This window comes from Cupriavidus sp. NPDC089707 (assembly GCF_044748965.1).
GTDB lineage: Bacteria > Pseudomonadota > Gammaproteobacteria > Burkholderiales > Burkholderiaceae > Cupriavidus.
Genome location: NZ_JBIVHB010000029.1, coordinates 1 through 56,208 on the forward strand (window position 1 = coordinate 1; position 56,208 = coordinate 56,208).

General features: G+C 68.2%; 46 protein-coding genes and 2 pseudogenes (1 of these 48 only partly in view). 25 read left to right on the forward strand and 23 right to left on the reverse strand.

Annotated elements, in window-relative coordinates; translation table 11 throughout:
* Window positions 1-329 precede the first annotated feature (329 nt).
* Window positions 330-1,481 (reverse strand): LLM class flavin-dependent oxidoreductase, encoded by a 1,152-nt coding sequence (locus ACIP1U_RS28920; RefSeq protein WP_400322445.1) that lies wholly within the window; start codon window positions 1,479-1,481, stop codon window positions 330-332.
* A 216-nt stretch (window positions 1,482-1,697) separates the two neighbouring features.
* Between ACIP1U_RS28920 and ACIP1U_RS28925 the strand changes: the two genes are divergently transcribed.
* Window positions 1,698-2,042 carry a VOC family protein gene (locus tag ACIP1U_RS28925; protein ID WP_400322446.1) on the forward strand — a complete coding sequence of 115 codons (345 nt, stop codon included), beginning with the start codon at window positions 1,698-1,700 and terminating at the stop codon, window positions 2,040-2,042.
* A gap of 8 nt (window positions 2,043-2,050) precedes the next feature.
* On the opposite strand, the gene ACIP1U_RS28930 is transcribed toward ACIP1U_RS28925, so the two are convergent.
* Window positions 2,051-3,238, reverse strand: a complete 1,188-nt coding sequence (locus tag ACIP1U_RS28930; protein ID WP_400322448.1) for a helix-turn-helix transcriptional regulator — start codon at window positions 3,236-3,238, stop codon at window positions 2,051-2,053.
* Window positions 3,239-3,687: 449 nt separating this feature from the next.
* Between ACIP1U_RS28930 and ACIP1U_RS28935 the strand changes: the two genes are divergently transcribed.
* Genes ACIP1U_RS28935 through ACIP1U_RS28945 form a run of 3 tightly spaced genes read left to right on the forward strand, consistent with a single transcriptional unit; the run spans window position 3,688 to window position 6,618 of the window.
* Complete coding sequence (locus tag ACIP1U_RS28935) at window positions 3,688-4,497, forward strand: SDR family NAD(P)-dependent oxidoreductase (protein WP_400322450.1); 810 nt, start codon at window positions 3,688-3,690, stop codon at window positions 4,495-4,497.
* Between the two features lie 58 nt (window positions 4,498-4,555).
* The gene (locus ACIP1U_RS28940; RefSeq protein WP_400322452.1) at window positions 4,556-5,521 is read left to right on the forward strand and encodes an alpha/beta hydrolase; all 966 of its coding nucleotides are present in this window, start codon (window positions 4,556-4,558) and stop codon (window positions 5,519-5,521) included.
* Window positions 5,518-6,618, forward strand: a complete 1,101-nt coding sequence (locus ACIP1U_RS28945) for a 3,4-dihydroxy-2-butanone-4-phosphate synthase (protein ID WP_400322454.1) — start codon at window positions 5,518-5,520, stop codon at window positions 6,616-6,618. Before ACIP1U_RS28940 ends, ACIP1U_RS28945 begins: the two co-directional genes overlap by 4 nt.
* A 39-nt stretch (window positions 6,619-6,657) precedes the next feature.
* Here the strand turns inward: ACIP1U_RS28945 and ACIP1U_RS28950 are convergent, their stop codons facing one another.
* From ACIP1U_RS28950 to ACIP1U_RS28965, 4 genes are all read right to left on the reverse strand, one after another.
* Window positions 6,658-7,632: an acetyltransferase gene (locus ACIP1U_RS28950; RefSeq protein ID WP_400322456.1), complete on the reverse strand. Its 975-nt coding sequence runs from the start codon at window positions 7,630-7,632 to the stop codon at window positions 6,658-6,660.
* A gap of 72 nt (window positions 7,633-7,704) precedes the next feature.
* Window positions 7,705-8,496 carry an SDR family oxidoreductase gene (locus ACIP1U_RS28955; RefSeq protein WP_400322458.1) on the reverse strand — a complete coding sequence of 264 codons (792 nt, stop codon included), beginning with the start codon at window positions 8,494-8,496 and terminating at the stop codon, window positions 7,705-7,707.
* A 27-nt stretch (window positions 8,497-8,523) separates the two neighbouring features.
* On the reverse strand, window positions 8,524-9,702 hold the full coding sequence (locus tag ACIP1U_RS28960) for a sulfotransferase family protein (RefSeq protein WP_400322459.1): 1,179 nt from the start codon (window positions 9,700-9,702) through the stop codon (window positions 8,524-8,526).
* Window positions 9,699-10,820 carry a DUF1214 domain-containing protein gene (locus ACIP1U_RS28965; protein ID WP_400322460.1) on the reverse strand — a complete coding sequence of 374 codons (1,122 nt, stop codon included), beginning with the start codon at window positions 10,818-10,820 and terminating at the stop codon, window positions 9,699-9,701. Before ACIP1U_RS28965 ends, ACIP1U_RS28960 begins: the two co-directional genes overlap by 4 nt.
* A gap of 80 nt (window positions 10,821-10,900) precedes the next feature.
* Here ACIP1U_RS28965 and cysD point away from each other — a divergent pair, with 80 nt between their 5' ends.
* The 3 genes from cysD to ACIP1U_RS28980 all read left to right on the forward strand — a co-directional run bounded on the left by cysD (window position 10,901) and on the right by ACIP1U_RS28980 (window position 15,238).
* A complete protein-coding gene (gene cysD / locus ACIP1U_RS28970) occupies window positions 10,901-11,920 on the forward strand; it encodes a sulfate adenylyltransferase subunit CysD (protein WP_400322461.1) in 1,020 nt (339 codons plus the stop codon).
* Window positions 11,920-13,827, forward strand: coding sequence for a sulfate adenylyltransferase subunit CysN (gene cysN, locus ACIP1U_RS28975; RefSeq protein WP_400322463.1), 1,908 nt, complete (start codon window positions 11,920-11,922; stop codon window positions 13,825-13,827). Before cysD ends, cysN begins: the two co-directional genes overlap by 1 nt.
* 271 nt (window positions 13,828-14,098) lie before the next feature.
* Window positions 14,099-15,238, forward strand: coding sequence for a helix-turn-helix transcriptional regulator (locus tag ACIP1U_RS28980; RefSeq protein WP_400322465.1), 1,140 nt, complete (start codon window positions 14,099-14,101; stop codon window positions 15,236-15,238).
* 227 nt (window positions 15,239-15,465) lie between these two features.
* Here ACIP1U_RS28980 and ACIP1U_RS28985 read toward each other — a convergent pair whose 3' ends face one another.
* Window positions 15,466-16,776, reverse strand: a complete 1,311-nt coding sequence (locus tag ACIP1U_RS28985) for an MFS transporter (RefSeq protein ID WP_400322467.1) — start codon at window positions 16,774-16,776, stop codon at window positions 15,466-15,468.
* Between the two features lie 216 nt (window positions 16,777-16,992).
* Window positions 16,993-17,217: pseudogene (locus tag ACIP1U_RS28990) on the reverse strand (methyl-accepting chemotaxis protein); the annotation flags it as partial.
* Window positions 17,218-17,222: 5 nt separating this feature from the next.
* Here ACIP1U_RS28990 and ACIP1U_RS28995 point away from each other — a divergent pair.
* Window positions 17,223-17,399: pseudogene (locus ACIP1U_RS28995) on the forward strand (carboxymuconolactone decarboxylase family protein); the annotation flags it as partial.
* 131 nt (window positions 17,400-17,530) lie between these two features.
* Here the strand turns inward: ACIP1U_RS28995 and ACIP1U_RS29000 are convergent.
* Entirely contained in the window at window positions 17,531-17,983 is a 453-nt protein-coding gene (locus tag ACIP1U_RS29000) for a PA2169 family four-helix-bundle protein (RefSeq protein ID WP_400322469.1), read from the reverse strand.
* 491 nt (window positions 17,984-18,474) lie between these two features.
* Here ACIP1U_RS29000 and ACIP1U_RS29005 point away from each other — a divergent pair, with 491 nt between their 5' ends.
* Window positions 18,475-18,960: an SRPBCC domain-containing protein gene (locus ACIP1U_RS29005; protein ID WP_400322471.1), complete on the forward strand. Its 486-nt coding sequence runs from the start codon at window positions 18,475-18,477 to the stop codon at window positions 18,958-18,960.
* A 30-nt stretch (window positions 18,961-18,990) separates the two neighbouring features.
* On the opposite strand, the gene ACIP1U_RS29010 is transcribed toward ACIP1U_RS29005, so the two are convergent.
* From ACIP1U_RS29010 to ACIP1U_RS29030, 5 genes are all read right to left on the reverse strand, one after another.
* Window positions 18,991-19,212: a hypothetical protein gene (locus ACIP1U_RS29010; protein WP_400322473.1), complete on the reverse strand. Its 222-nt coding sequence runs from the start codon at window positions 19,210-19,212 to the stop codon at window positions 18,991-18,993.
* 80 nt (window positions 19,213-19,292) lie between these two features.
* Entirely contained in the window at window positions 19,293-19,922 is a 630-nt protein-coding gene (locus ACIP1U_RS29015) for a TetR family transcriptional regulator (protein WP_400322475.1), read from the reverse strand.
* Window positions 19,923-19,939: 17 nt separating this feature from the next.
* Entirely contained in the window at window positions 19,940-20,317 is a 378-nt protein-coding gene (locus tag ACIP1U_RS29020) for a nuclear transport factor 2 family protein (RefSeq protein WP_400322476.1), read from the reverse strand.
* A 30-nt stretch (window positions 20,318-20,347) separates the two neighbouring features.
* On the reverse strand, window positions 20,348-21,133 hold the full coding sequence (locus tag ACIP1U_RS29025) for an SDR family NAD(P)-dependent oxidoreductase (RefSeq protein ID WP_400322478.1): 786 nt from the start codon (window positions 21,131-21,133) through the stop codon (window positions 20,348-20,350).
* Window positions 21,134-21,173: 40 nt separating this feature from the next.
* On the reverse strand, window positions 21,174-22,058 hold the full coding sequence (locus ACIP1U_RS29030; RefSeq protein ID WP_400322480.1) for an alpha/beta fold hydrolase: 885 nt from the start codon (window positions 22,056-22,058) through the stop codon (window positions 21,174-21,176).
* 139 nt (window positions 22,059-22,197) lie between these two features.
* Here ACIP1U_RS29030 and ACIP1U_RS29035 point away from each other — a divergent pair, with 139 nt between their 5' ends.
* From ACIP1U_RS29035 to bcsR, 14 genes are all read left to right on the forward strand, one after another.
* Window positions 22,198-22,989 (forward strand): SDR family oxidoreductase, encoded by a 792-nt coding sequence (locus ACIP1U_RS29035; protein ID WP_400322481.1) that lies wholly within the window; start codon window positions 22,198-22,200, stop codon window positions 22,987-22,989.
* A gap of 122 nt (window positions 22,990-23,111) precedes the next feature.
* Window positions 23,112-24,683, forward strand: coding sequence for a DUF1302 domain-containing protein (locus tag ACIP1U_RS29040; RefSeq protein WP_400322483.1), 1,572 nt, complete (start codon window positions 23,112-23,114; stop codon window positions 24,681-24,683).
* Between the two features lie 61 nt (window positions 24,684-24,744).
* A complete protein-coding gene (gene dmpE, locus ACIP1U_RS29045) occupies window positions 24,745-25,527 on the forward strand; it encodes a 2-oxopent-4-enoate hydratase (RefSeq protein ID WP_400322485.1) in 783 nt (260 codons plus the stop codon).
* 66 nt (window positions 25,528-25,593) lie between these two features.
* Window positions 25,594-26,580, forward strand: a complete 987-nt coding sequence (surE, locus tag ACIP1U_RS29050; protein WP_400322487.1) for a 5'/3'-nucleotidase SurE — start codon at window positions 25,594-25,596, stop codon at window positions 26,578-26,580.
* A gap of 10 nt (window positions 26,581-26,590) precedes the next feature.
* On the forward strand, window positions 26,591-27,253 hold the full coding sequence (locus ACIP1U_RS29055) for a hypothetical protein (protein ID WP_400322489.1): 663 nt from the start codon (window positions 26,591-26,593) through the stop codon (window positions 27,251-27,253).
* Window positions 27,254-27,576: 323 nt separating this feature from the next.
* The gene (gene bcsB, locus ACIP1U_RS29060; RefSeq protein ID WP_400322491.1) at window positions 27,577-29,922 is read left to right on the forward strand and encodes a cellulose biosynthesis cyclic di-GMP-binding regulatory protein BcsB; all 2,346 of its coding nucleotides are present in this window, start codon (window positions 27,577-27,579) and stop codon (window positions 29,920-29,922) included.
* Window position 29,923: 1 nt separating this feature from the next.
* Window positions 29,924-31,153 carry a cellulose synthase complex periplasmic endoglucanase BcsZ gene (bcsZ, locus tag ACIP1U_RS29065; RefSeq protein ID WP_400322494.1) on the forward strand — a complete coding sequence of 410 codons (1,230 nt, stop codon included), beginning with the start codon at window positions 29,924-29,926 and terminating at the stop codon, window positions 31,151-31,153.
* Complete coding sequence (locus ACIP1U_RS29070) at window positions 31,138-34,989, forward strand: cellulose synthase subunit BcsC-related outer membrane protein (RefSeq protein WP_400322496.1); 3,852 nt, start codon at window positions 31,138-31,140, stop codon at window positions 34,987-34,989. The genes bcsZ and ACIP1U_RS29070 overlap by 16 nt, the downstream gene beginning before the upstream one ends.
* 51 nt (window positions 34,990-35,040) lie before the next feature.
* Window positions 35,041-36,780 (forward strand): cellulose biosynthesis protein BcsE, encoded by a 1,740-nt coding sequence (gene bcsE / locus ACIP1U_RS29075; protein ID WP_400322498.1) that lies wholly within the window; start codon window positions 35,041-35,043, stop codon window positions 36,778-36,780.
* Between the two features lie 22 nt (window positions 36,781-36,802).
* Window positions 36,803-37,006, forward strand: a complete 204-nt coding sequence (locus ACIP1U_RS29080; RefSeq protein WP_400322500.1) for a hypothetical protein — start codon at window positions 36,803-36,805, stop codon at window positions 37,004-37,006.
* Entirely contained in the window at window positions 37,003-37,815 is an 813-nt protein-coding gene (gene bcsQ / locus ACIP1U_RS29085) for a cellulose biosynthesis protein BcsQ (RefSeq protein WP_400322502.1), read from the forward strand. The genes ACIP1U_RS29080 and bcsQ overlap by 4 nt, the downstream gene beginning before the upstream one ends.
* Window positions 37,812-40,406 (forward strand): UDP-forming cellulose synthase catalytic subunit, encoded by a 2,595-nt coding sequence (gene bcsA, locus ACIP1U_RS29090; protein ID WP_400322504.1) that lies wholly within the window; start codon window positions 37,812-37,814, stop codon window positions 40,404-40,406. Before bcsQ ends, bcsA begins: the two co-directional genes overlap by 4 nt.
* Before the next feature lie 42 nt (window positions 40,407-40,448).
* Window positions 40,449-42,056 (forward strand): cellulose biosynthesis protein BcsG, encoded by a 1,608-nt coding sequence (gene bcsG / locus ACIP1U_RS29095; RefSeq protein ID WP_400322506.1) that lies wholly within the window; start codon window positions 40,449-40,451, stop codon window positions 42,054-42,056.
* Window positions 42,053-42,250, forward strand: coding sequence for a BcsR/BcsP family cellulose biosynthesis protein (gene bcsR / locus ACIP1U_RS29100; RefSeq protein WP_400322508.1), 198 nt, complete (start codon window positions 42,053-42,055; stop codon window positions 42,248-42,250). Before bcsG ends, bcsR begins: the two co-directional genes overlap by 4 nt.
* Window positions 42,251-42,350: 100 nt before the next feature.
* Here bcsR and ACIP1U_RS29105 read toward each other — a convergent pair whose 3' ends face one another.
* On the reverse strand, window positions 42,351-43,895 hold the full coding sequence (locus tag ACIP1U_RS29105; protein WP_400322545.1) for an acetolactate synthase large subunit: 1,545 nt from the start codon (window positions 43,893-43,895) through the stop codon (window positions 42,351-42,353).
* A gap of 230 nt (window positions 43,896-44,125) precedes the next feature.
* Between ACIP1U_RS29105 and ACIP1U_RS29110 the strand changes: the two genes are divergently transcribed.
* Window positions 44,126-44,623, forward strand: coding sequence for an acyl-CoA thioesterase (locus ACIP1U_RS29110; protein WP_400322510.1), 498 nt, complete (start codon window positions 44,126-44,128; stop codon window positions 44,621-44,623).
* Window positions 44,624-44,728: 105 nt separating this feature from the next.
* Here the strand turns inward: ACIP1U_RS29110 and ACIP1U_RS29115 are convergent, their stop codons facing one another.
* From ACIP1U_RS29115 to ACIP1U_RS29145, 7 genes are all read right to left on the reverse strand, one after another.
* Window positions 44,729-46,147, reverse strand: a complete 1,419-nt coding sequence (locus tag ACIP1U_RS29115) for an ATP-binding protein (protein ID WP_400322512.1) — start codon at window positions 46,145-46,147, stop codon at window positions 44,729-44,731.
* Between the two features lie 269 nt (window positions 46,148-46,416).
* Window positions 46,417-46,620, reverse strand: coding sequence for a CsbD family protein (locus tag ACIP1U_RS29120; RefSeq protein WP_133094794.1), 204 nt, complete (start codon window positions 46,618-46,620; stop codon window positions 46,417-46,419).
* Between the two features lie 135 nt (window positions 46,621-46,755).
* On the reverse strand, window positions 46,756-47,367 hold the full coding sequence (locus ACIP1U_RS29125) for a hypothetical protein (protein ID WP_400322514.1): 612 nt from the start codon (window positions 47,365-47,367) through the stop codon (window positions 46,756-46,758).
* 267 nt (window positions 47,368-47,634) lie between these two features.
* A complete protein-coding gene (locus tag ACIP1U_RS29130) occupies window positions 47,635-50,757 on the reverse strand; it encodes an efflux RND transporter permease subunit (RefSeq protein WP_400322515.1) in 3,123 nt (1,040 codons plus the stop codon).
* Between the two features lie 13 nt (window positions 50,758-50,770).
* Entirely contained in the window at window positions 50,771-52,012 is a 1,242-nt protein-coding gene (locus ACIP1U_RS29135; protein WP_400322517.1) for an efflux RND transporter periplasmic adaptor subunit, read from the reverse strand.
* 24 nt (window positions 52,013-52,036) lie between these two features.
* Entirely contained in the window at window positions 52,037-53,416 is a 1,380-nt protein-coding gene (locus tag ACIP1U_RS29140; protein WP_400322519.1) for a TolC family protein, read from the reverse strand.
* 376 nt (window positions 53,417-53,792) lie between these two features.
* Window positions 53,793-54,950, reverse strand: coding sequence for an acyl-CoA dehydrogenase family protein (locus ACIP1U_RS29145; RefSeq protein ID WP_400322521.1), 1,158 nt, complete (start codon window positions 54,948-54,950; stop codon window positions 53,793-53,795).
* 246 nt (window positions 54,951-55,196) lie between these two features.
* On the opposite strand from ACIP1U_RS29145, the gene ACIP1U_RS29150 reads away from it, so the two are divergent.
* Window positions 55,197-55,451: a hypothetical protein gene (locus tag ACIP1U_RS29150; protein WP_400322523.1), complete on the forward strand. Its 255-nt coding sequence runs from the start codon at window positions 55,197-55,199 to the stop codon at window positions 55,449-55,451.
* Between the two features lie 15 nt (window positions 55,452-55,466).
* On the opposite strand, the gene ACIP1U_RS29155 is transcribed toward ACIP1U_RS29150, so the two are convergent.
* Window positions 55,467-56,208: the 3' portion of a LysR family transcriptional regulator gene (locus ACIP1U_RS29155; RefSeq protein WP_400322525.1), read on the reverse strand. 119 nt of this gene lie beyond the right edge of the window; the window shows 742 of its 861 coding nt (coding positions 120-861); its start codon lies beyond the right edge, outside the window; the stop codon is at window positions 55,467-55,469.

Here is a 56,208-nt window from a genome sequence, read left to right on the forward strand (position 1 = left end):
ACCGAACAACGCGTGCTACGCAAGCTCGCGCTCAAACATGGCTTGAATCTCGTGCCAGCAAAAACAATGAGTTAGCTCAGGTTCCTGGGTAGGGGAGAAAACCGGCAGCAGCTTGATGTGCTGCTGGCTTTTCAACTTCCGCTGAGGTGCTCCCTCTCCCGCTTGCGGGAGAGGGAGAAAACCGGCAGCGGCTTGATGTGCTGCTGGCTTTTCAACTTCCGCTGAGGTGCTCCCTCTCCCGCTTGCGGGAGAGGGTTGGGGAGAGGGCCGGTATGTCTGACGAAGTCGGGCCTGAGGTATGCCCCCGCCTGCCCTCCCCCACATTGCGCTCAAGCCAGCGCGCGCAGCTTCCTGCCCTGCTGGCGGAAATGCGGGATCACGTGCTCGCCGATATTGCGGATGGTCTCGAGCTGCGCCCATTGCGGCACCGTGCCCATCTGGCAGATAAACAGGATTTCGTCGGCGCCGGCATCGATCAGGCGCTGCACGTAGCCGATGCAATCCTCAACCGTGCCGTAGGCGTGGTTCGGGTTCAGCATCATCATCGACGGATCGCTGAAGTCCACCGAGACCTTCTCGGAAGCGAACTTGGTATTGATGACGGCCTTGCCCTGCGCGTCAGTGGCGGTGACATGCTCGTCGTCCCATGCCGCGGGGTCCGGGCGCTCGCCGCCGGCATACCAGTACGACAGCGACTCCATGAAATACCGCTGCCCCTTGATGCCGATCTTGCGCGCGGCCAGGCCATCTTCCAGCACGATGGTCGGGCACAGCGCCGCCAGGTGCTGGTGCGGGCGGAAGCCCACCTGGTCCTCGGCCTTGCGGCTTTCCCACGCAGCGCGATAGACCTCGTTCTTCTTGGCCACATCCTCGGGGCCGCCGAAGCCGAGCACCAGCGCGCCCATGCCGCGCGCGCCGGCGCGCTGCAGCGTATCGGCGTTGGTGCAGGCCAGGTACATCAGCGGGTGCGGGTCCTGGCGCGGCTTGGGGTGGATCGGGCGGCGCGGGATCTTGATGAACTCGCCGTCGTGCTCGATCTCGTCCTGCGTCATGATCTTGGGGATCAGGTACATCGACTCGTCGATCATCGGGTGCAGGCTGTTCAGGTCGTAGCCGAACGTGCCGGCTTCCTGCTGCGTGCCGCCCTTGCCGACGCCGAAGTGCACGCGGCCGCCGGACAGGATGTCGAGCGTGGCGATGCGCTCGGCCACCTTGACCGGATGGTTCATCGCCGGCGGCAGGCACACCACGCCGTGGCCGATGCCGATGCGCTGCGTGCGCCCCGCAACGAAGGCGAGGAACGTTTCCGGCGCGCTCATGTGCGCGTAGTTGGTCAGCGCGGTGTGCTCGACCGCCCAGACCACGTCGAAGCCCATGTCCTCGGCCAGCACCACCTGTTCCATGATTTCATCGAACACCTTGTGGTCCCCGGCGCGCGAGGCATCGACGGTCTGTGCTTCATAGATCAGCGAAAAACGCATTGCAGTCCCCTTCCCTGGCAGTGATGGTTCAGGACCGCTGCCGGGACGCCGCCGGTTGCCGCGCCTCGGGCCGGAAGCGGCCTGTGTGAAACGCAGTGTGGTCGGCGCAAGGCGTTGCAACATCGTCTGATTGGATTATGAGCAATGCATGGCCCATCCCTATCATGGGTCCGGGCAACGATGCCCGCTGTTGACCTTCAAAAGGACCAGGACACCATGCAAGCCAGACTGCTGCTTTACCCCGTCGCGGACATCGATACCGCGCTGCCGTTCTTCACCGAAGGACTCGGACTCGCCGTGAAATTTCGCGATGGCGACCGCTATTGCGCGCTGGACGCGGGCGCGCTGACACTGGCGCTGGTGGCCGGCGAAGAACGGCTGGTGGATCAGCCCGCGCTCGCGTTCAAGGTGGATGAGGGTGAAGATATCGCCGCGGCGATTGCGCGGCTGGTGGATGCAGGCGCCAGCGTGACGCTGCCCGAGGCGCAGGGTCCGCATGAGACCCGAGCGGTACTGCAAACCCCGCAAGGCTTTGCGCTGGTGCTCAGCGCAAAGCCGTGACACTTGCCTTAGCCGAGGGAAATCACGCTGCTCAGCAGCATGCGCACCAGCGTGGCCTGCCGGGTCACGCCGGTCTTGGAGAAGATCGCGCGCAGGTGCGCGCGTGCCGTGTTCTTGCTGATGCCGAGTTCGTCCGCGGCTTCATCGAGCGTGAGCCCGTTGGCCAGCTGCAGCGCCAGCTGCGTTTCCGCCGGCGTGAGGTCGAACAGCTGGCGCACCACATCGTGCGAGGCCTGCGAGCGCCGTTCGGGGTCGCGGATAAAGACCACGCAGGCCGGGCGCTTGCGGTTGTCCTCCGACCACTCGCTGAGCGGAATGGTGCGGATCAGCACGCCCAGCCTTGCGCTGCCCGACGGACGCGTGATCGACATCGCCTCCATCAGTGCCGGCGCGGTGCCCAGGTGCCCCATCATCGCCTGGCGCAGCAGCCGCTGGAACTTGCGGTTCTCCTGGCCGTACTCGACGTCCAGCCCGCCCTTGGCGATCCGGATGCCGTCCTTTGCGCCCAGGATTTCGTCGGCCGCGGCGTTGGTCTTGATGATGGCGCCGGTCTCGTCCAGGATCACCATGCCGACCAGCATGCGGTCGATGGCGCTGGCATAGACGGTGCGCTCTGACTCCACCACGTCGAGGCGCGAGTGCAGGTCCACCGCGCGCTTCAGGTGCGGCAGCAACGCGGTGCACAGGGCCTTGTCCGCGGCCGAGAAGTCGCGGCCCTCATGCTTGCGGCAAACACGGAAACGACATTCCACGCCGTCGTCGGTACGCAGGTCCGCGCCCAGGATGTAGCGGATGCCGACGTCCTTGAGGAACTGCAGGTAGATCTCGCTCTGGCACCAGACGCCTGGCCCGAGATGCTCGTCGATGGTCACGACCCGGTCCGACGGCAGGCCGATGAAGGGATCGAGCGCGTAGTAGTAGTTGTTGTAGGAGGTCTCGCCCGGCAGGGTCGAACCACCATGCTCCGAGGCATTGATCATGAGCCCGCGCCGGTCCGTGGCCGGCGAGCGCAGGATCAGCGTGACGTAGTTGGCGTCGAGCTGCCTGCGGATTTGCTCCAGCGCCTTGCCCCACGGCACCTGTTCCATCGGTCCCTGGTAGATATTGCCCAGCAACGCGCTGAAGTCAGACAGCGACACCGTCGTCTGCGCGAACAGGTGCGCGGCTGCCTGGTTGTGGCTCACCTCCATCAGCATTTCCTCTGTCTCCATTGTGGCGTGCGCAGCGCTCCGGACGTGCCGGGCGGCTGGCCTTTCTGCGGGCTCTGTGGCCCTTTTTTTGTGCCCCGATTATAGGGACGGCGAAGGGGTCGCGGCTTGCCCCTGCCTTCATGGTTTGCCCTAGTCCACGCCGGCATATTCAGACACGCCGGACTAGTCCCGAGGGACAGGCCAATCCTCACGCGCCGGCGGCGCAAACACATACTCCAAACAGACTAAGGAGAGACCCATGGCCGGCCGGGCGCGGGCAAACCCCTAGGCGCCGTGCAATGCCATGTGGCGCCATGGAGCGCCGCCCCACCCAAACAGACGATGCCGCGCCGCCGCGCCGCGGCTACAAGTCGTCCATGGGCGGTCCATGGGCGGCAATACCCGCCTCTTTCCACCTCTCTTTCCACGCTTCTTTCCTACGGAGAACCACGACCATGGCGGCAAACCCGCGGCAGCAGGCCGCAGTGATCACCGGTGCGGCCAGCGGCATCGGCCGCGCGCTGGCACATGCTTTGGCGGCGCAAGGCTATGCGCTGGCACTGGCGGACATCGACGCCGACGCGCTGGAAGCGACGCGCGCTGCGCTTGCCGGCCAGGGCGCCATCGCCATTGCCATCCCGACCGACGTCTCCGACGCGCGGCAGATGGAGCACCTGTGCGCGGAAACCTTCCTGCGCCTGGGCCGTGTCGACCTGCTGGTCAACAACGCCGGCGTGCTGGCCACCGGCCGCTGCTGGGAACTGGCGCCGGAGGTATTCGAGCGTGTACTGCGCATCAACCTGTGGAGCGTGCTGCATGCGCTGCGCTGCTTCGTGCCGCGCATGGCCGCGCAGGGCTCGGGCCACATCGTCAACGTGGCGTCGATGGCCGGCCTCGCGGTCGGCCCCTGGCTGGCGCCTTACACGCTGTCCAAGCAGGGCGTGGTAGCGCTCAGCGAAGGCCTGGCGCTGGAACTGCAGGCGGCCGGCCTGCCGATCCAGGTCTCGGTGGTCTGCCCCGGCCCGGTCGCCACCGGCATCGCCGCGGACCTGGATGGCGCCGGCTCGCAGGAGGTGAACCAGATGAACGGCGCGCTCCGCAGCGGCATTGCCGCCGGCATGACGCCGGACGAGGTCGCGCGCGTGATCCTCGATGGCATCTCGGCCGGCCGCTTCTGGATCCTGCCGCACGAGCAGGCGGCGCAAGCCGCGCTGGCGCGCGCGCAAGGCATTGCCGCCGGCGGCCAGCCGGCTTTCGCGCTGTGAATTCGCGCCCCGCATTCGTCCTCTGAACTTGAATCCTCAACGGCAACCGGGAGACACCATGCCGCTCGACCCCCAGGCCCGCGCCATGCTTGATGCCATGGCCGCCATGCCCAGCCCTGACTTCTCCACGCTGCGCGCCGCCGACTACCGTGCCGCGCTGGCGGCCATGCCGGGATTCGCGCCCGGCGACGCCATCGCCGCGCAGCGCGACCTGACCCTGGACGGTGCGGCCGGCCCGCTGCGGGCGCGCCTGTACCGGCCCGACGACAGCGCGGCGCTGCCGCTCGTGATCTATTTCCACGGCGGCGGCTTTGTGCTGTGCGGCCTCGATTCGCACGACAACATCTGCCGCAGCCTCGCCCGGCGCAGCGGCGCGCTGGTGCTGTCGGTCGACTACCGGCTGGCGCCGGAAGCGCGCTTCCCGGCCGCGGCGGACGACGCGGTCGCGGCCGTGCGATGGGCGGCAGCGCATGCGGCACAACTGGGTGCGGATCCGGCACGGATCGCCGTGGCTGGCGACAGCGCCGGTGGCAACCTCGCCGCCGTGGCCTGCCAGCAGTTGCGCGGCAGCGGCATCGCCCTGTGCCACCAGTTGCTGCTCTACCCCTACCTGGACTGCACCGATGGCGCGGCGGCCAGCGCGAGCTATCGCGATTGCGCGGCCGGCTACTTCCTCAGCGCGGCGGAACTGGACTGGTATCGCGCCCAGTACCTTGCCAATCCCGCCGATGCCGCCGACGTGCGCGCCAGCCCGCTGCAGCAGCGCGACCTGCATGGCCTGCCACCGGCCACCCTCATCACGGCAGAGTTCGACCCGCTGCGCGACCAGGGCGAAGCCTACGGCGAGGCGCTGCAACGCGCGGGCAACAGCGCCACCGTGCGCCGCTGGCCGGGGCAGTTCCACGGCTTCATCAGCATGCAGGGCGTGATCGATGCGGCCAGCGATGCACTGGATGCGGCGGCGGCGGCGCTGCGCCAGGCCTGGGGTGGCAACAGCGGCCGCAGCCGGCAGGAGGCAGCATGAACGCGACCCACGTCCTGCCGCCGATGGCCGACGCGCTCGCGGCGCTGGCCGCCGGCCAGCGCGTGATGGTGATCGAAGATGAAACCGCCGAGGCCACCGGCTGCGTGCTGGTGGCCGCCGAACGCACCACCGAGGCCGACGTCAACTTCATGGCCGCCGAGGCGCGCGGCCTGGTCTGCATGGCCATTACCGAGGCGCGCCGTGACCGGCTGCAACTGCCGCCGATGGCCGCCAACCAGCGCCAGCGTGAGCGCTACACGGTATCGATCGAAGCGGCCACCGGCGTCAGCACCGGCATTTCCGCCGCGGACCGGGCGCTGACGCTGCGCGTGGCGGCGGCCGCGCGCGCGCAGCCTGCAGACCTGGTCCAGCCGGGGCACATCTTTCCGGTAGTCGCGCAAGCCGACGGCGTGCTGCGCCGCGCCGGCTTTGCCGAGGCCTGCTCCGACCTGCCCCGGCTGGCCGGGCGCGTCGCCGCCGGCGCTTACGCGATGCTGCTCGATGACGACGGCGACCTGCTGCGTGGCGCCGCCTTGCTCGCCTTTGCGCAGCGCCATGGGTTGCCGGCGGTTTCGATCAGCGGGCTGATCCACCACCGGCTGCTGACCGAAGGCGCGCTGCGCCGTACCCACTCGACTGGGCTGGACACGCCATTCGGGCGCTTCACCGTGCATGCCTACCACGACGCCCCCGCCGACGCGCTGCACCTGGCACTGGTGCTGGGCGAGCCCGATCCGTCCAGGCCTGTGCTGACGCGCGTGCAGGCCGTGGAGATGCAGCGCGACGTGCTGGCCTTCGGCACGCCGGCGCCACCCGCCTGGAACCTGGAACGCTCGCTCGCCCGCATCGGCGCCGAGGGCTGCGGCGTGCTGGTGCTGCTGGACGAGCGCGAATCGCCGCAGCAGCGCCTGGAGCGGCTGGCCGCGCCGCCTGCCGCCGCGCCGGCGCCGGCCTTCGCGCAGCGCGCGCTGGGCGTCGGGGCGCAGATCCTGCGCGATGTGGGCGCGCACAAGCTGCGCCTGCTCAGCCATCCGGTGCCGTACCGCGCGGTCACCGGATTCGACCTGGAGGTGACGGAGTTTGTCGCGCCGGGCTGACCGGCAGCCACGGCCCCGTCGTCGCGTCTTATGGGCAGCTCAACATGGCTGGCCAAAGCAGTCGGCAAAGCTGCGCGTGAAGCGCTCCACTTCGGCGTCGGGCAGGTGGTTGATGCCACCGGCCAGGCGCCGGCCGCCGCCGGTCTCGAAGGCGCGGCAGAAGTCGGCCGCGCCGGTCATGCTGTGCGGCGGCACCCGGACGCTGACCGCAAAGCCGCCGCCAGACTTGGGCGACAGCAGGCCGATTGCATCGCCGGGACGCCCGCGCACCAGCTCATTGGCCAGCACGCCGATCGCGCGCCGTGCCCACGGGGCGTCGGGCAGCACCAGCAGCGCGGCGCCGGGGACTTCATGCACGGGCGACAGACGGCGTGCCTGCGCCATGTCGTCCTCGTAGCCATCGCACAGCAGCGTGTAGGTGGCGCACTGCGCGGCGAATTCCAGTGGGTCAGCGAATGGCAGCATCTGCTGGGCCAGTTCGCCGGGATCGCAATGCAGGTCCGCCACGCACTCGCCATACGCGTTGTAGTTCAGGCAGGTGCCGAGCCGTTCCAGCACCGCCGTGCAGCATGCGTCCAGACCCGCCTGCGCCGCCATCGTGCGCGCCACGTCGCCGAGGTTGTCGCCAAAGGCGGCGGTGATCGCCCAGCGCCGGTGGCGCCCGCCGAGGTGGCGGTCGACCAGGATGCTGGTGCAGACCTGCGCCGCTTCGTCGATATGCGCGCGCAGCCCGGCATGCGACGGCAGTTCGCCGGCGTGGTGGTGGTCGAAGTAATCCACCTGCACGCCGGCGGCAAGCAGCCGCAGCAACCCATCCCGATTCTGTTCGAGCGAGATGTCCAGCGCCGTCACGGTATCGCCGGCGCAGGCGTCGATCCGCTCGAGCAGCCGGATATCGCGCTTGACGCCGGTGACCAGCGTCGCATCGCCGGCGTGCAAACGACGGGCCAGGCGCAGCTGCTGCAAGGCGCACAGGCCGTCGGCGTCACCGTTGAAGGCAAAGTAGCGGGTCATGGCTATCGGCAGAATTGGGTCGGAACTGGGTCGGGACTGGGTCGGAATCGGCAGTTGAGTCGGCACCGCGCATCAGGGCATGAAGTCGCCACCGTTGGCATCCAGCGAGGCCCCGGTGATCGCACGGGCGTAGTCCGACACCAGGAACAGCGCCGCGCGCGCGCAGTCGTCGTCCGTCGGCATCCGGCCCAACGCGATCTGCGCGGCCACCGGTGCGATGATAGCGTCCTCGCCAACCCCCTGCTCGGCCGCGGCGTGGCGGACGTAGCCCTGCACCGGCGCGCCCCACATCCAGCCCATGAAGATGCTGTTGGCGCGGATGCCATGCGGCCCCAGCTCGCGCGCCAGGTACTTGACGGCCACCGCCAGCGCGCCCTTGGATGCCGCGTAGCCGGATTCGCCGGGCATCGGCTTGCGCGTGGCCTGGGTGTTGATCATCACGATGGCGCCGCCGCCCTGCGGCTTCATCAGCGCGGCCACCTCCTGCGTCAGCGTCATGGTGCCGAAGACATTGGTGTCGAACACCTGGCGCCAGACGTCCAGGTCGGCGGCTTCCACCGGCTCGGGAAAATTGCCGTGCTGGAAGGCGCTGTTGACCAGCGCGTCAATGCGGCCGAAGCGGCGCGCGGTTTCATTGGCCAGATGGCGCGACTGGGCGCGGTCGGTGATGTCGGTCACCACCTTGAGCACTTCGCAGTCGGCACCCAGTGCGTCGATCCGGGCTTGCGCCTCGTCCAGTTTGGCAGTGGTGCGCGCGGCAATGGCGACCGCACGCGCGCCTTCACGCGCCGCCTCCACCGCGAGCTTGATGCCCAGGCCGGGCCCAATGCCGGAAACGATGACGATCTTGTCTTTCAGCAGCATGTTGTTGTCTCCTCGATGTATCCGGTATCAGTCGCGGCTCAGCACGTGGCGCGCGCGATAGCCGGCAAAGTCGCGTTCCAGCTGGGCCTGGCTCAGCCCGAACTGCTCGGGCGTATAGGCGTGCGCCGCGCGCTGGTTGCGCGGGTTGCTTTCCATCCATGCCCACATGCCGGCGCGGGCAGCTTCAGTCAGCGGCACGCCGGCGAAGCGATAGACCGCCTGCGCCACGCCAAAGGGATCGCGCACCGTGTCCTCGAAGCGCACGTCGAGGAAACGGCCGGCAGGCATGGCGTCGCGCACGGCCATGGCGTGATCGGTGCCGCGCCGCATCTGTTCGCTCCATTGGCGGCCCACCGCGATCGGGTCCGGCGCCTCGGCGTACATCCGCCACAGCGTATGGGCCATGCTGGCCATTGACGGGATGGTCTGGACCGGATCGCGGTGGGTCAGCACTACCTGCGCGCCCGGGAACACCCGGAACAGGACTTCCAGCGTATGGAGGTGCTGCGGGGTCTTCAGCACCCAGCGCTGCGCCGGTGCCGTCGGTGTCTCTGCGCGCTGGCGCTTCTGCCACTGCAGGAACTGCAGCATGGTCTTCAGGTAGGTGTAGACCTCCGTGCGGTCCTGGCGCGCCAGCCAGTCGGTATAGCCGGGCACGTTGGCGTAGGAATCCATTGCGCACAGGAACGAATGCTCCATCAGCATGAATTCCTCGTCGGCGGCCATCGCGTCGAGCGGATGGATGGCGAGGATGTCCGGGATGAAGCGGATCATCTGCGCGACTTCGTCGCGTGCCAGTGCAATGCGCCGGCTGGCGTCGCGCGCGTCCTCGCCGGGCAGCGGCGCGGGATAGCGGGTTTCCCACCACGCCGCCGAGAAGAAGCGCGCGTCGGTGGCCAGCATGCGCTGCAGCAGCGTGGTGCCGGTGCGCGGCAGGCCGACGATGACCAGCGGGTCTTCCACGCGTTCCTGCAGGATCTCCGGATGGCGCCGGCAGTAGTCCTGGATCACAAGACGGTTCACCAGCTGGGCCTGCAGCTTGCCTTGCAGCAACTGCGCACCTTGCGGCGACAGGTTTGCCTCGCGCGCCAGCGAATCGGACAGCACGTCCAGAGCCTCGCGGTAGTTGCCCGGACCGAAGTCGGCCAGGCCACCGGCCTGTTCGCTCGCCTGCGCAATCAGGCGCTCCACGTTGATGGCATTCATGCGTTGTTCTCCCTGAACTCTTCACTGAGCGATGCAAGCTTGACCACGCGTGTGCGCGGATGCGACGGCTGCGCCGCGCCCACCCAGCGCCAGCACATGGTGCCGTTGCGGTGTCCGGCGGTTTCCAGCCAGTTGGGCAGGCCCGGATCGCGCGCACTGAGGATGACGGTGACGCCGCCACGGGCATCGAGCCGGGCGCCGTGCTTGTTGATGCAGATGTCGTGGTAGCGGTAGTCAAGCGACTCCATCCAGTAGTTGTTGATCTGGAAGTTCCAGAACTCGCAGTCCGGCACCCGGTCGACCTCGACCACCAGCGCCTCGTCATCCGCGAGCTGCCAGCAGGAGTGGTAGTAGAAGATGTTGGGATCGCCGCCCGCCGCCTGGCAAACGGCCTGGTCCGCGGGCGGCAGGGCGTTGACATGGCCGCCGTAACCCTCTGCCCAGTCGGCAAAGATGCGCGCGGTGCTTTCAACAAAGCCGGCGGCGCGCAGCAGGCCGCCGTGCAGGCGCTGCGCGCTCAGCGCGGGCGGCTTGCCGTTGCCGTCAACGCGCTCGATATGCAGTTCGGCCGGGGTCTCCGCCTTGCGGTCGAGGAAGGTCTGGCGCACCACCAGCGCATTGGTGGCCGGCTCCATGCGCACCCAGTTGCCCTCCTGCGGCCGCGCGCTGAGGACGATCTCGAAACTGCCGTCCGCTGCCACCGCCAGCTTGTTGCTGTCGATAAAGCCGGTCTGGACCATGCGTCCGTCGGTTTCGTAGCCGCCCTTCTGCGTGCCGAAGCTGAGGTACGCCACCGTGCCGCGCCGGCCGCGGATGCGGTACGCCGCATTGCCGTCCAGGCGCGCGTAGCGGTACAGGTTGTCCGGATTGTCCGCGCCGATCTTGGCGGTCTCGTGCGACGGCGAGAAAAAGCCGGGAAACGTCGGATCGGCGAATTCCACGTGCATTTCCAGCGCAATGCGCAGCAAGCGGCTCAGGTAGCGGAAGCCCTCGGCGCGCGTGAGCGCGTCGGTCGGCGCTTCCGGACGCAGGATCTGCTGCCCGCTGCGCTTGAGCACGTCGCAAAACTCGGCCCAGGTCTGGCCGCTCAGCAATTGGTCTTCGGCGGTGGTCGCCATCTGCCTGCTCCCGTGGTTCGTCGGCGAAGCAACGATACCCAGTGCGGGGCAAGCGCTTCCTCGTCCGGGCGGACTAGGAAATGCGTGCCGCGGCCCGCGATTTCTTAGTCCGCCCGGACGAAGTGGCGCGGGGCCCCGGCTCGCTACCTTGTGGCCATGCCAGATCCCTGCCCGGGGGCCGGCACAACCCAAAGGAGAACCCGATGTTGACCCACCTGGAGCAACTGGAGGCGGAGAGCATCCACATCATGCGGGAGGTGGTGGCGGAATGCGAAAACCCCGTCATGCTCTATTCCATCGGCAAGGACAGCGCCGTGATGCTGCACCTTGCGATGAAGGCCTTCCACCCCGCGCGGCCGCCGTTCCCGCTGCTGCATGTCGATACCACGTGGAAGTTCCGCGAGATGATCGCGTTCCGCGACCAGACCGCGGACCGGCTCGGCCTGGACCTGCGCGTGCATATCAACCCCGAAGGGCTGGAACGCAATATCAGCCCGCATGAGCACGGCTCGGCCGTCCACACCGATGTATGGAAGACGCAAGGGCTGAAGCAGGCGCTGGACCACTACGGCTTTGATGCCGCCTTCGGCGGTGCGCGCCGCGACGAGGAAAAGTCGCGCGCCAAGGAGCGGGTGTTCTCGGTGCGCACCGCCCAGCACCGCTGGGACCCAAAGATGCAGCGCCCCGAACTCTGGCGCCAGTACAACACCCGCAAGCGCAAGGGCGAAAGCCTGCGCGTGTTCCCGCTGTCGAACTGGACCGAGCTGGACATCTGGCAATACATCTATCTCAACGACATCCCGATCGTGCCGCTCTATTACGCCAGGGAGCGCCCCGTGGTCGAGCGCGACGGCACGCTGATCATGGTCGACGACGAACGCCTGCCGCTGCGCCCCGGCGAGACGCCGCAGATGCGCAAGGTCCGCTTCCGCACGCTGGGTTGCTACCCGCTCACCGGCGCGATCGAGAGCGAGGCCGACACGCTTGGCGGCATCATCCAGGAAATGCTGCTGGCAACCACCTCGGAGCGCCAGGGACGGCTGATCGACAGCGATTCGGCCGGTTCGATGGAAAAGAAAAAGCAGGAGGGATACTTCTGATGGAAACCCTGATCGACACCGCGCCAGTCATGGCACAGCACGATATCGCCAACTACCTGCATGCCCAGCAAAGCAAGAGCCTGCTGCGCTTCATCACCTGCGGCAGCGTCGACGACGGCAAGAGCACGCTGATCGGCCGGCTGCTGTATGAATCGAAGATGCTGTTCGAGGACCAGCTGGCGCAGCTCGAAGCCGACTCGAAGAAGATGGGCACGCAGGGCGACAACCTCGACTTCGCGTTGCTGGTGGACGGCCTGGCCGCCGAGCGCGAGCAGGGCATCACCATCGATGTCGCCTACCGCTTCTTCGCCACCGACAAGCGCAAGTTCATCGTCGCCGATACGCCGGGGCATGAGCAATACACCCGCAACATGGTCACCGGCGCATCCACCGCCGACCTCGCCATCCTGCTGGTAGACGCGCGCCGCGGCGTGCAGACGCAGACGCGCCGGCACAGCTACCTGGTGTCCACGCTGGGCATCCGCCGTGTGGTGCTGGCAGTCAACAAGCTCGACATGGTGGACTATTCGCGCGAGATTTATACCCGCATCGAAACCGAGTATCGAGAATTCGCGCGCCAGATCGGCCTGACCGATATCACCTGCATCCCCATGTCCGCGCTGCGTGGGGACAATATCACCGAGCCCAGCGCCAATACGCCGTGGTACCGGGGTCCGACGCTGATGCAGCACCTGGAGACCGTGCCGATCGACCGCGCACCCGTGCAGGACGAGCCGTTCCGGCTGCCGGTGCAGTGGGTCAACCGGCCCAACCTGGATTTCCGCGGCTTCGCCGGCACCGTCAGCGCCGGCGAAGTCCGCCGCGGCGACCGGGTGCGCGCGCTGCCTTCGGGCCGGGAAAGCCGCGTGGCCGCCATCGTCGGCGCCGATGGCGAATGCGAGCACGCGGTACGCGGCCAGGCGGTGACACTGACGCTGGCCGACGAGATCGACGTGAGCCGCGGCGACGTGTTGGCGTGCGCGGAAGACCCGCCCGCGGTGGCCGATCAGTTCGAAGCCACGCTGGTGTGGATGAGCGAGGATGCGATGCTGCCCGGCCGCCCCTACCTGCTCAAACTCGGAACGCGCACCGTGAGCGTGACGGTTGCGCAGCCGAAATACAAGGTCAATGTCAACACGCTCGAACACCTGGCCGCACGCACGCTGGAACTCAACGAGATCGGCGTATGCAACTTGCACCTGGACCGGCCGGTGGCATTCGACCCCTATGCGCGCAGCCGCGAGCTGGGCGGCTTCATCGTCATCGACCGCCTGACCAACAACACGGTCGGCGCCGGCATGCTGCACTTTGCGCTGCGCCGGGCACAGAATGTCCACTGGCAGGCCATCGACGTAGACCGCCGCGCCCACGCCGCGCTCAAGCACCAGTCGCCGCGCATCGTCTGGTTCACCGGACTGTCCGGCGCGGGCAAGTCCACCATCGCCAATCTGGTGGAAAAGCGTCTGCACGCATTGGGCAACCACACCTTCCTGCTCGACGGCGACAACGTGCGCCATGGGCTGAACAAGGACCTTGGCTTCTCCGAAGCCGACCGCGTCGAGAACATCCGGCGCGTCGCGGAAGTGGCAAGGCTGATGTTCGATGCGGGGCTGATCGTGCTGGTGTCGTTCATCTCGCCCTTCCGCTCCGAGCGCGAGATGGCGCGCACGCTGGCGGGCGACGGGGAGTTCATCGAGGTCTTCATCGATACGCCACTGGCAGTGGCCGAGCAGCGCGATCCCAAGGGCCTGTACCGCAAGGCGCGGCGCGGCGAGCTGAAGAACTTCACCGGCATCGATTCGCCGTACGAGGCGCCAGAGCAACCCGAACTTCGCATCGACACCACGGCCGACACGGCGGAGCAGGCGGCGGAGCGGATTGTGGCGTGGCTGCGGGATAGGCCTTAGGCTGAATGGACGATGAGGCGGTGGTGGGGGTGGGTACGATGGGCGAAGCCGAATTCTTGCTGAGAATGCTGACCGCGCCTGCCCGGGGCCAAAGAGCTTGCATGGCCAGTTGCGTGCCCCCTCTCCCGCTTGCGGGAGAGGGTTGGGGAGAGGGCCGGAGCCTCGATGAAGTGCAGGTCGCCAGGATTGCCTACGCTGGCCCTCTCCCCCAGCCCCTCTCCCGCGCGCGGGAGAGGGGAGCACACCGGCCATCAACCGAAACGCCTCGACCATGCTGCCATATCCGTTGCCGGCCGCCGAACTCAGCGCCCTGCTCGCCCAGCTCTACCAGGGTCCCACCGAAGCCGTGCCCTGGGCCGGCTTCCTGGAAGCCGTGCGCCAGCGCCTTGACGCCGTCTTCGTCACGCTGGTGCTGCGCCACCCCGCCACCGAGCGCCCGGGCCTGATCGTCAACGCCTCCGCCTACGGCCCGCACCTGCCGGGCGAGCCCTCGTACAGCGAGCAGTACTACGCGCTGTGCCCCTTCCTCGACCTGCATCCCGACCGCCTCTTCAGCGCCGATGAACTGTTCGGCGAAGCCGGATGGCTGGCCCACCCGTTCTATACCCAGTACCTGGCACCGCTGCACCTGCGCTATATCCTCGCCGCCAACCTGGTCACCGCCGACGGCGTGGAATGCGCCCTGTTCATCAGCCGCGGCCAGCCAGGCCATGATTTCGGCGCCACGGAGAAGGCGTTGCTGCAATGCCTGCTTCCGCACCTGAAGCGCGCGGTCGACCTGCACGCGGCGCTAGACTTGCTGCAATCCGAACGGGCGCTGTACGCGGAAGCCGTAGACCGGCTGCTGGTCGGGACCATCATCCTCGACGAGCACGGCAAGGCCATCCGCAGCAACGACATTGCTGCGCGCCTGCTGCGCGCGCGAGATGGACTCTACCTGTCCGACAGCACGCTGCACGCGCACTGCCCGGTGGAAAACCGCCGGTTCCGCAAGATCCTCGAAGACGCCGCGCAGGCCCACGCACTGGCCGCATCGCGCAGCGACGTCACGCTGCTCAGCCGCCCCGCGGCGGCCACGCCGCTGAGCGTGCTGGTGCGGCCGATTCCCCTCAGCTACCGCACCGAAGACAAGGCACGCCGCCCCGCGGTCGCGGTGTTCATTCGCGACCCGGCCGGGTCGCCGCGCAACACGCATGCCAGCCTGCGCAAGCTGTTCCACCTGACGCCGACAGAGATCGAGCTGGCTTTGCTGATGGTCGATGGCCTGACGCTGGACGAAGCGGCCGTGAGGCTGGGCGTGAAGAAGAACACGGTACGCGCGCACCTGCGGGGAATCTTTGCCAAGACCGGGGCAACGCGGCAGGCGGTGTTGGTGAAGATGTTGCTGTCGAGCGTTGCGGGCATGGGGTGAATCGGGCCCTCGCAAAGGCGATGATTCGAAGGCTGGGTTCGGGCCAGGACCGGACCCGCCTCTCGTCGGGGCTCTTGTATGCCTGAGCTTTTCCCAACACTTGCGCGACCAACGGCACTGTGGTGATGCCCCCTGCGGCGAGCAGCGTCCAGCCGACGGCGCGGCGTTGTTCCGGCTTCATTCGGTCGCTGAGCAACGGTGCGAGGCCCGCAGCGCCTGCCGGGACACTACGTACGCTCAGTTCTCCGGACCTCGTTCAGCACCTCGGCCTCGACCTCCGGATTTGGTTCGCCGTCCCTCGTAGCAATCAATGATCTCGGCGTCAGCGGGATCAAAGCCAGGATCAACGCGTACACCACGGTTGTCGCGATCACGCAATACGTGAAGCCGTACGCCGGGCTGCTGTTGTAGATCCACGAGCCCAGGAGATCGCCAGCCCGTGCCGAGAGCGCGAGAACGCCATCAACCAGCATCATCAAGGTTCCCTGCAAGCCTGGCGGACAGGATCGCATCGCGAGATCGAGGTAGGCTGCCGTGGCTAGACCGCCCATCAGCCCTATCGGTATTGCCAATACCAGCGCGACATTGGCCGAGTGAATGAATGCCAGCGGAATCATCTGCGGCACGGCGATGATCGTTCCCCACCACAGCAACTTGTTCAGTGCCACCTTCTTGCACAGAAGGCCATAGAGCAGGAATGTCGGGATGAATGCGGCGGCAAAGATCCCGTTGTAGTACGAGTAGATGGAATCCGATGCATGCAGCACATCGGTCAGATAGAACTGCAGCGGCGTGGCGGACCCCGGCGCAAAATTCCACAGAAAGCAAATGAGAATCGCTGGATAAACGGCCTTATGCTTCACCAGCCGCCTGACATTCCCAACGAAATCTGCGCCCCTGGCTCGCGGCTTCTCATAGAGATGGCCGAATACCGATACGGGCTTCCAGAGCCCCAGAACAGCAATCGATAAAGCGGCCAGCGCCACAAGGAGAAAGGCCTCTCTCGCGGCAAGATGATCGGAGATGTACCCGGAAGCGAACGCTCCCGCAACGACCGGGACGGAGCCGACCACGTTCAACAGGGCGCTCAGGCGCCCGGACATGAGCTTCTCCTGTCCCACCAGCGCGATCAACCCCTGATAGGCTGCGGCGATAAACCGGGACGACACCATTGCCAGCAGTATCCCGACGACCAGTCCCGCGTATGAGAAACCTGAAAACGCCACCCAGATGAATGCCACCGCGGTTGCCGGAGCAAAAATCAGGAAGAAGCCGCGATCCCGCAATCCGAGCGGGTTCCATTGGTCGCGCGCGAGGCCAAAAACGAACGCAAGGTACACGGGTATGCCCGTCACCAGCCGGAATGTCGAGATCTCCGTCGCCGTCGCATGCAACTGGTTCTTGAGCAGGTACGAGGTCTGTATATCGACCAGGTAACCGGCCGGTGTTGCCAGAGAGATGAACAGGGTCAGCCAACCGAAATACAGCAGGGTTCGGTCGATGCCCTCTGAACCATTTCGACCAGAAGCGGCCAGCATGTTGTTGGCTTGACAGCAAGACTGGAATTTCGATCCGCAGGGCTCACCATACTCCCCCCGGACCACAACCACCGGACCTGGCGTGAAATGCTTGCCGGCCGGCGGTTCCGTGGATTGCGCGGCAGCCGGCTATCGAGAACCCTCCAAGAGGGCGCCTGCAAGCTGCCAGCTCTGTCAGAGTAGGCGAGAAATCAGGTTTGATGTTCCGACACAGCGTCATCGAAGCTCAGCTTTCGGACGCAGGCTCTCCGCCGCCGCCGCGCTCTGTTCGACCAATGCGGCATTCTGCTGCGTGATGTGGTCCAGCCCATTGACGGCGCCGCCCACCTGCGTGATGCCGCTGCTTTGCTCCGCGGTGGCGGCGCTGATCTCTGCAATCAGATCGGAGACGCGCTTGACCTGCGCCACGATGTCGTCCATGGTCTTGCCCGCATCGTCGACCAGACATGACCACACGTTGCGATGGCTGCATCGCCTCGCACGCTGCCGCAGCCGCCAGGGCGGGCGCGACCAAGGAGGAATTGGCGGATGCGCTGGGGGTCGCGATCGCGATGAATGCCGGCGCCGCTTATGTCTATTCCCTGCGCGCTCTCGAGGCTTTCGACGAGCTCAAGGCGGCATAGGCGGCGGGGCGGGGCGGGCCGAGCTTCGTGTCACACAGAAGCGCTGTGCCGGGCTCACTTGGCGGATGCTGCTGCCGATGCACATGGTTGTACCAGTGGACGAAGTGCGCCGCCCGGATACGCCCCGGTCGTCAATGGATCTGCATGCCCCGCATGGCATGAAGCCGCCCGTGATGCCGCATCAGGTCGTCATACTGGCGCTGCAGCACGGCGTTGGCCTCCGGTGGCAGCGACTTCGTCAGGGCGGACTGATACTCGCGCCTGGCGGCTTCTTCCTCGTGCTCGCAGATGCCCAGTATGGCGTCGTCGTTGCCCGGCTGCAGCATGTGGCGCAATGCCATCCAGCCACGTAGCAGCGTCCCTTGCATGCTGCCGCGGGCAGCAGGCTGGCCGCCCATGGCGCTGACCATGGACTGCAGCTCCGTCACCGACGTGCGACACGACGCCGCCGTGCTGGTCAGAATTTCGCGCAGTTGCACATCATTCACATCGCTGGCACCACTCATGCAGGCCAGTTCGCTGTCCTTGCCAGCCGCGATCAGCTGGTTCAGCGCGTGGAAAGTTTGTTGCTGGGTTTCGCCCATGGCTTTCTCCTAACATGCATGCCGGCGACGCGGGTGTAGCGCGGCTCGCCGGATCGCCAAAGGAAGGACCATCGCAGGCTGGAGACGCCAACGGCAATGGCTCACGCGGTTAGCGGTGGCTCCTGTCGGCCCTGCCCATTTCGAGGCAAGGCACAACCATGATAGGAGATGACCACGGCGGGAGCGCAGAGGATCACATGGTGCGAGATTTCGCTGCTCCGCGCCATTTCACGTTAGCGCAGAAGCGGCCGCATCAAACATCTGGCAAATGCCAGGCCGCAGCGCTGACCAACAAAAAAAATGCCGACCATCACCCCCAGGCCGGCACCAAGCTCACAGCAGTTGGAGACTCGCGGAGCAGAACCCCAATATCCCGCAGCAACACCACCTCGTCTTCGTCCACCCAGACTCGTCCGTTCAGGGTATGCGCACCCCCATCATCGAGACCTAGTGTTGTCCTTCCAACCGAAGAACTGAAAGGAGACACCACCATGGCGAAGCCCGAAAACCTGGTCACCTCGATCACCGTTGAAATCGAAGCGCCCGCCTCCCTGGTATGGGAAGTCCTGACCGACTTCCCGCGCTATGCCGAATGGAACACCTTCTGCCCCGGCCTGGAAACAACAGCCAGGCTGGGCGACATGGTCCACATGCAAGTCCGCATCCCAGGCACCGACCAGATCATCCCCGTCAATGAGTACCTCGTGGCGTGGGAGCCAGAACGCCTGCTGTCGTGGGAGCAACGCCCCACGGACGAAAACAAGGACGCCGCCCGCCGCGACCAGTACATCGAAGCGATCGCCCCCGGCCGCACCCGCTACTTCACCACCGACCTGTTCCTGGGCCTGAACGCCGAAACCATCATGCGCGAGCACGGCGCCTGGGTAAAACAGGGCTTCGACCAGGTGGCAAGAGATGTCAAGGCGCGCGCTGAAGCGCTGCACGCGTCAGCGCTGACCAACGCTGACCGGCACTGACCTATAGCGAGGACGACATCCCCGCTGCCATCACTGCGGCGGGCGCTGGCTAAGTACCACCATGGCTGCAACGCCGCGGTTACGCACGCAGGCAGCATCACACCCGTCCGCAGCCGTGCCGGCAGCACGGACTTCATCGTGACCGCCGTACGCCACGGCGACCCCATTCCCGCCCGCCAGCACCCAGGCCACCCCCAGGCCGGCCCCTACCGCGGCCAGGCCGGCCGCCCAACGAAATCCGAGCCGCTTCATCGCTGTCTCCTCCGCACCCTTTCCGGGTCCTTTGACAGCATCGTAGGCGGCGCCCGCCGCCGCCTCTTCGTCCGAGCAGACTAAGGGGTATCCCGAGGAAACGCCGGACCACCGGCGCCATCCTGGTATGCATCGCGTTGCATACCAGGCGCGGCATACAGCCGTGCCAGCGATGCCGCGCACCCGGACAAGCCGGCGGGCGCCAGCTGCAGCGCGTGGGCGCTCAACAGGCCCCACAGGTGCGCGACCAGCAGGCCAGCCTGTCCTGGCTCCGTCATCCGTACCGCCAGCGTGTTGCGCAAGGTATCGATACCCCGCAACACGCGCACGCGCAGCGGACACAGCTCGCAGGCCGTGCCGCACTTGTGCTGCAGCAGGAACGCCAGCAGGCTGACATGGCGTGCCATGCCGTCGCCATCGAGCAATGCGGCAAGCGCCGGCTCCAGCACGTCCGTGGCCGCGCCGGCGTGGTGCCGGTCCAGCGGTGCGAGCCGGTCTGCAAGGTCTGCTTCGGCACAAGACAGCAGCGCACCCATCAAGGCGGCGCGGGAGCGGAAGTGGGCATACACCGCGCCGCGCGTCATGCCGATCGCGCGGGCCACATCGTCCAGCGTGACGCAATGCACGCCCCGCTGGCGCATCAGCTGCTGCGCACTGGCAAGGATGCGCGCGCGCGTGGCATCAGCATCGTCGCGGCTACGCCGGACCATCGCTGCAGTTGGCGGTCTTAGATGAAGTGCACGTCGTCCGGCCCCCAGTGGGCGCGCATGCTCTGGAAGCGCCCGTCCGCGGCGAACGTCATGATGTCGGTCACGTCGATCCGTGCCGCCCGTCCTTCCAGCCGCGCATGCACCGCAAAGGTCAGCGCGGCGGCGTTGCCGTGCGAACCGCGCGGCGGCGCCACCACCTCCAGGCGCGCGCCAAGCGCGGTGGCGTGCTGGTAGAAGGCAAGGATGGCCGGCTTGCCGGCAAGCGGCTGCGCGCCGACCGGATCTTCCACCGTGGCATCGTCCGCGTAGAGCGCGGCGACACCTTCGGCGTCGCCGGCATTGAAGCGTTCGACATAGGCAAGCAGCGTGGCTTTCATCGCGGCGCTATCGGGCATCGTCTTCTCCCTGTCCATCTCTCTGTCCCGTCAGCGTGCGGTGTAGCCGCCGTCGATCACCAGCTCGGCGCCGGTCACATAGCGTCCGGCATCGGAGACCAGGTACAGGATGCCCGCCGCGATGTCGCGCGGCTGCCCGACCTTGCCGATCGGCGTCAGGCCGCCGAGATAGTCGAACAGCGCCTCGCCCTGCCCCGAGGCCTGGGCCACGTGTTCAAGCATCGGCGTGCGGATATAGCCGGGATGGATAGAGTTGGCGCGAATCCCCTTGGCGGCATAGAGCATGGCATCGGTCTTGGCCATCATCCGCACCGCGGCCTTCGAGGCGTGGTAAGGCGGCACGTCCGGTCCCGCCGCAATACCGTACATCGACGACACGTTGACGATCGCCCCACTGCCGGCGCGCTCCATGTGCGCGATGGCATGCTTGGTGCACAGGAAGGTGCCGGTCACGTTCACCGCCATCACCTTCTGCCATTGCTCCAGCGTCACCTGGTGGGTCGGCTCGTTCGGGCCTTCGATGCCGGCGTTGTTGATGAGGATGTCCAACCCGCCAAAGCGCGCCGCGACCGCATCCAGCACGCGCGCCACGTCGCTTTCGCTGGTGACGTCGAGCTGCCAGAACGCGGCCTCGCCGCCTGCGTCGCGGATGGCCTCGGCGGTGGCCTTGCCGTCCGCTTCAAGCACATCGAGCACGGCCACTTTCGCGCCTGCCGCCGCCAGCACGCGGGCGGTTTCCGCGCCGATGCCGCGCGCGGCGCCGGTGATGGCGGCTACCTTGCCGCGCAGGTCGAACAGGCTATACGGGTATTCCATGATGTCTCCTCGGATGTCGTGGTAGGGGTATGGGCGCCAATTATGCCGCGACGGCCTGCGCGGTATCCGCCAGCGTATCGGCAAGGAAAGCGAGACATTCACGATTGAAATACGCGGCGTGTTCGACCATCACCCAGTGCCCGCAGCGGTTGATCATGACAAAGCGGGCATCGGCGCAGCCGCCGAGAAACTTCATCGCGCCTGAAGCAGGATTGAACTGGTCTTCCGTGCCCCAGAAGCCGAGCACCGGGCAGCCGATCTCGCCAAGACGCGCGGTCAGGTTGGGCACCTTCATGGTGGCCAGCACCTCGCGCGGCTGCTCGCGGCACACCGCCATGCGCTCGTCCACCAGCGCGTCGGTGACCAGGCTGGCGTCATGCACCAGCAACTGCAGCAGCTGGCGCATGGTTTCCGGGTTCATGTGCCCGCCGGTAAACAGCGACACCATGCGCTGGATGCCTTCCATCTGGAAGTAGGTCTCGCGCTCTTCCACGCCGCCCGGCGCCATCATCACCAGCCGGCTCACATGGTCGGGATAGTCCAGCGCGTACTGCAGCGCGATTGCGCCCCCAAGCGAATTGCCGACCAGCACGCAGCGCGGCAGCGCCAGTGCCACCAGCTGCTCGCGCAGCGCGGCGACGAAGAACTCCAGCGTGTATTCGACGTCGTCCGGCTTGGACGACAAGCCATACCCCGGCAGGTCGACCACCACGGTACGGAAGCCCGCCGCCGCGAAGGCCGGCACGTTGAAGCGGAAGTTGCTGTGCCCGCTCGCGCCCGGCCCGCTGCCATGGATAAAGACCACGGGTTCGCCACTGCCGGCGTCCAGGCAGTGCAGCCGCAGGCCCCCGGAAGTGGTGACGAAGCGCCCGACCGGCAGGTTCGGATGCAGGGATGAAGGCGTTTGCTGCGGCGTAGCGGACATGAGGGCGTCTCCCGTGGAATTTCCAGCGATATTTGCCAGCGATATTGCGCAGCGCCGGCATGCCGGGCATCGTTCATTCGGACTACGAGCGATCCGGCCACTTCTCCTACGATGGGCCCTCCATGCACAGGGGAACCCCATGACAGGATTCGACTACACCGGCCAGGCCGTGCTGGTGACCGGCGGCATGCGCGGCATCGGCCGCGCCATCAGCGAGGCCTTCCTGCGCGCCGGCGCGCAGGTCTTCGTCTGCGGACGCACCGCGCCCGCGCATGACGGCGAGCTGCCGTGCGCAAACGGGCGCAGCGCCCGGTTCATCGCCGCGGACATCCGCGACGCCGAGCAGGCCGATGCCATGCTTGCCGAGATTGCACAGGCCAGCCCCACGCTCGACGTCGTGATCCACAACGCCGGCGGCTCGCCGTACGCGCTGGTCGCCGATGCCTCGCCACGCCTGCTGGAGTCGGTGATCCGGCTGAACCTGGTGGCACCGCTGCAGCTGGCGCAGCGCGTCAACGCCCGCATGCAGCAGCAGCCCGGCGGCGGCACGCAACTGTTTGTGGGCAGTGTCAGCGCGCTGCGGCCCTCGCCCGGCACCGCGGCCTATGGCGCCGCCAAGGCCGGCATCCTCAACGCGGTGCGCACGCTCGCGGTGGAATGGGCGCCGCGCGTGCGCGTTGCCGCGGTCAGTCCGGGCATGGTGCTGACCGACACCTCGCGCGACCAGCACTACGGCGATCCCGAGGCACTGCGCGCGATGGCGGCGACGGTCCCGCTGGGCCGCCTGGCACAGCCCGATGACATCGCCAGCGCCTGCCTGTTCCTGGCTTCGCCGCAGGCGTCGTACGTGTCCGGCGCCAACCTCGTTATCGATGGCGGCGGCGAACGCCCGGCCTTTCTCGACGCGGCCTCGCTCAACCGCACCGCGTAGGGAAACCGCCTAGTCCGTTCTGCCGATTTGTGCAGGTCTCCCGCTCTCTACGCTTGCGGCCAGATGCGCGCCATTCGAAGTGCCAGGCCATGAACCACCACGGAAACCAAGGGGAGACCACCATGCACCAACCACCACGCGGCCCAGTGAAGCGCCGCAGCCGGCTGCGGCCGATCGCCGTAGCGGCCGCGCTGGCAGCGCTGGCCACGCTGCTGGCGCCTGCCGCACGGGCCGGCGACACGATCGAGTTTGGCCGCGACACTACGCTCGATTACAGCGTCACCGCGTCGTACGGCGCTGCGGTGCGAACCGGCCATCGCAGCGACACGCTGCTGAGCCCGGCGAATATCAACGGCGACGACGGCGACCGCAACTTCAAGCCCGGCGACATAATTGCCAACCGCGTGTCGCTGCTGGGCGAAGCCCACCTGCGCCACGGCGCTTTCGGCGCGCTGGTGCGCGGCAGCGTCTTCTACGACTGGGCCTACCGTGGCACCAACTCGAACAACGCGCCGTTCACGGTCAACCACAGCGGCCCGTTCAACCAGTTCACGGAATCGGCGCAGGACTACCACGAGCATCGCGCCCAGCTGCTCGATGCCTATGTCTACGGCACCACGCCGGTCGGCGGCACCCAGCTGAGCTTCAAGCTGGGCAGCCAGGTGGTGGCATGGGGCGAGAGCCTGTTCTTTGCAAACATCGCCGGCGCGCAGGGGCCCGCGGATGCCACCAAGGCGTTCGTGCCGGGCGCCGAGGTCAAGGACATCCTGCTGCCGGTGCCGCAGGCATCGCTGCAGCTGCAGGTCACGCCGTCGTTCAGCCTGATGGGCTATTACCAGTTCACCTTCAAGCCGAACCAGCTGTCGGCGCCGGGCAGCTACTTCAGCACCAGCGACCTGGTCGGCCCGGGTGCGGAGTTCATCATCGGGCCCGGCTTCCGCATCCCGCGCGGGCCGGACATCCGCCCGTCCGACTGGGGACAGTGGGGCGTGGGCGCGCGTTGGCGCATATTCGAAGGCACCGAGATCGGGCTCTATCAGTTGCGGTACCACGACAAGAACCCGAGCGTCGTGACCTCGCTCTTCCCCTCGATGCAGTACCAGCAGAAGTTCTTCGGCGGCATCAACCTGACCGGCGCCAGCTTTTCCACGCAGGTGCTCGGCGCCAATGTCGCCGGCGAAGTCAGCTACAAGGACGGCATTCCGATGCTGGTGGACGTGGCCGGCTCGCCCACCGCCTCTCGCGGCAAGGCACTGCAGGGACAACTGTCCGCGATCTACTCGGTGGGGCCGACCTTCCTCGCCAACTCGCAGTCGCTGCTCGGTGAAATCGCCTACCTGCATGTGCTGAGCGTCGATCCGGTGATGGGCTTCAGCCAGCTGACCAACACGCGCAACTCGGCGGCGTTCCAGCTGGGCTGGTCGCTGACCTACAACAACGTGTTCGACGGCTGGGACCTGACCGTGCCCCTCACCTATGCGCACCAGTTCAGCGGCCGCTCGGCCGTGGCCGGCGCCTTCGGCACGCTGATGGGCTATGGCGACCGGCGCGCCAGCGTGGGGCTGACCTTCAAGTACCTGAACAACCTGGAGCTCAACCTGACCTACGCCGCGTTTATCGGCGGGCCGAGCATTACCAACCGTCCGCTGGCCGACCGCGACTACGTGGCCTTCAACGCCAAGTATTCGTTCTGACGCCCGCTTCGTCCCGAGCTGCCGCCGCACTAGCCGCGGCAGCGCAACCCTGTTCCCTGCCATGCACGCCGACCAGATCGCCACGCTCAGCCACGAACTCCACCGCGCGCTCGTCACGCGCTCACCGGTGCCGCCACTGAGCGGCCGTGGGCTCAATCTCGACGTCAACGACGCCTATCGCATCCAGCAAGGCTTCATCGCCCACCGGCTCGCCGCGGGCGACCGCGTCGCCGGCAAGAAGATCGGCGTGACCAGCAAGCCCGTGCAGGAGATGCTGGACGTGCACCAGCCGGACTTCGGCATCCTGCTGCAGAGCATGCACTACGCCGCTGGCCAGCCCATTCCGACCAACACGCTGATCCAGCCGCGCGCCGAGGGCGAGATCGCCTACTTCCTGCGGCGCGACCTGCGCGGACCGGGCGTGACGCGCGAGGACGTGCTCGACGCGACCGAGTCAGTGGCGGCGTGCTTCGAGATCGTCGACTCGCGCATCCGTGACTGGCGCATCCGCATCGAGGACACCGTCGCCGACAACGCTTCATGCGGCGTCTACGTAATCGGCGACGAGCGTGTCAGTCCACGCGATCTCGACCTGGCCGCCTGTGCCATGACGCTTGAGAAAAACGGCGAGTGCGTGGCCACGGGACTGGGCAGCGCCGCGCTCGGCCATCCCGCCGATGCGGTGGCCTGGCTGGCGAACACGCTGGGCAGCTTCGGCATCCCGCTGCTGGCCGGCGAGACCATCCTGTCGGGCTCGCTCGCGGCGCTCATCCCGGTCGAGGCCGGCGACCGGCTGTCCATGCACATCGCCGGCATCGGCGGCTGCAGCGCCGTTTTCTGCTGACTTTTTTACCTGGCGCCGCGGCCATGCAGCGCTTTCCATACCAATCAGAAAGAGGAGACTGGTTCCATGCTTAGACTTACTGCCCCTTTGCGGCTGAGTCTCGTTGCCGCGGCCCTGGCGGCGGCAGCCACCCCCGCCCATGCGCTCAATGTGCTGCTGACCAATGACGATGGCTGCGCCGCGCCCGGCATCACCGCCGTGCGCAAGGCCCTGCAGGATGCGGGACACCGCGTCATCACGGTTGGCCCGGCCAGCAACCAGAGCGGCTCCGGTGCCGCCTACGCGGTGCCCGACGGGCGTACGCGGCTGGTCGTGGAACCGCTGGCCGGCGGCGCCGACACGTACTGCGTGCATCGGGTCAAGCCCACCTACGTGGCCGGCGGCGCGCTCAATGCCACCAACGCCGACTACATCGGCAGCGGCTCGCCGGTCGATGCCACCGCCATGGGCCTGAAGATCGTCGGCCCGGAAAACGGCTTCACGCCCGACCTCGTCGTCTCCGGCGCCAACTTCGGCGAGAACCTGTCGGACTCGATCCCGCACTCGGGGACGGTGATGAACGTCCTGTTCGCCGCCCGGCGCGGCGTTCCGGCCATCGCCTTGAGCGTCGGCGTCGACTTTGCCGAAGCGCGCAGCGGCTTTCCCGCGACGCTTGCCACCTTCCCCAAGGCCGGAGCCTTCCTGGCCCGCGTGATCGGCAGCCTGGAAGCCACGCGTCGCGCGGGCCAGCCACTGCTGCCCGTGGCGCATCCGCTCAGCATCAATTACCCGATCGTCGCCGGCGGACAGGCCCCCGCCGGCGTACGCCTGACCGTGCCGGGCACCGTGGATTCGTTCACCACCGCATACAAACGCAATGCCGACAACACGGTGTCGATCGAAGCAGGCGCAGCGGAAACCGAGTTGAAGTCGCTCGCTCGCACCGCCGAGACGCCGGCCTTCGTGGCCAAGTACATCACCATCTCGCCGCTCGACGTGGATTTCCGCCCGACGCCGCTGGTGCGCGGCCTGTTCAACCGCTCGCACCGCGACCTGGCCGCGCTGGCGCCCTGAGGACGACATCATGGGCAAGCAACCCGGAAACTGGCGCCACCTCGTGCTCGCATGCGCGGTGGCGGCCCTGGCGGCATGCGGGGGTGACGAATCGCGCGACATCAGCGGCACCGCCGCGGTCGGTGCCGCGCTGGCGGGCGCATCCGTGCAGCTGCGCGATACGCAAGGCCAGGTGCGCCAGGCGACAACCGACGCCAGCGGTGCCTTCCGCGTGGGCGGCGTGACGGACGGCGCGGTGATGGTGCGGTGCGACGGTGGCCTTGCGCAGGGCGAGCCTAACCGGCAGCAGCTGCACGGCCTGCTGCTGGCGGGGCGCACCGTCAACTGCACGCCGCTGACCGAACTGGCCTTGTGGAAGCTGCTGGACGGGCCGCCGGCGCGAGCCTTCGACAGCTTCGGCCCGGAACATGCGGCGCGCCTGAACGCCGATGCCGTCGCCGCGGCCGAGCAGGCGGTGCTGGACGCGCTGGCCGCCGGCGCCGGGGTCGATATCGATCCCGCCGCCGTGCCCGGCCGCTGGCATGACACGCCGCTCGCGGCCGGCAATCCCGGCGACCCGCACGATGCAGCACTGGACGCCATGCGCGAGGCCATAGCCGACCAGGCAGCGCTGGACCTGATGGGAGAGATGGTGGTGCACGGCGTTTGCCGGGCAGACAACACCTGCGAGTAAGCGGGCGAAGCGAGATAAGCGGCACGCCGAAGTGAAGCGCGGACGACTTGCCGTGCGGCCGCGCCAGTGCCTCTCCTACAACGCGAAGCGGAAACGTTCCCTTTTGGCAAGAGGGTGACGTTTCCGCTTTTTTTATTCGCTGCTGAATCTTCTTTAGAACACTGGCGTAATGTGGAGCCCGCAGTGCTTTTGCAGCTACACTGGCCCGACCGGCGTAAGCCGCACAGCCTGACATTGCGCCGAGCCATCGCAGCAGTGTAGACTCCCGCGCCGCGTGTGCCATCCGCCCCGGAAGAGCATGCAGAGGAACCGCCATCGTGCTCATGACCTGCTCCGTCTCGCCCCGCTTCCACCGCACTCAGATTCTGGCCGCCAGCTTGCTCGCCCTGTCCTGCTTGTCGTGGCCAGCGGGCGCCCAGCCACCGGTGGCGGGTGCCGCGTCCGTGCCAGCCGCGCGGCAGCCGGCCTCCGCGGCGGCCACCGGCGCGGCAGCCCAGCTCCCGGACGGCAGCGCGCCGCAGCCCGCCGCGGCCAATACCGCCACCCACGTCCTCACCCTGCGCCAGATGGGCGCCTACGGCCCGATCGCGCTGCGCGGCGTGGACCACGCGCGCCAGCTCGATATCGGCGTGCGGCTCGATGAAGTGGTCACGGCGGCCAGGCTCAGGCTGGCCTTTACCTATTCGCCGGCGCTGGTGTTCCCGCTGTCGCATATCAAGCTGACGCTGAACGACGAAGTCATCGCCACGCTGCCGCTGGAAGAAAAGGAGTCCGGGCGCCTGGTCACGCGCGAGGTCGATATCGACCCGCGCTTCTTCACCGACTTCAACCACCTGCGCGTGCAGCTGATCGCGCACTACACGCTGGATCATTGCGAAGATCCGCTGCACTCGAGCCTGTGGGCCGACATCAGCCCGGCGACCACGCTCACGCTCAATACCTCGCGCGTGACGCTGCCGGATAACCTGGCGCTGCTGCCGGCGCCGTTCTTCGACCGCCGCGACAACCGCCGCGTGACCGTGCCGTTCGTGTTGCCGGCGGGCGCCGACGGCGCGACGCTGCGCGCCGCCGGCGTCGCGGCGTCATGGCTGGGCGCGCTGGCCGCCTGGCGCGAGGCGCGCTTCCCGGTGGCGCGGACCGCGCCGGCCGGCAGCGACGCCATCGCCTTCGTCACGCCGCAGACCATCCCGGCGGGCCTGAACCTGCCGGCAATCGCCGGCCCGGCCGTCAGCCTCATGCCCAACCCGGCCAGCCCGGACCGCAAGCTGCTGGTGGTAGCCGGGCGCAATGCGCAGGAGTTGCAGACCGCGGTCAATGCCCTGGTGCTGGGCAAGGTGGCCATGGCCGGCAACAGCGCACGCGTGGAGTCGGTCGACATCGGCAAGCCGCGCCGGCCCTACGACGCGCCGGCGTGGGCGCCGACCGACCGCCCGGTGCTGTTCCGCGAACTGGTGCCGGACCCGCAGGACCTGCAGGTGACCGGCGGCAACCCAAACCCGATCCGCGTCAACCTGCGCGTGCCGGCGGACCTGTACGACTGGACCCGCAGCAACGTGCCGCTGGACCTGCGCTACCGCTATACCGCGCCGCCCACCTACAACGACTCGGTACTGAGCATCGACGTCAATGACCAGCTGGTGCGCTCGTACCGCCTGCGCCCGCTGGCCAGCACCGACGACCACAACGTGGTCAGCGTGCCGCTGCTGTCGGGCACCACCGCGTCGGCATCGCAGCGGGTCGGCATCCCGGCGTTCCGCGTCGGCAGCAACAACCAGATGCAGTTCCAGTTCCATATCGATTCGCAGAAGGCGGGACTGTGCTCCTCCACGGCGACCAACGTGGCGCGCGCGGCGATCGACCCGGACTCGACCATCGACTTCAGTCGCTTCTCGCACTACACCGGACTGCCCAACCTGGCGTACTTCGCCAACAGCGGCTATCCCTTCACCCGGCTGGCCGACCTTGCCGACACCGCCGTGGTAGTGCCTGACGCGCCAACCGCGATGGACCAGGAAGCGCTGCTGTCGCTGCTGGGCCATATGGGCAAGTGGACCGGCCTGCCGTCACTGCGCGTGACGGTGGTGCCGACGTCAAAGATCGACAGCGTGCGCGACCATAACCTGCTGCTGATCGGCACCGGCAGCGGCGCCGCCACGCTGGAAAAATGGGGCAAGTCGCTGCCGCTGCTGATCGCGCGCGGCAAGACCGAGATCTCGCTGCGCGACCAGCGCACCGGCATCTGGTCGAACTGGCTGGCCGGCGTGCGCGAGGATCCGGTCACGCCTGTGGGGCGTGCCATCCTGTCCGCCGATGGCCCGATGGCGGCGCTGGTCGGCTTCGAATCGCCGCTGGCCGACGGCAATACCGTGGTCGCGCTGACCGCCACGGAAGACCGCCGCGTGGCCGACGTGCTGGACGCCCTCGAGAACCCCGGCAAGGTGGCGCAGATGCGCGGCGACCTGACCGTGATCCGGCAGGACCAGGTCGATGGCCTGCGCCTTGGCGAGCGCTACTACGTCGGCGACCTGCCGTGGTACGCGCGCATCTGGGTGCGAGTGTCCGCCTTCCCGAGCCTGATGGCGATCGGCGGCCTGCTGGCCGGACTGGTGGTGGCGCTGTCGCTGTTCTGGACCCTGGGCAGGCTGGCGGCGCGGCGCAGCGGGAGCTGACATGCGGCGCACGCTGACAGGCCTGGGCCGATGGCTGGCAGCCGGCGCGCTGGCCTGCGCCGCGCTGGCCGCGGCTGCCACCCCTGCGCCCGCGCCGGCCTGCAAGTGGGCCGACTGGGATGCCTTCCGCCAGCACCTGATGAGCGCCGACGGGCGCGTCATCGACCGCAGCTCGGACCAGCAGGCCACCGTGTCCGAAGGCCAGGCCTACGGCCTGTTCTTCGCGCTGGTGGCCAACGACCGTGCCAGCTTTGACAAGCTGCTGACGTGGACCGAGAACAACCTGGCGCAGGGCGACCTGGTCTCGCACCTGCCCGCGTGGATCTGGGGCAGGCTCACACCCGAGCAGGCCGCCAGCGCCGGCCACGCGGGCAATGCAGGCAATGCGGGCAGCGGCTGGGGCGTGATCGACAGCAACCCGGCATCCGACGCGGACCTGTGGATCGCCTATGCGCTGCTGGAAGCAGGCCGGCTGTGGCAGGAGCGCCGCTTCACCGCGCTCGGCACCTTGCTGGCACGGCGCATCCTGCGCGAGGAAACCGCGGTGCTGCCCGGCCTGGGCCGCACCGTGCTGCCTGGCCCGCAAGGGTTCAGGCTGGGCGACAAGCGCTGGCGCCTGAATCCCAGCTACGTGCCGCTGCAGGTGATGCGCCGGCTGGCCGCCGCGCTGCCGGAAGAGCCAGCCTGGCAGCAGCTGGTCGGCACTTCGGCGCGGCTGATGCTGGACACCGCGCCGCGCGGCTTCTCGCCCGACTGGGTCGAATATGAAGCCGGCCGCGGCTTCCTGCCCGACGCGGCAACCCGCGCCGAAAGCGCATACAACGCGATCCGCGTCTACCTGTGGGCCGGCATGCTGCCGGCCGACGAGCCGCAGCGGGCCGCGCTGCTGCGCACCTTCACGCCGCTGGCCGACTATGTCGCGGCCAAGGGCTATCCGCCCGAGCGCATCGACACGCAGACGGGCCAGCCCGGCCCGGCCGGCACGAATGCTGGCAACGGCGGCTTCAGCGCCGCGGTGGCGCCGTACCTGGCCGCGCTCGGCCGCGCCGACCAGGCCGCCGCGCAGGCGCGCCGCACGCGCGAGCTGGCACAGCGCGAGCCCGGCGGCCAGGCCGGCTACTACACCCAGGTGCTGACACTGTTCGGCCTCGGCTATCTTGACGGCCAGTTCCGTTTCGCCAGGGACGGCGCGCTGCTGCCCGCTTGGAAGACCGGATGCCCCGCGCGCTGAGCCCGATCCTGCTGCCTGCACTGTTCGGCGCCGCCGCGGTGGCGCCGATGGCGGCCGCGCCGGCGCTGGCCCAGCAGGCCGCAAAACCCTCGCCCGAGCTGGCGCAGTTGCTGTCCGCGGCGCGCATGTGGGAAGCCAAGAACCGCACCGACGTGGCGCGCGGCATCCTCGACAAGGCGCTGCTGATCGAACCCAACCAGCCAGACGCGCTGATGATGATGGGACTGATCGAGCTGCGCTCCAACCGCCCGCTCGAAGCCGAGAAGATCCTGCGCCGGCTGCGCCAGGCCAATCCGGGCCACCCTGCCACGATCGAACTGGAAGATGCCTACCGCATCGCCACGCGCGACAAGGCCGAGATGGCGCGCATCCGGCTGCTGGCGCGCGCCGGCAAGTCCGAGGAAGCCATTGCCCGGCTGCGCCAGCTGTTCCCGCGCGGCGCCCCCCGCGGCGAGCTGGCGACCGATTACTACCGCATCCTGGCCGGCACGCCCGCGGGGCGCACCGCCACCATTGCCGAGCTGCGCACGCGCGTGCGCCAGAACCCGGACGACCTGCGCCTGCAGATGGCACTGGCCAGCCTGCTGACCGACCGCGAGGCGACACGCCAGGAAGGTCTCGGCATCCTGCAGCGCATTGCCCGGCGGCCCGACGGCGACCGCAAGGGCGCGCTGGAGATGTGGCGGCGCACGCTCTACAACGTCAGCGACGATCCCGCGTACTACAAGTGGTACGAGGCCTACCTGCAGGAAGTGCCGGATGACGACGCCGCGCGCCAGACCCTGGCCGAGCTGGGCAAGCGCACCACCGCGCGCCAGCGCGAGCAGGCCAGCCCGGCATACCAGGCGCGGCGCGAGGGAGAGAAGCAGCTGGCGCGCGGCAATGTGCGCGAGGCCGAGACCGCGCTGGAGATCGCCAACCGCAAGCGCCGCAATGAAGGCGAGACGCTCGGCAACCTCGGGCTGGTACGCCTGCGCCAGGGACGCCACGACGAAGCGCGCGAGCTGTTCACGCGCGCCGCCCAGCTCGATACCGGCAACCGCAGCAAATGGCGCAGCCTGCAGGGCACCGCCACGTTCTGGGGCACGCTGGCCCGTGCGCGCGAGGCCAATGCCCAGGGCAAGCCGGTGCAGGCCGAAGCGCTGGCGCGCCAGGCGCTGCAGCAGCAGCCGGACAACGCCAATGCGCGCGCCATCCTTGCCGACGCGCTGATCGCGCAGGACCAGCCGGCCGAGGCCGAACGCCTGCTGCGCGCCAACCTCGCCGGCCCCGAGCCCGATATCGGCAGCCTGCGCACGCTGGTCAAGCTGCTCAATGAAAGCGGGCGCGGCGACGAGACCGGGCCGTTGATCGCCAGCACCGCAAGCCGCCTCAAGGGCTCGGCCGAAGAACTGCGCAGCCTGCGCGCCGAACTGCTCGCGCTGCAGGGCGAACAGTTGCTGGCGCAGCGCAAGCAAAGTCCGGCGCTGGCGCGGCTGGAAGAATCGATCCGGCTGGCGCCGCAGGATCCCTGGACGCGCTTCACGCTGGCGCGCGCCTACCGCGACCTGGGCCTGCCGGCGCTGGGCCGGCGCGTGATGGAGGAAGGCGTGGCCGCCGCCGAGAGCAACAAGAGCACCATGAGCGCCGAGATGCGCTATGCCGCGGCGCTGTACCTGAATTCGGTCGACGACATCGACGCCGCCAGTGCGTTGTTGGCTGACGTGCCGGACGCCGAGCGCTCCGACGGCATGCGCCGCCTGTCCGGCAACCTGGCCGCGCAGCGCCTGCTGCGCGAAGCACGACAGTTGTCCGCGCAGGGCCGCGAAGACGAAGCGATGGCCAGGTTGCGCGCGGCCGCGGGCCAGGTGCCGGACGATCCGCAGACGCTGGCCTCGGTCGGGCGCGAATGGATCGCGCTGGGCCAGCCCGACACCGGCCTGAAGCTGGTCACGGACTGGCTCGACGCGCATCCGGACGACCCCGCCATCGACGTGCGCATCCGTTATGGCGAACTGCTGGCCGCGGCCGAGCGCGACGATGCGCTGCGCGCGTGGATCGCCGACGTGCGCGCGCGTCCCGGCCTGAACGCCGCGCAGCGCGCCGACCTCGACGACCAGTCGCTGCGGCTGGCGGTGCGCGGGAGCGACCGCCTGATCGCCGAAGGCGATTTCGCCGGGGCGCAGCGCACGCTGATGGCCGTGCCCGAAGCGCAGCAGCGCGAGCGCCGCTGGCTGCTGGCCTTGGCCGACCTGCGCGAGGCCCAGGGCGACTATGCCGGCGCCGCCGACGCCGCGCGCCAGGTGCTCGCGGCCAACCCCAGGGACGCCGGCGCGCGGCTGATGGTGGCCAACATGCTGGAGCGTCAGGGCGACGAGAAGCAGGCGCTTGAGATCGTGCGCGCGGTGCTCGCCGATACCGCCGAGGACGACATCGACACGCGCCTGTCGATCGCGCGCCGCCTCACCGCGATGCGCCGCGAGGACGAAGCACTGGCGGTGGTCGGCCTGCTGCGCCAGCGCTATCCCGAGCGCGCCGACATCGCGGTGCAGGCCGGGCGCATCGCGCAGTCGCGCGGCGATTTCGACGAGGCCGCGGCGCTGTACCGCGAGGCGCGCGTGATGGAGCAGCGCGAGGGCGTCAGCCCCGGTCCGGAAGGCACCGCGGCCGGCCGCGCGCTGGCCTCGCTCGAAGCCCGGCGCGAAGGCCAGGTGGCCTCGGCGGTGCTGTTCTCGCACAAGACCGGCGATCCCGGCATCTCGCGCCTGCTGGCGACCGAGATCCCGCTGTACGTGCGCATTCCGCACGGCTACACCGGCCATGCCTTCTTCCATGCCGACACGGTGCTGCTCGATGCCGGCACGCTGCCCGCCGACAACCTGTCCGCCTCGCGCGACTTCGGGCGCATCCGCGCGCTCGGCAATGCCGGCCTTGGCCCGATCGGCCAGAACGACCGCGGCGTGGCGCTGGCCGCCGGCTACGAGTTCAACGGCGCCTACAACAGCTGGCGTGCCGACATCGGCACCACGCCGCTGGGATTCCTGCGGCAGAACATCGTCGGCGGACTGCGCTGGCGCGGCGAAATGGGGCCGGCATCGACCACCATCGACGTCTCGCGGCGCGCCGTCACCAGCAGCCTGGTGTCGTACGCGGGCGCCACCGACCCCGCCCATATCGACCCGGCCACCGGCGCGGTCACGCCCGCGGCCACCTGGGGCGGCGTGGTGCGCAACGGCGTGCATGTGCGCTATGCGCGCGACGTGGGGCGCTTCGGCCTGTTCGCCGATCTCGGCTACGGCATCTACACTGGTCACAATGTCCTGACCAACCGCGAGTTCACCGTGCGCACCGGCTTCGACGTGCCTGTCTTCGTGCGGCGCGACCAGCGCCTCACCAGCGGCCTGGTGCTGAACTACTGGCGCTACAGCGAGAACGAGCGCTTCTACAGCTTCGGCCACGGCGGCTACTACAGCCCGCAGCGCTACCTGTCGTTCGGCATCCCGCTGGACTGGACCGGGCGGCGCGACAAGCTGTCGTGGCGCGTGCGCGGCTCGGTGGGGCTGTCGAGCACGTACGAGAAGTCGATGCCGTACTATCCCACCGATTCCCGGCTGCAGGAACTCTCCGGCAATGCCACCTACGACGGCGGCTCCGGCGGCGGCTTCAGCTACACCATCGGCGCGGCCATCGAGTACCGCTTCGCACCGCACTGGGTAGCCGGCGCGGTGTTCGAGATCGACCGGTCGCGCGACTACGCCCCGAACCGCGCGCAAGCCTACGTGCGCTATTTCTTCGACAAGCAACAAGGGCCCGTACCCTACCCGCCCACCCCGGTGCGGCCTTATTCGACTTATTGAGCCACATCACTGAACCACATCACTGAGCCACAGACCGAGCCGAACCTCACCATGAACGACGCCAGCCGCCCCTCCGCCCCACCGCCGCCGCGCTCGCGCAAGAAGCCGCGCGCCTGGCTGCAGGCGCGCCCGGCGCTGGCCATCGACGCGCTGCCGCCCGCACTGGCGGCGCTCGAGCCCGCCGCCGTGCACGTCGTCTATGCCGACGCCACGCCCGCCTGCGACGCGCTGTTCTGGCAGAGCGCGGCACGCCTGCTGCGCGCGCGCACCACGGTGCTGTCCCCGCGCGAACCGGCCGGGATCGCCGACATGCTGCGCGCGCACGGGCTCGACATCGAACGCTCGCGCACGCTCCATACTCGCGCCAACGTTTGCACACTGCGCGGCGTTCCTGACCGCTCCGGCATCGACGTGCTGACCGAAGCGCTGCAGGCCGTGGTGGACCAGTGCGGCGCGCAGGGCAGCCAGTTCCTGGTGGAAGGCGCGCAGGGATATTTCCGCTGGGACGATCCGGTCGCGCTGGCCGACGACGGCGAGCGGCTGGCGCATTGGTGCGCAAGCAACAGCTGTGGCGTGCTGCTGGTCATGGAGCCGCCCGGCGGCGTGGCGGCGCTGCAGCTGGCGTCGCTGGCCGGGTTCCACCGGCATTTCGCCGGCGTGGCGCGGCTGGCGCAGCAGCACGGGCAGTTCGTCTGGGAGGTCGGCTTCTGGCGCCACAAGGACGCGATCCTGCCGCCTGAGGTGGTGCCGCTGCGCTTCTCGCCGGTGGACCGTGGCCTGGTGGCCGGCAGCAGCGCCGACGACGCCATCGCGCCCGGCGAGTCGCCCACCTTGCTGGCCCCTGACGAGGACCGCATCATCGCCAGCCGTGAAGCCGTGCTGCGCGAACGCTGGATCCCCGCGCACTGGCAGGTGGTCGACGACAACGCCGCCGCGGTGGCCGCCGCCGCCGGTGCGGTCGCGGCCACCGTGGTGCTGCACTACGGCCAGATCGCCGAGCTCGAGACCCTGGCCGGCCAGGTGCACCAGCTGCGCCACGACGGCGGCAAGGCGCTCAAGATCGTGGTGCGCGAGGACCACGAGATCCTGCGCCAGCGCTACGAGCTGCTGATGATGACGCTGGGCGCCAGCCTGGTGATCCACCGCAACACGCCGTTCGCGCGCGTGCAGACCATGATCGAGGCGATCCAGGGCCAGGTGTTCTCGCGCCCGATCCTGCCAGACTACAAGAGCGCGCTGTCCGCGGTGTTGGCCACCGCCGCCACGGGCTACGTGCCGCCCGCCGACTTTATCTCGCTGGTGCGCACCACGCTAGAACGCAGCAGCGTGATCCGGTTGCCGCACGTGCTGCTGGAGCTGCCGCTGCTGCCCGAGGTGGCGCATGTCGACGCGCTGCGCGCTTGCCAGATGCAGGATGCCGGCGACCTCTGCACCGCCGGCAGCAACGCGGTCTACGCCTTCTTCTTCGCCTGCCGCATGGAGAACGTCGAAACCGCGTGCCGCCATGTGTTCGTGCGGCCGATGTCCGAGCTGTTCGGCGGCGAGCTGCGCTGCGGCGATTCCGAATCGATCCTGGGCTCGCTCAAGCGGCTCGAATCCGATATCGCGCAGCGCCCGGTGCAAGACTACAGCGGCTGGCTGGCCAGCCAGCCCGGGCTGTCACCGGTGGCAGCGCCGGCGGAACTGCCGCCGCAGGACGCGCCGATCCCGCTGCCCGCGACCTCGCGCGCGCGCCGCGGCCGGCGCGCGCGGCCGCAGGCCTTTGCCATCCCGCTGAAGCCGCAACGCTAGGCAAGATCGACAGGAAACGACCATGGACTTGTTTCTCGGCTATTTCATCTGGGGACTGATCCTGGCAGTGCCGGTGGCCTGGGTCGTCTGGCACTTCCGGCTGCTGCGGCTGCTGCCGCGCTGGCGCCTGCCGCGCGCGCGCCGCGCGGTGCGGCTGCCGCCCCAGCTGCAGCCGGTGGTGATCCGCGGCCGGCGCTGGCGTGAAGTGAGCGGAGAGCGCGAATGAAGACCGTAGCCATCGTCTCGACCGTGGGCGGCGCGGGCCGCACCACCGTCACCGCCGAACTCGCCACGCTGCTGGCGTGGCACGGCCATCCGGCGCTGGCCGTCGAATGCGACCCGCGCGGGCTGCTCGGCTTCCATTTCGGCCTGCGCGCGCCGGCCGGGGCAGGGTTGTGCAACACCGTGAACTGGAGCGAGGCGGGGCAGCGCAGCGACGACGGCGTGCTGTTCGTGCCGTGGGGCGATCCCGGCAGCGTCGCCGAGCAAGGCCGCATGGCCGAGCGGATGGAGCGCGATCCGCACTGGCTGCGCGGCCTGCTGGCCCAGGTGGACCTGCCGGCCAATGCGCTGGCGCTGGTCGACAGCGCGCCGTGGCCGTCGCCGTATGCGCGCCAGGCCATCGCCGCGGCGGATCTCGTGCTGGTGCTGGTGCCGCCGCAGCCGCAGACCTGCGCCACGCTGCCGCCGCTGCGCGCGGCGCTGCGCGATACCGGCGCCGCCGTGGCCTGCGCGGTCACGCGGCTGCAGCCGGCGCATCAGCTCCATACGGATATCTCGGTGCTGCTGCGCGCCACGCTGGACGGCGACCTGCTGCCGTATGAAGTGCATGAGGACGCTGCCGTGCCCGAAGCCTTTGCCCGCGGCGAGAGCTTTTGCCGCAGCACGCCCTACTCTCAGGCAGCGCATGACCTGCAGGGGCTGGCCTCGTGGGTATCGGGCTGGAGCCTGCTGGCCGTGCGCGGCAAGGCCGGTTCCGACAGCGTGCGCGACGTGGGCGCCCGCCCGATGGCCACCGAGGCCGACCGGACATGATGCGTGCACTGCTGCCCCTGCCGCTGCGCCGGCGCGCGGCCGACTGGTTCCAGGCGCTGCGCCACGCGCTCGCGCGCGAGCTGGGGGTGGCCGCCGAGGCCCCGGTCAGCCTGTGGCTGCTGCGGGTGTTCTTTCGCACTCCGCCGCGCGGGCGCCCTGACGTGGCGCTGCTCACCGCCAACTGGGTGCGGCGGCGCCTGCGCCAGCGCCTGGACATCCCGCGCCACCAGTACGGCGCGGGCATCTGGCTGCGCCGCGCGCTGCTGCGGCCGCCGCGCGCACTGGTACCGCTCGCCGCCGACGTGCACCATCGCCGCAAGCCGCAGGCGCCCCCCGAGCCCAGCGCGCTGCGCCGCTGGTTCCGCAGCTGGCTCGAACCGGTCTACTTCCGCGCCAAGCGGCTGCGCCGGCGGATCCTGGCGCGGCTGCCGCGCATCGACTGGAAACGCGTGGGGCTGCGTCTCGAGGCGCTGTCGCCCACCTTGTCAAGCATGCCGTGGCTGATGCCGGCGCTGCTGTCGCTGGCCGCCGCCGCGGGCATCCTGCTGTGCACCACGCCGCTGCCGCTGGGCGACCAGTTTCTGCTGGTCACGCTGATCATCCTGGGCCTGCTGGTGCTGCGGCGCATCCCGGGGCGCGCCGCGACGCTGACCATGGCCGCGCTGTCGGTATTGATGGCCGGCCGCTATATCTGGTGGCGCATCACCACCACGCTGCAGTTCGAGAACGTGCCGGAAGCCGTGTTCGGCTACCTGCTGTTCGCCGCCGAGCTCTATACCTGGATCGTGCTGTTCCTGGGCTACGTGCAGACCATCTGGCCGCTCAACCGCCAGCCGGCTCCGCTGCCTCCCGATACCGCGAGCTGGCCTACTGTGGACGTGATGATCCCCACCTACAACGAGCCGTTGCGGGTGCTGCAGCCGACCGTCTATGCCGCGCTGGGACTGGACTGGCCGCAGGATAAACTGCGCATCTATATCCTCGACGATGGTGCCCGCGACGAAGTGCGCGACTTCGCGCGCGACGCTGGCGTGGGCTACCTGGCGCGCACCGAGCACGCGCACGCCAAGGCGGGCAATATCAATTCGGCGCTGCGGCACACGCGGGGCGAGTTCGTCGCGATCTTCGACTGCGACCACATTCCGGTGCGTTCCTTCCTGCAGATGACGATGGGCGAGTTTATCGCCGACCCCAAATGCGCGATGGTGCAGACGCCGCACCATTTCTTCTCGCCGGACCCGTTCGAGCGCAACTTCGACACCTTCCGCCGCGTGCCCAATGAAGGCAGCCTGTTCTACGGGCTGATCCAGGACGGCAACGATTTCTGGAATGCCACCTTCTTCTGCGGTTCGTGCGCGGTGATCAAGCGCGCGCCGCTGGAAGAAATCGGCGGCATCGCGGTGGAGACCGTGACCGAGGATGCCCACACCGCGCTGAAACTGCATCGCCGCGGCTACAACAGCGCCTATATCCGCATCGTGCAGGCCGCCGGGCTCGCCACCGAGAACCTCGCCGGCCATATCGGCCAGCGCATCCGCTGGGCGCGCGGCATGGCGCAGATCTTCCGCATCGACAATCCCATGTTCGGCAAGGGCCTGCACCTGTTCCAGCGCCTGTGCTACACCAATGCGATGCTGCATTTCTTCTATGGCATACCGCGGCTGATCTTCCTGACCATGCCGATCGCGTACCTGGTTTTCGGGCTGCACGTGATCCACACCTCGGCGGTGCTGATCATGGCCTACGTGCTGCCCTACCTGTTCGTCGCCAACATCACCAACTCGCGCCTGCAGGGACGCTACCGGCATTCGTTCTGGGCGGAGGTCTATGAATCGGTACTGGCGTGGTACATCGTGCTGCCGACCACGATGGCGTTCATCAACCCGAAGCTGGGCAAGTTCAATGTCACGGCCAAGGGCGGGCAGATCCGCGAGGAATACCTGGACTGGACCATTTCCAAGCCTTACCTGGTGCTGCTGGCGCTGAACGCGATCGCCCTGCTGCTGGGCTTCGGGCGCATCCTGTTCGATCCGGCATTCGAGCCCTCGGCGATCATCATGAACCTGGGCTGGGCGCTGGCCAACCTGGTGATGCTGGGCGCGGCCATCGGCGTGGCACGCGAGGCGCGCCAGGTGCGCGTGTCGCACCGCATCCCGATGCGCGTGCCGGCGACGCTGCTGCTGCCCGACGGCCGCACGCTCGCCTGCAAGACCGAGAACTATTCGCTCGGCGGACTGGGCCTGGCGCTGCCGGTGGAGGCCAGGGTCGAGCCCGGCACGCACGTGGGCGTGTGCCTGTCGCGCGGCACGCGCAGCTACCATTTCCCGGCGGTGGTGACGCGCAATGTCGAGCGGCAGATGGGCGTGCGCTTCGACGGCATGGACTCGCGCACCGAGCAGCAGCTGATCCAGTGCACGTTCGGCCGCGCCGACGCCTGGATTCACTGGGTCGACGAGCAGCCGGTGGACGTGCCGCTGCGCGGCCTCAAGGAAGTGATCGAGATGGGCTACCAGGGGCTGCTGCGGCTGGTCGATGCGTTCCGCGGCGCCGCCACGGCGCTGGCCGGGCGCGTGCGCCCGCGCCGGCTCTGACCTCAAACACAACGCAAACGCGGCAACGCCACGCTTCGGACAATGGGCATCTGGAACCTCTACTTCATCGCCAAGCTGTACCTGTTCTATATCGGCCGGCTGCATCCGCAATGGCTGCTGAACCTGCTGTTCGCGCTGCTGCTGGTGGTGCGCATCCGCCATCCGGCGCTGTCCGCGCTGCGGCACGTGCTGGCGGTGGTGGCGGGCGCCGCGCTGATGTACCGTGAATCGGACCTGCCGCCGTTCTCGCGCGTGGTGTCTCAGTTCACCAACCTGCAGGCGTTTACGCCCGCGTACATGCTGGAACTGGCGCAGCGCGTCATCACGCGCGAGATGCTGCTGGTTGCGTTGGCGGCGCTGGTGATCTTCTGGCTCGTGAACCGCTGGGTGCGGGTGACGACGCTGGTGCTGGGCGCGCTCATCGCGGTGCCGCTGTGGCAGGCGCTGTACGATGGCGGCGGCCCGGGCGGCCAGGCCGGCATTGGGGGCGCCCGCGCCGGCACAGCGACCGCGGCACTGACCACGGGCGCGGCGCTGGCCGGCGGCGGCGCCGAGGTCACAGCAAGCGGCCCGGATGCCCGGCTGGCGGCGTTCCGCAACCAGGAGGCGCTGCGTCAGGTCAGCTTCCCGCGGCTGGCGGCTACGCCCAACGCCTCCGATACGCAGTACGACGTGATCGTGCTGCATATCTGCTCGCTGTCATGGGACGACCTCGACACGGCGCGCGCGCGCGACAACCCGCTGCTGCAGCGCTTCGATTTCCTGTTCACCAATTTCAGCTCCGCGGCCAGTTACAGCGGCCCGGCGGCGATCCGCGTGCTGCGCGCGGCCTGCGGCCAGCCCGAGCACAAGGCGCTGTACGAGTCGGCGCCGGGCCAGTGCCACCTGTTCCAGGCGCTGGCGCAGTCGGGCTTCTCCACCCGCATGCTGCTCAACCACGACGGCCACTTCGACAACTTCCTGAAGGAAGTACAGAAGGAGATTGGCGTCGACGGCGTCGCGCCACCTCCCAACACCGGCCTGCCGGTGGCGATGCGCTCGTTCGACAGCTCGCCCGTGATCGGCGACTTCGACGTGCTGCAGCGCTGGTTCCGCAATCGCGAGCAGGCCGGCGGCGGGCCGCAGGCACTGTACTACAACAGCGTGACGCTGCACGACGGCAATCGCATGACCAACAACCGGCTGTCCAGCCTGGAGTCCTATCCGCTACGGCTGTCGCGGCTGCTGGGCGACATCGACAAGGTCATCGAGATGGTGGCGCAATCGGGCCGGCGCGCGGTGATCGTGTTCGTGCCCGAGCATGGCGCGGCCCTGCGCGGCGACGCCAACCAGATCGCCGGCATGCGCGAGATCCCGACCCCGCGCATCATCAACGTGCCGGTGGGCGTCAAGCTGGTGGGACTGCCCAAGCCCAACGACCGCACCGTCACCATCGACGCGCCCAGCAGCTACCTGGGCCTGTCGCAGCTGCTGTCCAACCTGATTGCCGAGAACCCGTTCTCCGCGCAGGCGCCGGACCTGGCCAGCTATGCCAGCGACCTGCCGCAGACGCAGATGGTCGGCGAGAACGAGGCCACCGTGACCATGCGCGACGGCAAGGGCTATGTCGTGCGCACGCCGGACGGGGTCTGGATCGAGGGCAAGCCATGAAACCGGCCAACGCACGCGGGCTGCCGCTGGCCCGCAGCGATATCGACGTGCTGGGCAGCGAGGTCGACGGCTTCGACCCGCGCCGCTACTTCGACCACCAGGAACTGCGCGCCGCTCAGGCGGCGGCGCGGCGCTGGCCGCTGCTGGCAAGCCTGCTGGGGTATGAAGCGCCAGCGCCGCAGCGCGAGCGCTGACCGCCGCGGCTGGCGCTTGCCCGCTTGCCGCATCCTGCTGCCCGGCTGCGGCATGTCGCACGCTTGCCGCAGCCGAACGTAGCTGCCCCTGACCTGCTGGTCAGATCACCAACTCGATCAGGAACGGTCCCCTGCGCCCGTTAGCCGCCCGGAACAGGTCGGCGAACGTCTCCATATCCTTCGCCCGCGCTCCTTCCACGCCCATGCCATTGGCCAGCTTGACCCAGTCCAGGTCCGGATTGCCGATGTCCAGCATGTCGAGCGCGGTCTTGCCGGGATTCGCCCCGACACCGGCCAGTTCGCCCAGCAGGATCGCGTACTTGCGGTTGGCGAGCAGCACCACGGTGACGTCGAGCCGTTCGCGCGCCATGGTCCACAGCGACTGCAGCGTGTACATGGCCGAGCCATCCGCCTGCAGCGATACCACGCGCCGGTCCGGTGCCGCGACCGCAGCGCCAACCGCCAGGGGCAAGCCGTCGCCGATGGCGCCGCCGGTCAGCTGCAGCCAGTCGTGCGGGGCCGCGTGGACGGTGCCGGGGTAGAAGGCGCGGCCGAAGCTGACGCTTTCCTCGACCACGATGGCCTGCTCGGGCAGCAATGCGCTGAGGGTGCGCGCCACGGCTTCGGAAGTGACCGCACCGCGCGCGGGCGTTGCCGGCGGTGGGATGTCCGCTGCCGGCAGCGGTGCGTGGCGGGCGCCGACTTCGTCTGCCAGTCTTGCCAGGGCCTCGGCCAGGTCCTCCTCGGGACGAGCCAGCACATGTACCGCCGCGTCTTCCGGATAGGGGCGCGGCGGCTTGCCCGGGTAGGCGAAGAAGGTCACCGGTGCCGGCGCGCCGACCAGGATCACGTGGCGAATGCCGGCCAGCTTGTCGCGCGCGGCGTCGCCGGAATACGGCACGCGGTCGACCGCCAGGCGGCCGCGGCCGCGCGCTACGCGCGCATTCGACATCGGCGTGATCAGCCGCGCGCCGGTGGCGGCGGCGATGCGGTGGGCATCGGCCAGCGGCGCTTCGCGCAGCGCGCTGCCCGCCAGCACGATCAGCGCCGGCTGGCCGGAGCGCAGCACGCGCGCGGCCTGCTGCACGGCGTCGGGTGCGACCCGGGGCACCGGCAGCGGCGCCAACGCGCCGGCGACCACGCCGCCCGCGTCCCAGCAGACGTCGGACGGCAGGATCAGGCTGGCGACGCCACCGGGGGCGGCGCGTGCGGCCTGCACCGCCGCCGCGGCATCGGCGCCGACCGACTCGGCACGCGTGGCGGTACGCGTCCACAATGAAACCGGGCGGGCCCAGCCTTCGGTATCGGCGGTCAGCGGCGCATCCAGCGGCCGGTGATAGGTGGCCTGGTCGCCGATGATGTTGACCACCGGCGTTTGCGCGCGGCGCGCGTTGTGCAGGTTGGCCAGGCCGTTGGCCAGGCCCGGGCCGCAATGCAGCAGCGTGGCGGCGGGCTTGCCGGCCATGCGCGCATAGCCATCCGCGGCGCCGGTGACCACCCCTTCGAACAGTCCCAGCACGCAGCGCATGCCCGGGATGCGGTCGAGCGCCGCGACGAAATGCATCTCGCTGGTGCCGGGGTTGGCAAAACAGGTGTCCACGCCGTTGGCCAGCAGGGTCTTGACCAGGCTTTCGGCGCCGTTCATCGCTTGTGGGTTGTCCATGTCTCGGTGTGCAGGTTGGCGGATTGGTTGGCGGATTGGTTGGCGGATTGTCACCGGCGACTATATCAGCGTACGCCACACGCCACGCGGCAGCCCCGCAGCGTGTCACACCATGCACATCAGCGCACCGCATCCGGCCAGAATGCCACCATGCCCCGACCTCCCCGGGGCATGCGTGGCTGCCGCCTGCAGCCCTTTCAAGGAGTCAACACATGTTGATGCGAGACGTGATCCCCCAAGTCCTGAACCACGCGACGGCGATGCCGGAGCCAGGCTCGCTCGAGGCGGGCGGACACAAGACCTTCCACCATGCAATCGACATCTACCTCAAGGATTCCAATGCCTTCATGAATACGTACTTCGCCCGCTATTTCGAATGGCAGGGTATCTGCCGCGAGCGGTGGTTCCATGAATGCATCCACGACAACCTGCTGGCTGCGGGCGGCGTCTTCGTGACCAAGCGCGCGCACCAGGAGTATGTCGAGGAGACCTTCCCGTTCCAGCGCGTGGACTGCTACCTGAACACCTTCCAGGTGCGCCAGTGCTCCGCCTACCTGCTGTTCCGCTTCTGCGTGGGCGGCAAGCCGGTGTCGCTGGGTTACCAGCAGATCGTGTTTGCCGACCGGCAGAAGCGCATTTCGCGCTTTCCGGCGGGGATCATCGAACGGGTGAAGGAATATGAGCTGGCGCTGCCTGAGTTTGCCAGCTGACGCCGCGGCGGCGCGGCATGCGTCAGTGCCCGCCTGTCCGTGCCCGCCTGATACCCGCTGAAACGCAGTAAGACGTTGATGTCAGTCCCGCACCGCCGGCGTGGTTCAGCCGGCGGTGCTGGTGCGCAACCGGCTGTCGGCCATCGCGGTGAAGCGCGGCAGCCGCAGTGTGAAGGTGGTATGCACCGCCGGCATCGATTCGCACTCGATGCGGCCGCCGAAGGTCTCGATCACGCGGCGGCAGAATGCCAGCCCGAGGCCGGCGCCCAGGCCATGCGCCTTGGTCGAGAAAAACGGTTCGAAGATGCGCGGCAGCACGTCGGCCGCAATGCCCGGGCCGGAATCGCGGAAGCGGATCACGTGGTGCTGGCCTTCGGTCGCGCCGGTGATGTCGATGCGCCCGCCGCCGGTGGCGCGGATCGCGTGCAGCGCGTTCTTGAGCAGGTTGAACAGCACGTAGACCAGCAGCGTGTCGGACCCGACGAAGCGCCAGCTGGCATCGATGCCGCGCACATGCACGCAGCCGCGTTCGTCGCCCTGGAACGGGTAGCGCTCCAGCGCCGCATGGACGCAGTCGGCAATGCCGTGCGGCGCAAAGGTGCTGCGGTCCAGCCGCTCGAGCGTGACCGAGGCCAGCGCCATGTCGATCACCGTGCTGGTGCCGTCGACCTCGCGCGTGATCGCGCCGACCAAGCTCGACACGCGCTCGAGCTGCCCTGGGCGCATGCGCTCCTCGCACAGGCCCTGCTCGACCGCCAGCTGGTAGCCCTGCAGCACCTGCGGCCAGGTGCGCGCCAGTTCCTGCGCCTGCATGCGGATCGTCGCCAGCGGCGTGCGCACTTCATGGGCGACCGTGGCCGCCAGCGAATACGGATGCATCAGGTCGAAGCGCACCACGCTGACGGCCAGGATGCCCAGGCTCGCCGCCACGAACACCACACCCGGCGGGTAGAAGGCCACGCCGTAGTTGACCAGGTAGTCGACCGCCGCCAGCGAATACAGCGCCACCGCCACCAGGCACAGGTTGTAGCGCTTGCGGCGTTCGGCGGCGGCGTTGCGGCGGGCTTCGGCCAGGATCCAGGCGCTGCGCAGCGCCACCAGCGCGGTCTGCGCCAGGTGCAGCGGATGCAGCGGCCCGGCCTTGGGATAGTCGCCGAAGAAATAGGTGTAGTAGCCCGACACCATCTGCCCGGTGGTCAGCAGCAGCACCGCCAGCACCAGGCTGACCGCGTAGGACGCCAGCAGCAGCGGCCGCTCCTGGCGGCGCTCGGTCACTTCGGCGATGAAGTGGTAGAACGTCGTCGGCAGGAACAGGATGAACAGGTAACCCAGACGGGCCAGCAACAGCGACACGTCGGGATGCGTGGCCTGGAACAGGAAGACCCAGGTGCCCTGCCAGGCAAAGGTGGTCACGCACAGCAGGAAGAACGATGCCGACACGCGCGTGACGCCCTTGGTCACCAGCACATAGAGGCCGTAACCGAGGAAGATTGACGAGACGAAGGCAGGCAGGGCAGCGTACATGCGCAGTGCGGGTACAGGCCAGGCAGGCCGGACAGGCCGGCAGGCGTGCAGCGGCAGGTCGGCGCCAACCCCGGCGCGCGCTGCCGCGACGCGACATGTTATGCCGTCCGCGCGTGACGCGTGCTTCATTTCATTGCATACAGAGCTAACGCCTGCTTAATGCAGTGTGAATCACTCCCCACGTTGTGGGGGTATCCAATGCGTTGCCCGCAAAAAAGAAGACGGGACGCCAGTGGCGCCCCGCCCTTTGCAGCCGTGTTCAGGCCCGCTTACCAGCGCGAGTCGTTCTCCCACGCCTTCATTTCTTCCTCGGCGCGCTCCTTGGAGTAGCCATAACGCTCCTGGATGCGGCCGGCGAGCTGGTCGCGCTTGCCGTTGATCTGCGCGATGTCATCGTCGGTGAGCTTGCCCCACTTTTCCTTGATCTTGCCCTTGGCCTGCTCCCACTTGCCTTCAATCTGGTCCCAGTTCATGTTGTGCTCCTTCATGCGGGGCGGACGGGCCACGCGCGGCGCCCGCCCGTCATTGCGTTGATGAGTCCGCCAACGGCTGGCGGGGGCCCGGCTGAGCCATGCCGGCGACAACGCCGGCATGTGCTGACTTGCGGGTTACTTGCCGTACTTGGCCTTTACGTCAGCCTGGCACTTGTCCTTGGCATCGCCGGACATCGCATCGCAACGTTCCTTGTCGGCCTTGTAAGCGGCGTCCATGGTGTCCTTCTTGGCATCAGCGCGGGCTTCAGCCACGTCGGTGCGGGAGCCGGTCGCCGCGGCCTTGTCGACCTTGGCGGCCGTCAGTGCCTGTTCATGGGCAGCCTTGGCGTCCTTCTTGCAAACGTCCTTGTCGTTGCCCTTCTTGTCGTCGCACATTTCCTTGGCGACGTCATAGTCACGGTCAGCCTTCACTTTCTCGGCCTTGGCCATGGACTTCTGCGTGCCGTCGCGCCGGGCTTCGGCCTGGGCCTTGGCCACGTCGCGGTCGCGCTTGGCCTCGGCCTTGCACACGTCCTTGGCGTTGTCCTTCATGCCGTCGCACTTGGCGGTGGCAGCCTTGTAGTCCGCGTCAGCCTGTTTGGCCGCGGCGTCGTAATCGGCGCGAGTGCCGGTGGCGGCCGTGGTGGATGGCGGCGTGCCGGGCGCTGTGGCTTGCGCCAGGGCATAGCCCGCGGGGGCAGCGACCATCATCGAACACACTGCTGCGGTCAGCCATTTCTTCATCATGTCGAGCTCCTTTCCAGGTGGATTGCGTAGTCGTACGCATGGTCGTACGCATAAAGGGCCGGCGGCGATGCGCTGCTGGCCACGCCGTAAGTACAGCGTAGGCGGCAGGGGTAAGGGGAAGCAGGCGTTGGGCTCCGAAAGGCGCGTCAGACTATTCCGACACCAGGGTCCGGGAGCGGCACTTGCGGGGGATAGCGCGTGAAGAAGGCCGCCCCCTCCCGCTCGCGATAGTCTCGCGGGAGAGGGGAGCACACCAACCGGAACGTCTCAGCCCGAAATCGACTTCGTCAGCTTGTTCTCGTCAGGCGCTTCGCCCGCTTCGTCCGGCCAGTTGCGGCCGACCATCCATTCATACAGCGTCGGCAGCACGATCAGCGTCAGCACCGTGGCGGTGATCAGGCCGCCGATGATGACGATGGCCAGCGGGCGCTGCGTCTCCGAACCGATCGCACGCGAGATCGCCATCGGGAACAGGCCCAGCATTGCCAGCAGCGCGGTCATCAGCACCGTGCGCAGCCGGTCCATCGAACCGGTCAGCACAGCCTGGCGCACCGGCATGCCCTCGTCGCGCAGCTGGTTGAAGTAGGTCACCATCACCACGCCGTTGAGCACCGCCTGGCCGAACAGCGCGATAAAGCCGATCGCCGCCGACACCGACAGCGGGATGCCGGTCAGGAACAACGCGAACACGCCGCCGATCAGCGCGAACGGGATGTTCGAGATGATCAGCGTCGCGCTCTTGAACGACTTGAACGCGTTGAACAGCAGCAGGAAGATCATCAGCACCGACAGCGGCACCACGATCGCCAGCCGCGCCATGGCGCGCTCCTGGTTCTCGAACTCGCCCGACCAGCTGATCTTGACGTCGTCGGCCTTGACGTTCTTCTTCACCAGCGCCTGCATGTCCTTGACCACGCTGCCCATGTCGCGGTCATGGATGAAGATGCCGATCGAGGTGGTGCGCTGGCCGTTCTCGCGGCTGATGTTCATCGCGCCCGACGCCGCGCGGAAGGTCACCAGTTGCGACAGCGGCACCTGCGCGCCGTCGGCGGTCTGCATGAAGATATTGGGCAGGTTGGGCAGCTCGCGCTCGGACGGCTTCAGGCGCACCGCCACGCTGAAGTGGCGCTCGCCTTCCCACAGCTCGGTGGCGGCCTTGCCGGCCAGCGCGGTTTCCATCAGGTCTTGCACGTCGGCCACGTTGATGCCGTAGCGCGCAGCCTGCGCGCGATCGAACTCCAGCACGTACTGCGGCAGTTCGCCGTCGCGGTCGATAAAGGCGCGCATCACGCCCTTGACCGACTGCACGTTGGCCAGGATCTGGTCGGCCACCTTCTTGTTCTGCTCAAGGCTGTCGCTCTGCACCTTGATCACGATCTGGCCTTTGATCTGCGAGATGCTTTCCAGGATGTTGTCGCGCACCGGCTGCGAGAAATTGGGCTCGATGCCGGGCAGCTGGCGCAGGTTCTTGTCGATCTCGCCGATGATGGCGCGCTTGTTGAAGCCATCGCGCCATTGCTTCTCGGGCTTGAGGTCGACCAGGACCTCGACGGTGTTGATCAGCTTGGGGTCGGTGCCGTCGTCGGGGCGGCCCACCTTGGAGATGGTGGTATTGACCTCCGGCGTCTTGCGGATGACGCTGCGCAGCAGCCGCGCCTGGTCGCGCGCCTCGTCGATCGAGACCGAGGCCGGCAGGTCGAAGCTGACCCACATCGAGCCTTCGTCAAGTTCGGGCAGGAACTCGCTGCCGAGGAATTTTCCAACGCCCACGGTCACCACCAGCAGGCCCAGCGCGGCGCCAACCACCAGCTTCTTGTGGTCCAGCGCCCAGCCCAGCATGGGCTCATACAGCCGCTTGCAATGGCGCACCACGAAGTTGTCGTCGTGCGCGATGTTCTTCTTCAGGAGCAGGTGGCACAGCAGCGGCACCAGCGTCAGCGAAATGATCAGCGAACCGATCAGCGCACCCGTCACGGTATAGGCCATCGGCGCGAAGATCTTGCCCTCGTGCCGCTGCAGCGTGAAGATCGGAATGTGCGCGGCGATGATGATGATCATCGAGAATACGGTCGGGCGGCCCACTTCCGTCGTGGCCTGCAGAATCGCATGCAGCCGCGCCTTGCTGTCGCGGATCTGCTGCTCCTTGAGCTCGCCCAGGCGCTTGAAGATGTTCTCGACCACGATCACCGCGCCGTCGACGATGATACCGAAGTCCATCGCCCCCAATGAGAGCAGGTTGGCCGGGATACCGACCCAGGTCAGCCCGATGAAGGTCGACAGCAGCGCCAGCGGGATCACCAGCGCCACGATCGCCGCGGCGCGCACGTTGGCCAGGAACAGGTACAGCACCGCCATCACCAGCAGCGCGCCCTCGACCAGGTTGCCGAACACCGTGTGCAGCGTCTTGTCGATCAGCGTGGAGCGGTCGTAGTACGGCACGATTTTCACGCCCTTGGGCAGGATCTGGTCGTCGAGCAGGTCGATGCGCTGCTTCAGCGCTTCCAGCACCTGCGACGGGTTCTCGCCCTTGCGCATCACCACGATGCCCGAGACGATGTCCTCTTCGTCGTCCTGGCCCATCAGGCCCTGCGGCGGCGCGCCGCCGACCTTGACCTCGGCGATGTCCCTGACCAGGATCGGCGTGCCGTTGTTCTCGGCCACCACCACGTTGGCGATGTCGGCCGAGGTGCGGAAGCTGCCCAGCGAGCGCAGCAGGAACTGCTGGCGCCCGTGCGCCACCGCGCCGCCGCCGGCGTTGGCGTTGGCGCGCTGCAGCGCGGTAAACAGCTGCGACAGCGAGATCCTGGCGTCGCGCATGCGCGCGAGGTTGGGGTTGACCTCGTACTGCTTGATGGTGCCGCCGATCGTCACCAGGTCGGCTACGCCCGGCACCTGGCGCAGGTTCTTCTCGACCACCCAGTCCTGCAGCGTGCGCAGTTCCTGCGGCGTATAGCCCTTGCCGGTCAGCCGGAAGCGGAAGATCTCGCCGATCGCGGTCGACAGCGGCGCCAGGTCCGGATGCACGCCGTCGGGCAGGTCGACGCTGCGCAGCCGCTCCAGGATCTGCTGGCGCGCGGTCACGTCGGTGGCGCGGTCGTTGAAGGTCACCATCAAGAACGACAGGCCGAACTGGGTGTGCGAGAACACCCGCACCGCGTTGGGCGTGCCGGCCAGCGCGGTCTCGATCGGGATGGTGACCTGCCGCTCGACTTCTTCCGCGGCGCGGCCGGGGTACAGCGTGATGACGTTGACCTGGATGTCGGAAACGTCGGGGAAGGCCTCGATGGGCAGGTTCTTGAACGCGGCCAGGCCGCCGCCGACGAAGATTAGCAGCCCCAGCCAGACAAAGAGCTTCTGGTGCAGGGCAAAGCTGACGATGCGCGAGATCATGTGGCGGCCGTCCTCACTTCTTGTCGGCCGCACGCGCCGGACTTGCAGCGTTCAGGGCAGTGGCATCGCGCAGGATGTCCTGCAGGTAGAGGTTGCCTTCGGTCACCACGGTCTCCCCTTCCTTCACGCCTTCCAGCAGTTCGGTGGTGCCGGGCATGGTCACGCCGACGCGCACCTGGCGGCGCTCGAAGGTGTTGGGCGCGGTGTGCACGAAGACATAGTTGCGGTTGTCGGCCAGGAACACGGCCTTGGAAGGCACCGCGATGCCTTCGAATGATGCCGCGGGCATGCGCGCCGTGACGAACATCTCGGCCTTCAGGCGGCGCCCGGGATTGGGCACGCTCAGCCGCACCTTGATGCTGCGCGCGGTCGGGTCGACATAGTCGGCGATCTTGACCACGGTGCCGGTGAAGGTTTCGCCGGGGTAGGCGGCGGTGACCACCTGTACGGTGACGCCGTCGCGGAACAGGCTGAGGTCGGATTCCCCTGCATCGACCTGCGCCCACAGCGTGGTCGGGTCGGTGATCAGGAACAACGGCGCGGCTGGCGGCTGGTCGGGGCGCAGTTCCATGCCCTGGTTGATGTTGCGCTCGACCACCAGGCCGTCGATCGGGCTGCGCAGTGCGAAGCGCTGGTTCACGCCATCGCTGCTCGCCGCCGCGCCGTACTGGCGCAGCGCCGCCTGCGTGCGCTGCAGGTCGGCCGCGGCGCGCGCGGCGTCGGCCTGCGACTGTTCCAGTTCCTTCTGCGCGATGATGCCGGCGCCGTACAGCTCGCGCTGGCGCGCCAGCGCCTTGGCCGCGACCGCGCTGTCGGCGGCGGCCTTGCGCGCGTCGGCCTGGGCCACGCCGAAGTCCGGTGAAGTCAGGCTGGCCAGCGGCTGGCCGGCCCTGACGGTGGCGCCGGGCTGCACCAGGACCTCGGTCACGCGGCCGGCAAAGGGCGTGGACACGCGCACGGTCTTGTCCTCGTTCCACACCAGCCGGCCCGGCAGGTTCAGCATGCGCTCGCCGCCGGACTTGGCGGGTTCGCCGGCAATGCCGGGCAGCGATTTCACGCTGGCCGGAAACTGGATGGTGTTGCCGCTGACCTTGGGATCGTCATCGGGCCTGGGCGGCTCGGACTTGCCGCAGGCGGCGAGCACCAGCGCGCACAGCGCCACGGCGCAGACGGAAGACAGCCGTGCGGAATCGGCGGGGGAAAGTGAACGACGGGTGCAGGACGTGCGGCGGAACATGCGTGACAAGTGAGACATGAAGGATGCTCGGCAACGGCGGTATCAGGGACGTGCCTGCGAGGCCACGGGCGCGCCCATGGTGGTAGAGGTCTGCAACGCGGCGCGGTAGGCCGACAACGCCTTGGCGTAGGCGCCCTGTGCTTCGACGGCGTCGAGCCGGGTCTGGCGCAGCGCGCGCCGCGCGTCGAGCAGGTCGAGCACGCCGGTGGCGCCCTTGCTGTAGGCGAACTCGGCGCTGGCGGCGACGCTTTCCGCGGCGGGCAGCACCTCTTCGCGCATCTGGCGCAGCGACTGGCGCGCGGTTTCGAGCTGGCTGCGCAGCCGGTCGATTTCGTTGCCGGCCTCCAGCATCACGCGGTTGCGGTCGTCCAGCGCGGCGTAGTAGTCGACTTCAGCGCGGCGCGCCTCGCCGCCGTTGCGGTGGCGCACGAACAGCGGGATCGACAGGAACACGCCGAAGCTGTTGCCGCTGCCAGAGGAGTTGGTGGGGGAGACCGGGTAGTGCTCGGCCTGCGCCCCAATGGTCACGTCAGGCACGCGTCCCGCGCGGGCCAGGTCGCGCGAGGCGGCGGCCGCAGCCAGGCGCGCCTCGGCGGCGGTCACGTCGGGGCGGCGCTCGAGCAGGTAGGAATCGGGTTGCGGCGCCGGCGTATCAAGCGCAGGCCAGTCGGCCACCAGCCGGTTATCCGCCAGCGTGCCGGGCACCCCCATCGCCTGCGCCAGCGCTGCCTTGTAGCTGTAGTGGTCGGTCATGGCCTGGCGCATGTCGTTCTGCGCACGCAGTACGTCGAGCTGCAGCTTGTTCACGTCGGCGCGCGCCACGTCGCCCGCCTTCAGGCGCGTCTCGCTGGCCTGGCGGGTGCGCTCGTACAAACCCAGCGTTTCCCTGAGCACCGCGACGCGTTCCTGGCTGACCAGCGCCTCGAAGAAGGCCTGCTCGACCGCGGCGGTCTGCTGCGCCACCACGGCCTGCACCGCCTCGCCCGCTGCGGCGCTGGCCTTGCGCGCGGCATCCACACGCAGGTTGCCCTTGTTGGCGGTTTCGATGAGCTGGTCGATGCGCAGCGTGGAGTCCACGGTCTTGCTGCGCAGGTTGCCGGAGCCGACGCCGGCGTGCGGGTTGATGTTCTCGACACCCAGGCTCAGCACCGGGTTGGGCCGCTGCGATGCGATCTGCACATCGGCCTGGCTGGCTTCCACGCCGCGCCGAGCGGCAATGATGGTGCGGTTGCAGCGCAGCGCATCCAGGCGCGCCTGGGCCAGCGTCAGCGTGGCGCCGCCGGGCGGTGGCATGCAGGGCGCGGCAGCATCGGCGGTGTCGGCTGAAGGCTGGGGTTCGGCGGCAAGGCTGGCCGCGGGTCTGGCGAGAACGCCCAGCAGGAGCAGCGTTCCCGCGGCGGCACGGGTAAAGACAACAGGCACGGTCAGTCGGGCTCGGTTCGAAAGCGGTTTGCGGTCAACGGTCTGCGGTAACGACCGTGCCCACCGAGCGCTGCACCGGCCGATGAATGGTCATCCGTCGTGGCAGCTGTCTCCGCGGTCGCCCGGCTGGGCTGTCTTGCCGCGCCCTCGCCTGCTGTCCCGATGCGTCAAACGCCACCCGGACACGATCTCCCGACGGCATTCAAACCGAACCGCTTTACAAACGGCTTTCATATTGCTGACAAAAGCCTTTAACTGCGTGAAAACTACAGGCTCTGGCGACTTCGATGAAAAAACGGCAAACGGCCCGGAAATTGCCGACCCAGTGGGTCGGCAATTTCCGGGCCGTTATTCAGCCTTGGTTGCTATGACGGGGCTATGCCTTGACGCGGTCGTCCAGCCCGAGGCTGCGCCCGATGATTTCCTTCATGATTTCGCTGCTGCCGGCGTAAATGCGCGAGATACGCGCATCGGTGTACATCCGGCAGATGCGGTACTCCTCCATATAGCCGGCGCCGCCGTGCAGCTGCACGCCCTCGTCCACCACGCGCCCCTGCAACTCGGAGGTCAGCAGCTTGGCCGACGCCGCCGTCTCCACCGTCAGCGTGCCGGCGTTATGCTGAAGCACGCACTGATCGACAAAGGTCTGGATCGCGTCGAGCTGGGCGCGCAGTTCGGCCAGCTTGAAGCGCGAGTTCTGGAAGGTGCCGATCGGCCGGCCGAAGGCCTTGCGCTCCTTGACGTAGTCCAGCGTCAGGTCGAACGCCACCTGCGCCGATGCCATGTAGCCGCAGGCGCCGATCAGCCGTTCCTCGGCCAGGTGCCGGGTCAGGTAGCGGAAGGCCTGGCCGGGCTCGCCCAGCACGTTGGCCTTGGGCACCTTGACGTTGTCGAAAAACAGCTCCGAGGTGTCCTGCGAATGCAGGCCCATCTTGCGCAGTTTGCGGCCGCGCTCGAAGCCCGGCATGCCGCGCTCGACGATCAACAGCGTCAGGCCGTGGCTGCGCTCGGGGTCGGTGCGCGCCACCACCACCACGTAGTCGGCCAGTTGCCCATTGGAGATATAGGTCTTGGCGCCGTTCAGCACCCAGTGGTCGCCGCGATCCTCCGCCCGGGTGCGGATGCCGGCCAGGTCGGAACCGGTCTGCGGCTCGGTCATGGCGATGGCGAAGATGGCCTCGCCGCGCGCCGCGGCCGGCAGCAGGCGCAGGCACTGCTCTTCATTGCCGATGCGGCCGACATACGGCGCCACCAGGCGCGAATGGAGCGTGCCGAAGAAGCCGGAGTCGCCATGGCGCGCGTTCTCCTCGATCAGGATTTGCTCATAGCGGAAGTCATCGACACCGGCGCCGCCATATTTTTCGTCGGCCCACATCAGCAGGTAGCCCTGCTCGCCTGCCTTGCGGAATACCTCGCGGTCGACGCAGCCCTGCTCGCGCCAGCGCTCGCCGTGCGGCCCGACCTCGCGCTGGTAGAAGCGGCGGGCGGATTCGCGGAAGGCGTCGTGTTCGGCTTCGAAGATCAGGCGTTGCATGGCTGGAGTCCCTTTGGTGTGATGTTCGGATCGGTTGAGTGTCTGCCGTGCCGGCCGGCTCAGGTTCGTCGGAAAAGATGATTTTTCTTCAGGCCGTGCGCACGCCGGTGGTGGCGCGGTGGTGGCGGCAGGGGCACTTCAGTGCAAATTTATTGATATGAACCGACGATAACTTTCATTTACCCGCCGACATGCTTTGTGCCAATACTGAAGGCACAGACACCTATTCGATGGAGCGGGGAAACCATGGAAGCCGTCCTCTGGATTGCGCTGGCGCTGGCGCTGGTGGCGCTGGGAGGCGCCGTCACCTGGCTGATCGGCACGCAGATACCGGAACCGGTATTCGAGCGCGCGCAGCGGCATGGCCGTTTCGCCGGCCTGGAGCCGAGGCCGCCTCGCCGGCCGCGCGGCGGCAAGCGCGTGCGGCAATACCGATTGGTGCCTGCGGGCATGACTGGCTGGGCGGGGCTGGCAGCGCAGCCCGTGCCAGTGCGCGCCTGATGCCACTGGCGCCTGCTACAGCGGCACGTCCCAGCGCTGCGACCAGTCCGATTCTTCGCGCACGATATCGCGCAGGATGCGCATGGCCTCCTGCGTCGTGCCGGCAGGCGTCCTGGCGCAAACGAGGAACACCGGATATGAGAACTCCGATGCGCTGTCGACTCGCGTCAGCACGCCGCTGTCGAGGTAGCTCTGCACGACTCGCGTGCGGAAATAGCCGCTGCCGCCGAACTGCAGGATGTACTGCAACGCCAGCGGCCCCAGGTTGAAGTACAGCGACGCGCGCGCATGCTGGGGCAGCACGCTGTCATGCTGGCGCCGGAACTCCGGGCCCCAGTCCACGTAGACATAGGGACCGTCGCGCTGGGTCGACCGGATCAAGATCAGCTTTTCTTCCATCAGCGCCTCGACGTGCATGCCGGGCGCATACTCCGGCTGGTAGACCAGCGCCGCATCGAGCGTGCCCGACTGCAGCTTGACCTGCAGCGCCTCGCCCTCTCCCACTTCGGCACGCACCGCCAGCGCCGGCATCTGCTGGCGCATGCGCGTGGCCCACAGCAGCACCAGCGGATTGCCCAGGCTGATCTCCGCGCCGAAGCGGAACAGGCTTTCCAGCCCCGCCGGCAGCGGCAACTCGCGGCACGCCGCCTCCCAGGTCTGCACCAGCTGGCTGGCATAGCCCAGGAAACGCTGGCCGTCGGCGGTCAGGCGCGCGCCGGCCTTGTTGCGCTCGAACAGCCGGCAGTTCAGCTGGGAC

What these genes read in the sequence shown, in the direction of transcription:
- ACIP1U_RS28920 (WP_400322445.1), bottom strand. Translation starts at nt 1,481, where the DNA reads ATGCGTTTTTCGCTGATCTATGAAGCACAGACCGTCGATGCCTCGCGC.
- ACIP1U_RS28925 (WP_400322446.1), top strand. Translation starts at nt 1,698, where the DNA reads ATGCAAGCCAGACTGCTGCTTTACCCCGTCGCGGACATCGATACCGCG.
- ACIP1U_RS28930 (WP_400322448.1), bottom strand. Translation starts at nt 3,238, where the DNA reads ATGCTGATGGAGGTGAGCCACAACCAGGCAGCCGCGCACCTGTTCGCG.
- ACIP1U_RS28935 (WP_400322450.1), top strand. Translation starts at nt 3,688, where the DNA reads ATGGCGGCAAACCCGCGGCAGCAGGCCGCAGTGATCACCGGTGCGGCC.
- ACIP1U_RS28940 (WP_400322452.1), top strand. Translation starts at nt 4,556, where the DNA reads ATGCCGCTCGACCCCCAGGCCCGCGCCATGCTTGATGCCATGGCCGCC.
- ACIP1U_RS28945 (WP_400322454.1), top strand. Translation starts at nt 5,518, where the DNA reads ATGAACGCGACCCACGTCCTGCCGCCGATGGCCGACGCGCTCGCGGCG.
- ACIP1U_RS28950 (WP_400322456.1), bottom strand. Translation starts at nt 7,632, where the DNA reads ATGACCCGCTACTTTGCCTTCAACGGTGACGCCGACGGCCTGTGCGCC.
- ACIP1U_RS28955 (WP_400322458.1), bottom strand. Translation starts at nt 8,496, where the DNA reads ATGCTGCTGAAAGACAAGATCGTCATCGTTTCCGGCATTGGGCCCGGC.
- ACIP1U_RS28960 (WP_400322459.1), bottom strand. Translation starts at nt 9,702, where the DNA reads ATGAATGCCATCAACGTGGAGCGCCTGATTGCGCAGGCGAGCGAACAG.
- ACIP1U_RS28965 (WP_400322460.1), bottom strand. Translation starts at nt 10,820, where the DNA reads ATGGCGACCACCGCCGAAGACCAATTGCTGAGCGGCCAGACCTGGGCC.
- cysD (WP_400322461.1), top strand. Translation starts at nt 10,901, where the DNA reads ATGCGTGCCGCGGCCCGCGATTTCTTAGTCCGCCCGGACGAAGTGGCG.
- cysN (WP_400322463.1), top strand. Translation starts at nt 11,920, where the DNA reads ATGGAAACCCTGATCGACACCGCGCCAGTCATGGCACAGCACGATATC.
- ACIP1U_RS28980 (WP_400322465.1), top strand. Translation starts at nt 14,099, where the DNA reads ATGCTGCCATATCCGTTGCCGGCCGCCGAACTCAGCGCCCTGCTCGCC.
- ACIP1U_RS28985 (WP_400322467.1), bottom strand. Translation starts at nt 16,776, where the DNA reads ATGCTGGCCGCTTCTGGTCGAAATGGTTCAGAGGGCATCGACCGAACC.
- ACIP1U_RS29000 (WP_400322469.1), bottom strand. Translation starts at nt 17,983, where the DNA reads ATGGGCGAAACCCAGCAACAAACTTTCCACGCGCTGAACCAGCTGATC.
- ACIP1U_RS29005 (WP_400322471.1), top strand. Translation starts at nt 18,475, where the DNA reads ATGGCGAAGCCCGAAAACCTGGTCACCTCGATCACCGTTGAAATCGAA.
- ACIP1U_RS29010 (WP_400322473.1), bottom strand. Translation starts at nt 19,212, where the DNA reads ATGAAGCGGCTCGGATTTCGTTGGGCGGCCGGCCTGGCCGCGGTAGGG.
- ACIP1U_RS29015 (WP_400322475.1), bottom strand. Translation starts at nt 19,922, where the DNA reads ATGGTCCGGCGTAGCCGCGACGATGCTGATGCCACGCGCGCGCGCATC.
- ACIP1U_RS29020 (WP_400322476.1), bottom strand. Translation starts at nt 20,317, where the DNA reads ATGCCCGATAGCGCCGCGATGAAAGCCACGCTGCTTGCCTATGTCGAA.
- ACIP1U_RS29025 (WP_400322478.1), bottom strand. Translation starts at nt 21,133, where the DNA reads ATGGAATACCCGTATAGCCTGTTCGACCTGCGCGGCAAGGTAGCCGCC.
- ACIP1U_RS29030 (WP_400322480.1), bottom strand. Translation starts at nt 22,058, where the DNA reads ATGTCCGCTACGCCGCAGCAAACGCCTTCATCCCTGCATCCGAACCTG.
- ACIP1U_RS29035 (WP_400322481.1), top strand. Translation starts at nt 22,198, where the DNA reads ATGACAGGATTCGACTACACCGGCCAGGCCGTGCTGGTGACCGGCGGC.
- ACIP1U_RS29040 (WP_400322483.1), top strand. Translation starts at nt 23,112, where the DNA reads ATGCACCAACCACCACGCGGCCCAGTGAAGCGCCGCAGCCGGCTGCGG.
- dmpE (WP_400322485.1), top strand. Translation starts at nt 24,745, where the DNA reads ATGCACGCCGACCAGATCGCCACGCTCAGCCACGAACTCCACCGCGCG.
- surE (WP_400322487.1), top strand. Translation starts at nt 25,594, where the DNA reads ATGCTTAGACTTACTGCCCCTTTGCGGCTGAGTCTCGTTGCCGCGGCC.
- ACIP1U_RS29055 (WP_400322489.1), top strand. Translation starts at nt 26,591, where the DNA reads ATGGGCAAGCAACCCGGAAACTGGCGCCACCTCGTGCTCGCATGCGCG.
- bcsB (WP_400322491.1), top strand. Translation starts at nt 27,577, where the DNA reads ATGACCTGCTCCGTCTCGCCCCGCTTCCACCGCACTCAGATTCTGGCC.
- bcsZ (WP_400322494.1), top strand. Translation starts at nt 29,924, where the DNA reads ATGCGGCGCACGCTGACAGGCCTGGGCCGATGGCTGGCAGCCGGCGCG.
- ACIP1U_RS29070 (WP_400322496.1), top strand. Translation starts at nt 31,138, where the DNA reads ATGCCCCGCGCGCTGAGCCCGATCCTGCTGCCTGCACTGTTCGGCGCC.
- bcsE (WP_400322498.1), top strand. Translation starts at nt 35,041, where the DNA reads ATGAACGACGCCAGCCGCCCCTCCGCCCCACCGCCGCCGCGCTCGCGC.
- ACIP1U_RS29080 (WP_400322500.1), top strand. Translation starts at nt 36,803, where the DNA reads ATGGACTTGTTTCTCGGCTATTTCATCTGGGGACTGATCCTGGCAGTG.
- bcsQ (WP_400322502.1), top strand. Translation starts at nt 37,003, where the DNA reads ATGAAGACCGTAGCCATCGTCTCGACCGTGGGCGGCGCGGGCCGCACC.
- bcsA (WP_400322504.1), top strand. Translation starts at nt 37,812, where the DNA reads ATGATGCGTGCACTGCTGCCCCTGCCGCTGCGCCGGCGCGCGGCCGAC.
- bcsG (WP_400322506.1), top strand. Translation starts at nt 40,449, where the DNA reads ATGGGCATCTGGAACCTCTACTTCATCGCCAAGCTGTACCTGTTCTAT.
- bcsR (WP_400322508.1), top strand. Translation starts at nt 42,053, where the DNA reads ATGAAACCGGCCAACGCACGCGGGCTGCCGCTGGCCCGCAGCGATATC.
- ACIP1U_RS29105 (WP_400322545.1), bottom strand. Translation starts at nt 43,895, where the DNA reads ATGAACGGCGCCGAAAGCCTGGTCAAGACCCTGCTGGCCAACGGCGTG.
- ACIP1U_RS29110 (WP_400322510.1), top strand. Translation starts at nt 44,126, where the DNA reads ATGTTGATGCGAGACGTGATCCCCCAAGTCCTGAACCACGCGACGGCG.
- ACIP1U_RS29115 (WP_400322512.1), bottom strand. Translation starts at nt 46,147, where the DNA reads ATGTACGCTGCCCTGCCTGCCTTCGTCTCGTCAATCTTCCTCGGTTAC.
- ACIP1U_RS29120 (WP_133094794.1), bottom strand. Translation starts at nt 46,620, where the DNA reads ATGAACTGGGACCAGATTGAAGGCAAGTGGGAGCAGGCCAAGGGCAAG.
- ACIP1U_RS29125 (WP_400322514.1), bottom strand. Translation starts at nt 47,367, where the DNA reads ATGATGAAGAAATGGCTGACCGCAGCAGTGTGTTCGATGATGGTCGCT.
- ACIP1U_RS29130 (WP_400322515.1), bottom strand. Translation starts at nt 50,757, where the DNA reads ATGATCTCGCGCATCGTCAGCTTTGCCCTGCACCAGAAGCTCTTTGTC.
- ACIP1U_RS29135 (WP_400322517.1), bottom strand. Translation starts at nt 52,012, where the DNA reads ATGTCTCACTTGTCACGCATGTTCCGCCGCACGTCCTGCACCCGTCGT.
- ACIP1U_RS29145 (WP_400322521.1), bottom strand. Translation starts at nt 54,950, where the DNA reads ATGCAACGCCTGATCTTCGAAGCCGAACACGACGCCTTCCGCGAATCC.
- ACIP1U_RS29150 (WP_400322523.1), top strand. Translation starts at nt 55,197, where the DNA reads ATGGAAGCCGTCCTCTGGATTGCGCTGGCGCTGGCGCTGGTGGCGCTG.